General features: G+C 73.5%; 46 protein-coding genes, 1 tRNA gene and 1 pseudogene (1 of these 48 running past the window's edge). 14 read left to right on the top strand and 34 right to left on the bottom strand.

Translation table 11 applies throughout. The annotated features are described in order from the left end of the window. Together ACFVYI_RS34595 and ACFVYI_RS34590 are read left to right on the top strand one after the other, a co-directional pair. Positions 1–689: the 3' portion of a ribonuclease BN gene (locus ACFVYI_RS34595; RefSeq protein WP_387892888.1), read on the top strand. The gene continues 145 nt to the left of window position 1, outside the view; 689 of the gene's 834 nt are visible here — the last part of the coding sequence; the start codon falls outside the window, past its left edge; its stop codon occupies positions 687–689. Between the two features lie 193 nt (positions 690–882). Further along, on the top strand, positions 883–1,314 hold the full coding sequence (locus ACFVYI_RS34590) for a helix-turn-helix domain-containing protein (RefSeq protein ID WP_387892886.1): 432 nt from the start codon (positions 883–885) through the stop codon (positions 1,312–1,314). Between the two features lie 92 nt (positions 1,315–1,406). Here ACFVYI_RS34590 and ACFVYI_RS34585 read toward each other — a convergent pair whose 3' ends face one another. Both ACFVYI_RS34585 and ACFVYI_RS34580 read right to left on the bottom strand, forming a co-directional pair. Further along, entirely contained in the window at positions 1,407–2,009 is a 603-nt protein-coding gene (locus tag ACFVYI_RS34585; RefSeq protein WP_387892884.1) for a ClpP family protease, read from the bottom strand. 1 nt (position 2,010) lies between these two features. Continuing rightward, entirely contained in the window at positions 2,011–2,649 is a 639-nt protein-coding gene (locus ACFVYI_RS34580; RefSeq protein ID WP_387892883.1) for an ATP-dependent Clp protease proteolytic subunit, read from the bottom strand. Positions 2,650–3,592: 943 nt separating this feature from the next. Here ACFVYI_RS34580 and ACFVYI_RS34575 point away from each other — a divergent pair. The 3 genes and pseudogenes from ACFVYI_RS34575 to ACFVYI_RS34565 all read left to right on the top strand — a co-directional run. Continuing rightward, positions 3,593–3,970, top strand: a pseudogene (locus ACFVYI_RS34575) (hypothetical protein); the annotation flags it as partial. A 46-nt stretch (positions 3,971–4,016) separates the two neighbouring features. Next, on the top strand, positions 4,017–4,562 hold the full coding sequence (locus tag ACFVYI_RS34570; RefSeq protein ID WP_387892910.1) for a hypothetical protein: 546 nt from the start codon (positions 4,017–4,019) through the stop codon (positions 4,560–4,562). Then, complete coding sequence (locus tag ACFVYI_RS34565) at positions 4,559–6,172, top strand: peptide chain release factor 3 (RefSeq protein WP_387892881.1); 1,614 nt, start codon at positions 4,559–4,561, stop codon at positions 6,170–6,172. Before ACFVYI_RS34570 ends, ACFVYI_RS34565 begins: the two co-directional genes overlap by 4 nt. A 329-nt stretch (positions 6,173–6,501) precedes the next feature. On the opposite strand, the gene ACFVYI_RS34560 is transcribed toward ACFVYI_RS34565, so the two are convergent. The 9 genes from ACFVYI_RS34560 to ACFVYI_RS34520 form a co-directional block, all read right to left on the bottom strand. After that, positions 6,502–6,891: a hypothetical protein gene (locus tag ACFVYI_RS34560; protein WP_387892880.1), complete on the bottom strand. Its 390-nt coding sequence runs from the start codon at positions 6,889–6,891 to the stop codon at positions 6,502–6,504. A gap of 453 nt (positions 6,892–7,344) precedes the next feature. Beyond that, positions 7,345–8,094 (bottom strand): IS5 family transposase, encoded by a 750-nt coding sequence (locus tag ACFVYI_RS34555; protein ID WP_387892908.1) that lies wholly within the window; start codon positions 8,092–8,094, stop codon positions 7,345–7,347. A 206-nt stretch (positions 8,095–8,300) separates the two neighbouring features. Beyond that, a tRNA-Pro gene (locus ACFVYI_RS34550) sits at positions 8,301–8,374 on the bottom strand. Between the two features lie 137 nt (positions 8,375–8,511). Then, entirely contained in the window at positions 8,512–9,762 is a 1,251-nt protein-coding gene (locus ACFVYI_RS34545) for an MFS transporter (RefSeq protein ID WP_387892906.1), read from the bottom strand. A 306-nt stretch (positions 9,763–10,068) separates the two neighbouring features. Beyond that, entirely contained in the window at positions 10,069–10,860 is a 792-nt protein-coding gene (locus ACFVYI_RS34540) for a DUF1684 domain-containing protein (protein ID WP_387892878.1), read from the bottom strand. Between the two features lie 326 nt (positions 10,861–11,186). Then, the gene (locus ACFVYI_RS34535) at positions 11,187–12,047 is read right to left on the bottom strand and encodes an acyl-CoA thioesterase (protein ID WP_387892876.1); all 861 of its coding nucleotides are present in this window, start codon (positions 12,045–12,047) and stop codon (positions 11,187–11,189) included. 345 nt (positions 12,048–12,392) lie between these two features. After that, positions 12,393–13,001, bottom strand: coding sequence for an alpha-ketoglutarate-dependent dioxygenase AlkB family protein (locus ACFVYI_RS34530; protein ID WP_387892905.1), 609 nt, complete (start codon positions 12,999–13,001; stop codon positions 12,393–12,395). A gap of 209 nt (positions 13,002–13,210) precedes the next feature. Continuing rightward, positions 13,211–13,600 (bottom strand): transglycosylase family protein, encoded by a 390-nt coding sequence (locus tag ACFVYI_RS34525; RefSeq protein WP_387892875.1) that lies wholly within the window; start codon positions 13,598–13,600, stop codon positions 13,211–13,213. Positions 13,601–13,955: 355 nt separating this feature from the next. Beyond that, positions 13,956–14,765 (bottom strand): transglycosylase family protein, encoded by an 810-nt coding sequence (locus ACFVYI_RS34520; RefSeq protein WP_387892873.1) that lies wholly within the window; start codon positions 14,763–14,765, stop codon positions 13,956–13,958. Between the two features lie 677 nt (positions 14,766–15,442). Between ACFVYI_RS34520 and ACFVYI_RS34515 the strand changes: the two genes are divergently transcribed. Then, a complete protein-coding gene (locus tag ACFVYI_RS34515) occupies positions 15,443–16,297 on the top strand; it encodes a hypothetical protein (RefSeq protein ID WP_387892871.1) in 855 nt (284 codons plus the stop codon). 276 nt (positions 16,298–16,573) lie between these two features. Next, positions 16,574–17,317 (top strand): hypothetical protein, encoded by a 744-nt coding sequence (locus tag ACFVYI_RS34510; protein WP_387892869.1) that lies wholly within the window; start codon positions 16,574–16,576, stop codon positions 17,315–17,317. Between the two features lie 142 nt (positions 17,318–17,459). Here ACFVYI_RS34510 and der read toward each other — a convergent pair whose 3' ends face one another. The 3 genes from der to ACFVYI_RS34495 all read right to left on the bottom strand — a co-directional run bounded on the left by der (position 17,460) and on the right by ACFVYI_RS34495 (position 21,255). Next, positions 17,460–18,911, bottom strand: coding sequence for a ribosome biogenesis GTPase Der (gene der, locus ACFVYI_RS34505; RefSeq protein ID WP_387892868.1), 1,452 nt, complete (start codon positions 18,909–18,911; stop codon positions 17,460–17,462). Between the two features lie 235 nt (positions 18,912–19,146). After that, entirely contained in the window at positions 19,147–19,860 is a 714-nt protein-coding gene (cmk, locus tag ACFVYI_RS34500) for a (d)CMP kinase (protein WP_387892867.1), read from the bottom strand. A gap of 309 nt (positions 19,861–20,169) precedes the next feature. Then, positions 20,170–21,255 carry a prephenate dehydrogenase gene (locus tag ACFVYI_RS34495; protein ID WP_387892866.1) on the bottom strand — a complete coding sequence of 362 codons (1,086 nt, stop codon included), beginning with the start codon at positions 21,253–21,255 and terminating at the stop codon, positions 20,170–20,172. 374 nt (positions 21,256–21,629) lie between these two features. On the opposite strand from ACFVYI_RS34495, the gene ACFVYI_RS34490 reads away from it, so the two are divergent. The 3 genes from ACFVYI_RS34490 to ACFVYI_RS34480 all read left to right on the top strand — a co-directional run bounded on the left by ACFVYI_RS34490 (position 21,630) and on the right by ACFVYI_RS34480 (position 25,779). Further along, a complete protein-coding gene (locus ACFVYI_RS34490) occupies positions 21,630–23,762 on the top strand; it encodes a DUF4139 domain-containing protein (RefSeq protein ID WP_387892865.1) in 2,133 nt (710 codons plus the stop codon). A gap of 3 nt (positions 23,763–23,765) precedes the next feature. Then, complete coding sequence (locus ACFVYI_RS34485; RefSeq protein ID WP_387892863.1) at positions 23,766–25,352, top strand: mucoidy inhibitor MuiA family protein; 1,587 nt, start codon at positions 23,766–23,768, stop codon at positions 25,350–25,352. A 64-nt stretch (positions 25,353–25,416) separates the two neighbouring features. Further along, positions 25,417–25,779: a DUF952 domain-containing protein gene (locus tag ACFVYI_RS34480; protein ID WP_387892861.1), complete on the top strand. Its 363-nt coding sequence runs from the start codon at positions 25,417–25,419 to the stop codon at positions 25,777–25,779. 63 nt (positions 25,780–25,842) lie between these two features. On the opposite strand, the gene ACFVYI_RS34475 is transcribed toward ACFVYI_RS34480, so the two are convergent. From ACFVYI_RS34475 to ACFVYI_RS34430, 10 genes are all read right to left on the bottom strand, one after another. Beyond that, positions 25,843–26,826, bottom strand: a complete 984-nt coding sequence (locus ACFVYI_RS34475; RefSeq protein WP_387892859.1) for a helix-turn-helix domain-containing protein — start codon at positions 26,824–26,826, stop codon at positions 25,843–25,845. Between the two features lie 334 nt (positions 26,827–27,160). Beyond that, positions 27,161–28,678, bottom strand: a complete 1,518-nt coding sequence (locus ACFVYI_RS34470) for a pseudouridine synthase (protein WP_387892857.1) — start codon at positions 28,676–28,678, stop codon at positions 27,161–27,163. A 63-nt stretch (positions 28,679–28,741) separates the two neighbouring features. Then, complete coding sequence (locus tag ACFVYI_RS34465) at positions 28,742–29,335, bottom strand: SMC-Scp complex subunit ScpB (protein ID WP_387892903.1); 594 nt, start codon at positions 29,333–29,335, stop codon at positions 28,742–28,744. 416 nt (positions 29,336–29,751) lie between these two features. Continuing rightward, entirely contained in the window at positions 29,752–30,708 is a 957-nt protein-coding gene (locus ACFVYI_RS34460) for a segregation and condensation protein A (protein WP_387892855.1), read from the bottom strand. A gap of 271 nt (positions 30,709–30,979) precedes the next feature. Next, the gene (locus ACFVYI_RS34455) at positions 30,980–31,657 is read right to left on the bottom strand and encodes a hypothetical protein (protein WP_387892854.1); all 678 of its coding nucleotides are present in this window, start codon (positions 31,655–31,657) and stop codon (positions 30,980–30,982) included. After that, a complete protein-coding gene (locus tag ACFVYI_RS34450; RefSeq protein ID WP_380392235.1) occupies positions 31,654–32,721 on the bottom strand; it encodes a ParA family protein in 1,068 nt (355 codons plus the stop codon). Before ACFVYI_RS34450 ends, ACFVYI_RS34455 begins: the two co-directional genes overlap by 4 nt. Before the next feature lie 508 nt (positions 32,722–33,229). Beyond that, entirely contained in the window at positions 33,230–34,345 is a 1,116-nt protein-coding gene (gene ald, locus ACFVYI_RS34445) for an alanine dehydrogenase (RefSeq protein ID WP_360626333.1), read from the bottom strand. 261 nt (positions 34,346–34,606) lie between these two features. After that, a complete protein-coding gene (locus ACFVYI_RS34440; protein ID WP_387892851.1) occupies positions 34,607–37,144 on the bottom strand; it encodes an AAA family ATPase in 2,538 nt (845 codons plus the stop codon). A gap of 167 nt (positions 37,145–37,311) precedes the next feature. Next, entirely contained in the window at positions 37,312–37,950 is a 639-nt protein-coding gene (locus tag ACFVYI_RS34435; protein WP_387892850.1) for an NUDIX domain-containing protein, read from the bottom strand. A 109-nt stretch (positions 37,951–38,059) separates the two neighbouring features. Next, complete coding sequence (locus ACFVYI_RS34430; protein WP_387892848.1) at positions 38,060–39,736, bottom strand: CTP synthase; 1,677 nt, start codon at positions 39,734–39,736, stop codon at positions 38,060–38,062. A 724-nt stretch (positions 39,737–40,460) separates the two neighbouring features. Between ACFVYI_RS34430 and ACFVYI_RS34425 the strand changes: the two genes are divergently transcribed. Next, complete coding sequence (locus ACFVYI_RS34425; protein ID WP_387892846.1) at positions 40,461–42,455, top strand: glycoside hydrolase family 15 protein; 1,995 nt, start codon at positions 40,461–40,463, stop codon at positions 42,453–42,455. 88 nt (positions 42,456–42,543) lie between these two features. Here the strand turns inward: ACFVYI_RS34425 and ACFVYI_RS34420 are convergent, their stop codons facing one another. The 3 genes from ACFVYI_RS34420 to ACFVYI_RS34410 form a co-directional block, all read right to left on the bottom strand. Next, positions 42,544–43,725 carry a glycosyltransferase family 4 protein gene (locus ACFVYI_RS34420; protein WP_387892844.1) on the bottom strand — a complete coding sequence of 394 codons (1,182 nt, stop codon included), beginning with the start codon at positions 43,723–43,725 and terminating at the stop codon, positions 42,544–42,546. Positions 43,726–43,899: 174 nt separating this feature from the next. Next, complete coding sequence (gene recN, locus ACFVYI_RS34415) at positions 43,900–45,633, bottom strand: DNA repair protein RecN (protein ID WP_387892900.1); 1,734 nt, start codon at positions 45,631–45,633, stop codon at positions 43,900–43,902. Between the two features lie 76 nt (positions 45,634–45,709). Continuing rightward, a complete protein-coding gene (locus ACFVYI_RS34410; RefSeq protein ID WP_387892843.1) occupies positions 45,710–46,417 on the bottom strand; it encodes a YitT family protein in 708 nt (235 codons plus the stop codon). Between the two features lie 136 nt (positions 46,418–46,553). On the opposite strand from ACFVYI_RS34410, the gene ACFVYI_RS34405 reads away from it, so the two are divergent. Next, positions 46,554–48,065, top strand: coding sequence for a PLP-dependent aminotransferase family protein (locus ACFVYI_RS34405; RefSeq protein WP_387892842.1), 1,512 nt, complete (start codon positions 46,554–46,556; stop codon positions 48,063–48,065). 33 nt (positions 48,066–48,098) lie between these two features. Here ACFVYI_RS34405 and ACFVYI_RS34400 read toward each other — a convergent pair whose 3' ends face one another. The 4 genes from ACFVYI_RS34400 to ACFVYI_RS34385 form a co-directional block, all read right to left on the bottom strand. Next, positions 48,099–49,001: an NAD kinase gene (locus ACFVYI_RS34400; protein ID WP_387892841.1), complete on the bottom strand. Its 903-nt coding sequence runs from the start codon at positions 48,999–49,001 to the stop codon at positions 48,099–48,101. Positions 49,002–49,243: 242 nt separating this feature from the next. Continuing rightward, complete coding sequence (locus ACFVYI_RS34395) at positions 49,244–50,050, bottom strand: TlyA family RNA methyltransferase (protein WP_387892898.1); 807 nt, start codon at positions 50,048–50,050, stop codon at positions 49,244–49,246. A gap of 20 nt (positions 50,051–50,070) precedes the next feature. Next, positions 50,071–50,370: a hypothetical protein gene (locus ACFVYI_RS34390; RefSeq protein WP_387892839.1), complete on the bottom strand. Its 300-nt coding sequence runs from the start codon at positions 50,368–50,370 to the stop codon at positions 50,071–50,073. Then, complete coding sequence (locus ACFVYI_RS34385) at positions 50,363–51,292, bottom strand: hypothetical protein (RefSeq protein WP_387892837.1); 930 nt, start codon at positions 51,290–51,292, stop codon at positions 50,363–50,365. Before ACFVYI_RS34385 ends, ACFVYI_RS34390 begins: the two co-directional genes overlap by 8 nt. 160 nt (positions 51,293–51,452) lie before the next feature. Here ACFVYI_RS34385 and ACFVYI_RS34380 point away from each other — a divergent pair, with 160 nt between their 5' ends. Further along, entirely contained in the window at positions 51,453–51,800 is a 348-nt protein-coding gene (locus tag ACFVYI_RS34380; RefSeq protein ID WP_387892835.1) for an SCP2 sterol-binding domain-containing protein, read from the top strand. 102 nt (positions 51,801–51,902) lie between these two features. Here the strand turns inward: ACFVYI_RS34380 and ACFVYI_RS34375 are convergent, their stop codons facing one another. Together ACFVYI_RS34375 and ACFVYI_RS34370 are read right to left on the bottom strand one after the other, a co-directional pair. Beyond that, positions 51,903–52,946, bottom strand: a complete 1,044-nt coding sequence (locus ACFVYI_RS34375; protein WP_387892833.1) for an HAD-IIA family hydrolase — start codon at positions 52,944–52,946, stop codon at positions 51,903–51,905. 12 nt (positions 52,947–52,958) lie between these two features. Then, on the bottom strand, positions 52,959–53,675 hold the full coding sequence (locus tag ACFVYI_RS34370; RefSeq protein WP_387892831.1) for a tetratricopeptide repeat protein: 717 nt from the start codon (positions 53,673–53,675) through the stop codon (positions 52,959–52,961). 172 nt (positions 53,676–53,847) lie between these two features. On the opposite strand from ACFVYI_RS34370, the gene ACFVYI_RS34365 reads away from it, so the two are divergent. Beyond that, positions 53,848–55,218 (top strand): DUF1015 family protein, encoded by a 1,371-nt coding sequence (locus tag ACFVYI_RS34365; protein WP_387892829.1) that lies wholly within the window; start codon positions 53,848–53,850, stop codon positions 55,216–55,218. A 91-nt stretch (positions 55,219–55,309) separates the two neighbouring features. On the opposite strand, the gene ACFVYI_RS34360 is transcribed toward ACFVYI_RS34365, so the two are convergent. Beyond that, the gene (locus ACFVYI_RS34360; protein ID WP_387892895.1) at positions 55,310–56,194 is read right to left on the bottom strand and encodes a tetratricopeptide repeat protein; all 885 of its coding nucleotides are present in this window, start codon (positions 56,192–56,194) and stop codon (positions 55,310–55,312) included. Positions 56,195–57,671: the final 1,477 nt, after the last annotated feature.

Here is a 57,671-nt window from a genome sequence, read left to right as displayed (position 1 = left end):
TCGGGTTCCTCACGCTCGTACCGCTGCTGATCGTCATCTCAGCGGCCGACCCGGCGAACGGCCAGGGCTTCGCGCAATGGCTCGGCGAAGGACTCGGCGTCTCGGCGACCTCCAGGAAGAAGGTCGAGCAGCTCATCGCCCTACCCGGCCAAACCCTGCGGACCACCACCGCGTTCAGCCTCGCCGCCCTCGCCGTCTTCGGCCTCTCGTTCGGAGCGACGGTGCAGACCACCTACGAGAAGATCTGGGGCCTACCACCGGCCCGCTGGTGGGCCAGGTGGCGGCACGTCGTGTGGCTCGCCGCCCTCATCGGGCTCCTCCTCCTGTCCGCGACCACCGCCCTGTGGCGGCAAACCCCGGCCGGCGGCCTCGCCGCGGTGCTGAGCGCCGCCCTGTTCACCTGGTGGTCGCAACGCCTCCTGCTCGGCGGGCGCATCCGCTGGAGAGCCCTGCTGCCCGGCGCAGTGGCCACGACAGTCGGGCTGCTCGGACTGAGGGTCTTCTCCCACCTCGTCTTCTCACCACTGATCGCCACCAACACCCTCGCCTACGGAGCGATCGGCACCGTCCTCGTCATCCAGTCCTGGCTCGTCGGCGTCGGCGCCGTCGTGTACGGCGGCGCACTGACCGGCCGACTGCTCCACGAAGAACTCCCCCGTCTGGCAAACGTCCTGAAACAACGACGGTGACGCTCGAACGGGCCTGCCGATCGCTCGGGGGCGACTGCGACTTCCGAGCCATTTGTCACCCAGAGTGCTTCAACTAGCGTCAACACCTCAGAATTACAACCCCCGACCACAATCAACGAGCCCCAACAACGGCTTCACCCAGGGCAGAACGCCGCTCCCTTCCCCCGGCGCCCCGGATCCCTAGGCTGAAGCGGTGAGCACTCATGCGCCGAACGAAGCCCGCGTCATCCCCCTGCGCCCGCAGACCTCGTCGCCCGGTTCCGGTGGGACGAACCGCGCCCCGCAGCGACCGGCGGAAGCCCCACAGACACCCGCGCCGAGGGAACCCCTGTGGCGCGACCTCGTCGGCGATGTGCTGAGGCGCGAGCGGCTCGCCCAGGAGCGCACGCTGAAGGACGTCGCGGAGGCGGCCCGGATCTCGATGCCGTACCTGTCGGAGCTGGAGCGCGGGCGCAAGGAGGCCTCCTCCGAGGTGCTCGCGGCCGCCGCCCGGGCCCTCGGGCTCGGCCTCGCCGACCTACTCTCGCTCGCCCAGGACGAGCTGGCCCGGTACGCCCGGAGCCGGGTGAGCCGGGGCCGCACGTCGCCCACGGCGCAGTACGACGGCCTCTGCCTCGCCGCCTGACCGAACCGACGGCCGGTATGACGGCCGGTACGGCGGGGCCCACCACCGCCGTACCGGTCGGCTCGCTGGCCTTCGGTCACGGCCGCGCGGGGTCAGACGAACGCGAGCCGTCGGCTCAGCACCTCGTCGGCGAGCCCGTAGGCGACGGCCTCCTCGGCGGTGAGCACCTTGTCCCGGTCCATGTCCGCGCGCAGCGTCGCCACGTCGTGATGCGTGTGCCGGGACAGGACCTCCTCCACCTGCGAGCGGATGCGGACCATCTCCTTGGCCGCGAGGCTGAGGTCGGAGACCGTCCCCTGCCGGCCGCCGGTGGCCGGCTGGCCGAGCAGCACGCGCGCGTGCTGGAGCACGAACCGTCGCCCGGGATCTCCGCCGGCCAGCAGCACCGCCGCCGTCGACGCCGCCTGACCGACGCAGAACGTGGAGATCGGCGCCTGCACGAACGTCATCGTGTCGTAGATCGCCATCAGCGAAGTGAACGATCCACCGGGCGAGTTGAGATAGATCGAGATCTCGCGCTCCGGGTTCTCCGACTCCAGATGCAGGAGTTGCGCGATGACCACATTGGCGACCCCGTCGTCGATCTCGGTGCCGAGGAAGATGATCCGCTCGTTCAGCAGCCGGCTGAAGACGTCGTAGGACCGTTCACCCTGCGCGGTCCGCTCGATGACGTAGGGAACCGTGTACGACCCCATGTCACAACCCCATCCGTCGGCGCGACGAGGCCGGGCGGATGTCGGCGAGCGACTCCACCACCCGGTCCACGATCCCGTACTCCCTGGCCTGCTCGGCCGTGAACCAGCGGTCCCGGTCGCCGTCCCGGGCGATCGTCTCCTCACTCTGTCCGGTGTGCTCGGCGGTGATCCGCTCGATGGCCTTCTTGGTGAACTGGAGGTTCTCCGCCTGGATCTCGATGTCCGCGGCGGTGCCACCGATGCCCGCTGAGGGCTGGTGCATCATGATCCGCGCGTTCGGCAGCGCGAACCGCTTGCCGGGCGCCCCCACGGTGAGCAGGAACTGGCCCATGCTGGCGGCGAACCCCATCGCCAGCGTCGAGACGTCGTTCGGGATGAGCCGCATGGTGTCGTAGATGGCGAGGCCCGCGGTGACCGACCCGCCGGGGCTGTTGATGTACAGGCTGATGTCGGTGCGCGGGTCCTCCGCCGACAGCAGCAGCAGCTGCGCGCACACCCGGTTGGCCGACACGTCGTCGACCTGTGTGCCGAGGAGGACGATCCGCTGGGCGAGCAGCTGTGCCGCGAGGTGGTCGTCGAAGCGGCTGGGCGGTGTGTCGCCCTCCTCCGCGCGGGGCGCGAGCGTGGTGAGTGAAGTCATCTGGTCTCCTTGTCGAGGCAGAGATGCCGTCGACTCCACTCTTGACCTCCGGAGACCCCCGGATGCGGTTTCTCTGCCCGCCGCAGATTCGCCACGGGCAGAGATGACGACTCCGCCCTTCCCGCCCCTGCCGGAAGACCGCCCGTGCGGCCTCCACCAGCAGGTCCGGCACCGCCATGGCCGGCCAAGTGCCCGCCCCGCTCGAACTCCGTCCAACGCACGATTCTCGGCCACGGGTGAAAACTGGTCCTGGATCACTTTCCGTGCCAGAGCCACGGAGGGTCACCGGAGCCACGATCATGAACGGTCGTGGCTGACGATCTCCTCCAAGACCTCTGGGTCCACCAGACCGCCGACGTCGCGGTCAACACCCTGACCATCCACGCCGACCGCGTGACCGTCCACGCCGCCACGACCGGCGACCTCATGCCGCAAGGAGGACGCGCTTTCGCAGGAGGTCGAAGCCGGCGCGGCCGAACATCTGGCGCTTGATCATCTTGATCTCGGCAACAAAAAGAGACGGCACCTGGTTTCCCAAGTACCGTCTCTCACAACCGACTTCACAGTCGGGACGACAGGATTTGAACCTGCGACCCCTTGACCCCCAGCGCCCACGAGGCGTGGTCCCAAAATGGTCCCCAAGCTCCGCATCGCCTTCCGTCACCGCCAGCAACCAGAATCTGGCGGTCCCTCAGAAATGGCCGTCGTCGAGGCACGTCATCCCAGCGTACGGTGCCGCATGCCGACCCCGGCTCCTCGCGCAGATCAAGGTCGACTACCCACCGACTACGCCGCGTGATCTTCCAGGCGGCGTGTCGCCTTGCGCGTGTCCTCTCCGACTGGTTCTGACGTGCCTCGCGTCCCTTCCCGCGCGCTCTGCCGACTCACCGGGCCGGACAGCGACCTTGGACTCAAGCTCACCGAGTGCAAGAAGGAGAAGCTCATGGGGCAGCGTGCGCAGCGTGGCCGGGTGTACCGGCGGTGTGGTTGTTCGGACGGTAACCGGAAGCAGCTGGGTCCGTGGTGCCCCCTGCTGGCCGGGGATTTGAGGCACAGGACGTGGACGTATGCGATGGATCTGGAGGAGGAGGAGGAGGAGGAGGAGGGCCGGCGTCGGGTCCGCCGCCGGGTCGGTTTCGCCAGCCATGCGGAGGCGTTGCGGGAGATGCGGGCGGTGTTGGACGGTGAGCTGCGCGGGGTGTACGAGAACCGCCGAACCAAGGTGGCGAGTTACCCGCGCGAGTGGCTGGTCACGAGGCGGGCGCACCTGTCGCCGAGCACCTACGCCGGCTACGTGGCGTGGGTCGAGCGCGACCTGATCCCGGCGTTCGGCCACATCCGGCTGCTCGACCTTCGTCCCCATCACGTTGACGAGTGGATCGCCGCCCAGCTGGAGGCCGGGCGCGGCCGCGTCCACGCTGCGCAACGCGCTGAACGACGCCGTCTCCTCCTGGCGGCTGCGCTACAACCCGGCCAAGCACTCCGTCCCGCCAAAGCCCCGCGCCGCCGTGCGTACCTGCTGGACTCCGGAAGAGGCCGCGAGCTTCCTGCGGCACAACGCCGAGCAGTACGCTGACCAGCTCACCGACCTGTTCGAAGTCATCCTTGGTACTGGCTTGCGCCGCGGCGAGGTCCTCGCCCTGCACTGGTCGGACGTCCACCTCATGGACCGCCAGGTCTTCGTCCGCTGGACGCTCGCCGCCGTCAACAACAACGGCCTGGCCTTCGGCCGGCCCAAGACCGAGGCCAGCCGAGCCTGGATCAGCCTCTCCCCCAGAGAACGGGAATTTCGGGGCCACGCCGCCCGACAGCCTATTATCGCTTCCTGGGCCTGCGGACCTGATCCCCGGCTCACCAGGTACGGAGAGGCGTCACCCGGCCTGCTGCCGATGCGTACCCGAGGAAACACGTGAGCACCGTACAGTCCATCCCCGTCCCGCAGGTCCTTCATGAGGCCGGCCGCCGACGGACCTTCGCTGTGATCAGCCATCCGGACGCGGGCAAGTCCACGCTCACCGAGGCGCTGGCGCTGCACGCGCGGGCGATCACTTCCGCCGGTGCGGTGCACGCCAAGGGTGACCGACGCGGCGTGACCAGCGACTGGATGGAATTGGAACGCGAGCGCGGTATCTCGGTGACCTCGGCCGCATTGCAGTTCGGCTATCGCGGCCACGTGATGAACCTGGTCGACACCCCCGGCCACGCCGACTTCTCCGAGGACACCTACCGGGTGCTGGCCGCCGTCGACTGCGCGATCATGCTGGTCGACGCGGCCAAGGGCCTGGAGGAGCAGACCCGCAAGCTTTTCGCGGTCTGCCGCCATCGCGGCGTCCCCGTGATCACCTTCATCAACAAGTGGGACCGGCGCGGCCAGGATGCACTCACCCTGCTCGAGGACATCGAGACGCACCTCGGGATCACCCCCGTCCCGGTCGTCTGGCCGGTGGGCAGCGCGGGCAACCTGCGCGGCCTGGTCGAAGCGGGGAACACCGAGCAGATGCTGCGCTACACCAAGGTGCCGGCCGGCACGCACGCCGCCCTAGAGGAGCAGCTCACCTCCGAGAAGGCCGCCGAGCAGGAGGGCGAAGCCTGGACGACCGCGCTGGAGGAGCTGGAGCTGGTGCTCTCGTCCGGCCCCGGCTACGACCAGGAGGCCTTCGAGGCCGGCAGGATCAGCCCGGTCTTCTTCGGCGCCGCGCTGACCAACATAGGTGTGAAGCTCCTGCTGGACGCCGTGGTCGACCTCGCTCCGGCTCCCGGGCCCCGCCAGCTGGCCAAGGGCGGCAGCCGCGAGGTCGGCGAGGAGTTCTCCGGCCTGGTGTTCAAGATCCAGGCGAACATGGACCCGGCTCATCGCGACCGGATCGCCTTCGTCCGAGTCTGCTCCGGCGTCTTCGAGCGCGGCATGCACGTCACCCGGGCGGCCAGCGGCCGCTCGTTCGCAACCAAGTACGCGCACACCGTCTTCGGAGCCGAGCGCACCGTGGTCGACACCGCGTACCCCGGCGATGTGGTCGGCCTGATCAACGCGAGCGCGCTGCGGGTCGGCGACACCCTCTTCACCGGCAAGAAGACCGAGTTTCCCCCGCTGCCCGCCTTCGCCCCCGAGTACTTCGCGGTGGCACGGCCCAAGGACATCAGCCGGTCCAAGCAGTTCCGCAAGGGCGTCGCCCAACTCGACGAGGAAGGCGTGATCCAGGTGCTGGTCTCCGACCGGCGTGGCGACCAGGCGCCGGTCATGGCTGCGGTCGGCCCGATGCAGTTCGATGTGATCCTGCACCGGATGGAGCACGAGTTCTCTTCCCCGATCGCCCTCGACCAGCTCTCCTACCGCGTGGCCCGGATCACTGACGCCGACGGCGCCGCTGCCCTGGCCAAAGCCCGCCTGATCAGCGGCGAGGTGCTCACCCGCCGCTCGGATGACGTGCTGCTGGCCTTGTTCGCCGACAAGTGGCAGCTGAACGCCTTCCAGCGCGCCCAACCCGACATCCTGCTCCAGCCGCTGATCGCCACGGCGGACTGATCGCCGACCTCTCGGCCCGGCGGCCACCGTCGACGAGCTGCTGCGCGGCCTGCTCGGGCAGCTGGCCGACTGGCAGCAGTCGCTCGGCGAGCCGGGCCGCGCGCTCACCACGGCAACCGAAGGCCGACCGCTACCCGGCTGAGCCACCGACGCCGGCCGGACCGAGGACGTCGGGTGGCGCCAGGGCCGCCCCGCGTCGCTCGAGGCCGTCGGACGCCACCACCACGCTCACCTGCTCGCCGCCATCGTCGGGCTCGGGGGTGAGCTGGAGCTCCCGGCTACCCGCAACGGGCGCTTCAGGGGCGCCGTCGTCCCGGAGGGCTGCGCGGTCAGCGCCGGCCGCCGCCGATGCGGCGGTCGTCGGCCAGTGCGGTCAGCGGGCCGTACTCGCAGGCAAGCTCGTTCCACGTCAGAACCTCGCCACAGCGGGCCGGGAAATCCTTCGGGTTGAACTCGGGCATGGTCCAGGTGCCGGTGCCCCGGTCCCGCAGCCACAGGTCCCCGTCACCGTCGACCACAGTCGGCGGGACCGGTACGGGCTCGGCCTGATCGGTGGGATCCCAGGTGACCCGGCCCGGGTGGGAAACGCGGCGCAGCTCTGTGGTGGCCAGCCGCGCGGCCAAGTCACGGGTGGACTCCTCGGCGTCCTTGACCGACGCGAGTCGGAATGCGTCGTCGAGTACGGGCAGGGCTGGATTCTTGCTGCGCTTTGAACTCATACGCTGACTTACCTCCGGTGGGGGGCGTCACATCCGTTATGGCACCCCGTAGAGGAACACGGTATCCGAGGCGGGAGCCAGGCCGGCTACGCCCTTTCAAGAGCACCTCTTCCTCCGACCCTCACCGCGACGGTCTTCAGCCAAGGCAGCAGGAGGCGGTTTGGAGCTTCCCTCCGCGGGGGCGACTCCGAGGGGCCAAAACCCTCATCACTGTGCAACATCATCCAGTTGCTACCGGCCTACACCGGCAGACCCTTTCCGTTCAGCCGGGCTGACCACCCCGCCGCGGCTGCTGCCGGTGATCGAGATCTGTCGGACCTTCAGCAAATACCGCCGTGCGATCCCGACAGCCGTTGCGTCGACGGCGCTAGGAGCTGTTCAAGGTTCGGATCTTGTGGTTGAGGTCAGGGATTTCAGCCACATGATCGATCCGCGTAGGTGGAGGCCGGCCGTCTAGCTTTCCGGGCTCTTGTCGTACCGGGTGGCCAGGCCGCGCCAGGCCTTGATCTTCTGGAAGCACCGTTCGACATGGTTGCGCTGCTTGTAGCGATCGGGGTCGAAGGCGACCGGCCGGCCGCCGGCGGAGCCCTTGCGTTTCCGGTTCGCCGCCTGGTCCACCTTCTCCGGGATCACCGCGGTGATCCCGCGTTTGCGCAGGTAGGCGCGGTTGGCCTTCGAGGAATAGGCCTTGTCCGCGGCCACAGCGTCCGGCCGGGTGCGCGGCCGACCGACCGGGCCGCGCACCCGGACCTTCTCCAGCACGGCCTCGAACTGCCGGCAGTCCGCAGCCTGGCCCGGCGTCAGCACGAACGCGAGCGGCAGGCCCGCGGAGTCGACAGCGGCATGAACCTTGCTGCTCAACCCGCCCCGGGACCGGCCGAGTCCGGCTCTCGCGGCCCGGGCCTTGCGCCGACGCCGTGCCTCGGCACGAACCTGGGCGGAGCCGGCCGCATCGTCCGGCCCCGCCTTCGCGTGACCCTCAGCACGGCCCGCTGCCGCGGCAGCGGAATCCCCTTTTCCTCGGTCAGGGCCTGCTCGAGCGCGTCCAGGGTCTCCCCGGCGACCGCCAGTCCGGACGACTCGTGATGGGCCCGGACGATCGTCGAGTCCACGCTGACCAGTTCCAACCCGACCTTGCCGCGCGAGGCTGCCTCCGAGATCAACGCGTCCATCAGGACCTGGAAGAACCCGGAGGCGGCCCAGCCACGGAACCGGGAGTAGACGGTCGTGGGCTTCACCCCGACCCGCAGAGCCTCAAGGCCGGCTCGGACAAGTTGGGTGAGCTCCTCGGTTGAAGATCACCAAGGAGTGTGACGAAATGTGACACGACGTCCGAGAGAAACAGCAGAAGCCCTACCTCACCGAAGTGAAGTAGGGCTTCTGACCTGCGACAATGGAGCGAACTCCAGTCGGGACGACAGGATTTGAACCTGCGACCCCTTGACCCCCAGTCAAGTGCGCTACCAAGCTGCGCCACGTCCCGTGGTCTCGGTGCCTTCGGCGGAGCCTGGGGGGCTCTGCGGTGGGGCTTCTCGACCTTGTCGCCGGTGTGCTGGCGACGTGGAAAACAATACAGCACGTCGGGGGGTGCTCGCTGCCAGGTATCGCGGGGCGGCGGGGTCAGGGGGTGGGGTGGCGGGCGTCGTAGCGGAGGAAGGCGGGGCGGCGGGCGGCGAGGAGGATGATGGCGGCCACGCAGGCGAGGCCGCCGCTGATGACGGAGGTGGCCGGGCTGGTGAGGGAGGCGACGGTGCCGGACTCGAAGTCGCCCAGGCGGGGGCCGCCGGCGACGACCACGATGAAGATGCCCTGGAGGCGGCCGCGCATCTCGTCGGGGGCGGCGACCTGCATCATCGTGTTGCGGAAGATCATGCTGACGGTGTCGGCGCAGCCGGCGACGGCGAGCAGCGCGAGGCCGAGCCAGAGGTTGTGAACCAGGCCGAAGGCGGCGATGGCGAGGCCCCAGGCGGCGACGGAGGCGAGGACGGCCACGCCCTGGCGGTTGACCCGGCTGACCCAGCCGGAGAACAGCGCGCCGGTGAGCGCGCCCACCGCCGGGGCGGCGACCAGCAGGCCGACGGTCCGGGCGTCACCGGCGTAGAAGGTGACCGCGATGGCGGGGAAGAGGGCGCGCGGCATGCCGAAGATCATCGCGGCCAGGTCGGCGAGGAAGCTGGTGCGCAGGTTCGGCTGCTCGCGCAGGAAGCGCAGGCCGTCGAGGACGGAGGCGCGGCCGCGGCGGTCGCCGAGCGGGCGCATGGTGGGCAGGCGCCACATCGCGTACAGGGTGGCGGCGAAGGCGACGGTGTCGACCAGGTAGGCGGCCTGGGTGCCGTAGGCGCCGATGAGGACGCCGCCGAGCATGGGGCCGACGGTGAGGCCGAGGTTCATGCTGACGGTGTTCAGGGCGTTGGCGGCGGGGAGTTGGTGGCTCGGGACGAGGCGCGGGATCATCGCCGACCGGGCGGGCGAGCTGAGCGCGAAGAAGCCGGCCTGGACTGCGACGGCGGCGTAGAGGACGGCGACGAGGCCGAGCCCGGCGAAGGCCTGGGCGGCGAGGACGGCGGAGACGAGGGCGAGGCCGGCCGAACCGATCAGGCCGAGTCGGCGCCGGTCCACGGTGTCGGCGATCGCGCCGCCGTAGAGGCCGAAGGCGATCAGCGGGAAGAGGGAGAAGAGTCCGACCAGGCCGGTGGCGAAGCTGGAGCCGGTCATGTCGTAGACCTGGACGGCGACGGCGACGGCCGTCATCTGCTGGCCGATCGACGAGACCGCCTGACCGAACCAGACCCGCCGGTAGTCGACGTTGTCGCGCAGGGGGCTGAGGTCGGCGAAGGCTCGCCGGTACCAGGGTACGGGGGCGGCGGGCAGCTCGGCGGCCGCGGAGGCGGCGGACGCGGCCCGCGCAGAAACAGCGGAAGCAGCGGAAGCAGCGGAAGCAGCGGGAGTAGCGGAAGGGTCGGATGGCGCGGCGGCAGCGCCGGACGGGGCGGCGCCCGAATTGGCAGGATGATTGGTCGACACAGCCCCCCATATTCGACCTCCGCCCGCGCGCCCCGCCCACCGGGGTGTCGGCCGGGGGGCTGCAGGCCCCTTGGGCTGGGCAGCCTCCACCGGCGACACGGGCGGCCGCGACAGGCGCCCGGTACCCCCGACGAGGGTCAGTGGCGGCCGCGGCTACCGGGTCAGGACCTGCTTCTCGCCCGCCTCGACCGCGAAGTCCAGCCGGTTGCCCGGTGGCGGGAAGGGGCAGATGAAGTGATCGGCGAAGGCGCACGGCGGCAGGTAGGCGCGGTTGAAGTCCAGCACCGTACGGCCGTCCGCGTCGGGTGCGGGGAGGGTGATGAAGCGGAAGCGGTAGGTGTCCGCTCCGCTGGTGGCGTCCGCGATGACGCCGCTGAGCCCGCGGCCGGCGCCGCTGACCGTCAGGGTGCGGTGCTCCCCCGCCACCGTGAAGGTGATCCGGCCGGTGACGGCCAGCGGGCGGTCCTTGCCGTCCGCGTTGGGGACGAGGACGGCCTGGGCGTCGCCGTCCTCGAAGGGGGTGAAGACCGCGGGGACGGCCCACTCCGGCGAGTACGGGTAGGCGGAGATGCCGGCGAAGGACTGCCGGCGGGGCGAGGCCGGGTCGAAGACCCGCAGGGCGAGCTCGCCCTCGCGCTCGATCGGGACGAGCAGCAGCTCCCCGGCGGAGGCGGTGTCGGCGGCCGGGTCGGTGTCCGGGCGGAGCAGCACCTGGCCGTCGACCGGCCCCGGCGTGCCCACGACGGTGATGCCGTCGGCCGCCGTCGCCCGGGCCCGGACACCCTCCGCGTCGGCCCACCAGAGGCCGGGCAGGCCGGGTATCCCGGTTGGCTCGGGCTCCAGCCAGTGCGTACCGGTGAGCGCCAGCTGTCCGTGCTCCGCGCTCACCGCCGCCGCGCGGCCGTCACTCCAGTGCTTCCAATCCTCTGCGGCTGTCGCCGTCATCGGTGTGCCCTCCCGGTTCGTCCTGGCCCGCAGGGCCGTCCGCTGTGCATCGACATCCGCCTTCCGCCGTCCGCCCATGCGTTGTCCGTCATCACCTCAACGCCGATCACCGGGGTGGATCATTCCCGGGTGCTCCGGCCGGCGGAGAGGAGCTCGCCCCGGGAGGCTGCCCGGAAATTCCCTCGGTATGGCCCTGCCGGAGCCCGTACCGAAGCCGAACGGAAGCCGTGCCGAAGCCGAGAGCAGAACCGTTCGAGAGTCCGTCCGGGACGAGGGACCGGTCACGGGACCGCCGGGGCGCCGGGACGCCGGACCGCCGGGGCGCGTCAGTCCTTCAGCGGCCGGAACAGCCCCTCCTGCACCACGGACACCACCAGCTGCCCGTGGCGGTCGAAGATCTGCCCGCGGGCGAGACCGCGGGAGCCGTGGGCTATCGGGGACTCCTGCTGGTAGAGCAGCCAGTCGTCCGTCCGGAACGGCCGGTGGAACCACATCGCGTGGTCGAGCGAGGCCATGTCGAAGTGGCGCGTGCCCCAGAGCGGCTCGACGGGGGCGCGGACGGCGTCGAGCAGCGTCATGTCGCTCGCGTAGGTGAGCGCGCAGACATGGATCAGCGGGTTGTCGGGCAGCGCGCCGTTGGTGCGCAGCCAGACACCGCTGCGGGCCTCGACGCCGGCCAGCTCCTCCTTGGTCCAGCGCAACCGGTCGACGTAGCGGATGTCGAAGGGCTGCCGGCGGCTGATGAAGGGAGGCAGCTCGCCCAGCCGGGAGCCGACCTCCTCCAGCGCGCTCGGCAAGTCCTCGGGGGCGGCGACGGCGGGCATCGGGAACTGGTGCTCGATACCGCCCTCCTCGGGGAGGTGGAAGTCGGCGGTGAGGGCGAATATCGAGCGGCCGCCCTGGATGGCGAGCACCCGGCGGGTGGTGAAGGAGCGGCCGTCCCGGAGCCGGTCCACCTGGTAGACGATCGGCACGCCGGGCACGCCGGGGCGCAGGAAGTAGGCGTGCAACGAGTGGACGGGGCGGTCGCTGTCCACCGTGCGCCCTGCCGCCACCAGCGCCTGGCCCGCGACCTGGCCGCCGAACGTCCGCTGGAGCGCCTCCTCGGGGCTGCGCCCGCGGAAGATGTTCAGTTCGATCTGCTCAAGGTCCAGCAGTTCGACGAGTTCGTCGACAGGGGTACCCATGCGTGCGCTTCCTCTCCGGGCGGCCGGCCCGGACGGAGGTTCCCGTCCGGCTGCCGACGCCCGTTCTATCGAATTCTCCCGCCCAGTCGAATCCTTCAGCGAGCCAGGGCATTCCCCCCGGCCCCGCGCCTCGCCGCCGATTCACTCGAACGAGGACCCACCGTCTCGAACGCAGCCTCGACGCGGTGCTCCGAGGACGTCACGGGGTGTCGGTGGAGCCACCGTCGGGGCACCGGCGGGCGCGCGCCGGCGACACCTCGAAGGCGCCGCGGGCACACCGCGAACAGCGCCGGGAACTTCGGGCACCGCACCGGGAGCTTCGGGCACCGCACCGGGCGCGCCCCGTCAGAGACCCGACCGGCGGACCGTGATGTTGAGCCGACCGGACAGCCCGAGCGCCGGATCCGCCGTGCCGGGCAGCGTGCGCACCACGCCGTGGTACGCGAACCGCGCCGGGCCGCCGAACACCAGCAGGTCGCCGCTGCGCAGTTCCAGGTCGGTCCACGGCCGGGTGCGGGTCTCGGTGTTGCCGAGCCGGAAGAGACAGGTGTCACCGAGGGACAGCGACACGACCGGCGCGTCCGTCCGCTCGTCGCGGTCCTGGTGCAGGCCCATCTTCGCGCCGTGCGGGTAGTGGTTGACGATCGCGATGTCCGGCTCGTACCCGGCGGCTCCCGCGATGTCGCCGGCGGCCTCGCCGTACGCCTCGGCGACCGCGCTGCGGGCGAGCCGGGCGAGCTCCGGCGGGAACGCCTTGACCGGTGCGCCGTCGGCCGCGACGCGGCGATAGCCGTAGGGGTACCAGTCCAGCCCCAGGCCGACCATGCGGACCGACATCATGGCGCCGCTCGGCATCCGGACGGTGTGCATCCCGGCCGGCGGACGGGCCCACTCACGGCAGGCGGCGACCAGGCGGAGCTGGGCGTCGGCATCGAGCCAGCCGGGCACGAGCACCGCGCCGGGCGCCGGCTCGGACCGCCCGCGCGCCGGGGCACCACCGGAGCCACCACCAGAGCCGGATCCGGCATCGGAGCCGGCACCGAACAGTTCGCCCTGAATCACGCCACCATCCTCCCGCACCCGCGCTGCGACCGACGGGGTGGAGGATCCGGGCCGGGCGAACGGCACCGACGACAGAGGCGGGCGGCGGCAGCACAGCCGGCTCAATCGTGGTCGGGGCCTTCGCCGATCATCCCGATCTCCCGGGCGCACGCCGGCCACGCCTCCCAACCCTGCATGCGCAGGATCTCCTCGGCCACGGTGGTCTGCTGGCGCCGGCTCGCATGGTCGGGGCGGTCGGCGAACCGCAGGCCGCCCGCCTCCTCCCAGGTCGGCGGCCAGATCTGCAGACCGCCGAAGTAACCGTTGCCGGTGGCGGCCCGCCAGTCACCGCCGCTCTCGCACTCGGCGAGCTCGTCCCAGATCATGTCCGCGACCGTCGAGGCGGCCCGGGCGCGACCGTCCGGGAGCAGCACGGCGGTCGGCAGGGCCAGGAGTGCGGGAGCGAGAACGAGGGCGAGGAGGCGGGCGGGCGCGGCAACGGCAGCCGCCACCCGTGCCGGGAATCCGGTCGGTACGAAGGATTCACGGCTGATCCTACGAACGCTGGGAAGGCACAGCAGCCGACCCTAGGCGTGCTCCTCCCCCACCCGCGCCGACACGCCGGACACGCCGACGGCCGCTCCCCCGCACAGCGGAGAAGCGGCCGGTCGAACGACACGTCCGGGGTACGGCGGCCGCCCTGGAACAGGCGGCCCGGCCGAACCCGGAAGGCCCGACGGACCCTCAAGGGCCCGGAAGGACCTCGGGGACCCCGGGCACCCCGGGCACCCCGGGCACCCCGGGCACCCCGGGCACCCCGAAGGAACCGAAGATCCGAAGACCCGAAGGATCCGAGGACCCGACGGATCAGACAGTCAGGGTCTGGCCCGGGAAGATCAGGTCGGGGTTGCCACCGATGACCTTGGCGTTGTTGTCGTACAGGGCGTGCCAGTCGACGCCCTGCGCGGCGGCGATGGTGCTGAGGGTGTCGCCGGCCTTCACGGTGTAGGTGCCACCGGTGACCTGCTTGGCGTCGTTCGAGGCCGGGGCCGCGGGCTTGGCGGGCTTCGCGGGCTTGTCGGCCTTCCACGAGGCGGCGGCGTCGGAGGACTTCGGCGCGACGGCGGCCTTGGGGGCCTCGGCGGCCTTCGGCGCGGCGGTCTTCGGGGCCTCGACGGCCTTGGGGGCCTGCGCGGGCTTCGGCGCGGCGGTGGCGGCCGGGGCGGCCGGCTTCGCGGCGGCGGTCGAGCCGGCGGAGGTGTCGACGGCAGCCGGGGCGCCGCCCTTGGTCAGGCCGGCCTTGACGGAGCAGACGGGCCAGGCGCCCGGGCCCTGCGAGGCGAGGACCTTCTCGGCGACGGCGATCTGCTGCGCCTTGGTGGCCAGGTTGGCCTGCGAGGCGTAGGCGGTGCCACCGAAGGCGGCCCAGGTGCTGGAGGTGAACTGCAGACCGCCGTAGAAACCGTTGCCGGTGTTGATGGCCCAGTTGCCGCCGCTCTCGCACTGGGCGACCGCGTCCCAGGTCGAGACGGAGGCGGCGGAGGCCGAGGTGGCCGTGACGAGGCCGGCCACCGGCAGGGCCGCGACAGCGGCGCCCGCCACGACAGCCATCCGAACGCGGTTGCGCTTGGTGACGGTGGAGGTGGTGGCAGCGGCGGTCTCGTTACGGAAGGTCATGAGGTTCCTCTCGACAGCCCCGGGCGGGCATGCGGAACCAGACCCTCGAGAGGGGCCGAATCGCTCGCCGCGTCCGTCGGGCGGCCGGGCACGTGTCGGACGTGCCGCGCCGCCCCGGCCACCCGCCACGCACCGGCGACCTGATCGAGCGGTCGCATCGGCGGGCACTGCCTGCGCCGGGCTGAGCCGGCGGGCTGTGCGTCGGGGGTGAACCCGGGTGGTGCTCGTTGCACCGCCAATGAAGCTACGAGTCGGCCGCCGGGGAACCAAACAGCCGGCGGTCCGCCCAGCTCAGCAAGGCGTTACCGGCGGTAATGACCATGCAAGCATGTCCAATTTGTCCGATATAGCCGTCATTTCCTAGATCAAACATCGGCCGGCCGTGACTCACCTCACGGTTTCATTCCGGCAGTCCCGCCATCGACATCGACAGATTGTGACCACCCGACTGCGTCGCGCGGTCGGATCAGGGGCAATTCCCGTCAGCCTCGACGCCCACCCGTGACCCCTGACACAGGGGTCCGTTGGTAAAGGCGGCCGGAAACGCCCCTCTGCCCCACCATCCGGTTCCACCACTCGACCCGACCGCACCACCCCCACCGCTCAGCCCGACCGCCACGCTCCCCGCCCGCGTCAAGCCCTGACAACCGGCGGACCCGACAACCCGAGGAGTACCAGTGCCGCGCATGCTCGCCGTCAGCGACGAGGTCCGATCCGAGATCGGCGACGACGAGGCCGACCGCCTGCTCGGCGGCGCCCACGCACCCGACAGCTACGAGTGCACCTCCTGCCGCACCCCCGGAGACTCGCTCCAGGAGCCCACCAGCACGGTGCTGTTCGTCGGCGAGGAGACAGCGGTCCTCGCCTTCGCCCATGCCCGCTGCATCCCCTCCCAGGTGGTTCCGGTCTCCGAGGAGCAGCTGGTGGGCGCGGTGCGCAGCATCAGCCAGGCACAGGTCGACGCGCCCGCGCCGGCCGTGTCGGTGCCCGCGGGCGCCGTCCCGGGCCCCGCTGTCCCGAGCCCCGCGCCGTCCACCGCCGCGCAGCCCACCGCACCCGGCCAGGCCGCCATCCTCGGCATCACCTGCGGTCTGGTCCTGCACGGCGGCACCGGCCACGCCTCGGTCGTCGTCGAGCCCACCGGTCCGGTCGGCCGCCCGGGCAACACCTCCGGCACGGACGAGTTCCTGGACCTTCTCCAGGACGCCGGGTTCCAGCCCGTCACCGACCTCGACAAGACGCCGGACCAGCTGCCCGGCTGGTCCGTCCTGGTGGCGATGGGCAAGCTGCACGCGATCCTGCAGCCCGCGGCGACCGGGGGCAGCACCGGCTGGTGGCAGGCGCACCAGCCGCTCCAGGTCACCGATGCCTGGCGGTTCGCCGCCAACCAGCTCACCGAGGTGACCATGTACGCGGTCCCAGCCGGCATGGTCGGCCGGCAGCCGCGCGAGGACCTGCTCCGCCAGGCGCTGGAGCGCGCCGTCGCCCTGGGCCAGGTGGTCGGCGCCTCCCTCCCGCTCGCGGGTACCTGAGCCCCGCCGGCAGGCCCGTCGGCAGCCCCACCGACAGTCCCGTCGGCAGCTCCGCCGGCAGGCCCGGAAGCAGCCGCGGAAGCAGGCCCGGATGCGGCTCCGGCCGACCCGGGGCCCGCCGGGCCCCGCGCCGCCGCCCCCGCCGCCCCTGCCCCCGCCGCGCCCGGCCGGAAGGCCGGCCACCGATCGATCGGCTCCCCCGATCGGCATAGGCCAACCTTCCGACCGGGCGGACGCACCCCGCATCCCCCGGCGGATTCGCTCGTTGGCCCCTATGTGTACAGCTACGACGTCTCCGCAGCCCACCGCCGGTCCACCGCCGCCCCCCGCGTGATCCCGGGCATGCGCCCGTCGTACGACGCTGAGCACCCGCACTCGGCCACGCCGATCTACGACGAGCTGTACTCCGAGTACCGGCGACTGTTCCGCGCGCTGCCCGGTGACCGCTCGGGCGAGGAGAACCTGAAGTTCGCCGGCTTCGCCGTCCGGGACGGCTACCCGGTGCTCGCCGAGCCGCGCCCGTACCCGCCGCAGCACCAGGCGTTCCAGACGTACGCGGGCCAGGCCGTCGGCATCCCCCAGTTCATGCCGAGCCAGCAGGGCGGTGCGGGGCACACCGGTGCGGGGCATGCCGGTGCGGGGCACACCGGTCATCACACCGCTCACGCCGGCCACCCCACGGGCACGCATCCCACGGGCGCGCATCAGACCGGAACGCACTCCGCGAGCACGCACTCCACCGGCACGCACGGCACCCACCACGGGCCCGCCGACCCCACCAGCGACGGCCTCGGCCACGCCGGTCCGGCCGCCCAACCCGCCCAGCCCGCAGCCCAGTTCACCAACGGTCAGGGCTGGGTCGCGGCCGGCTACCTGGGCCCCGTCCCGCACCCGATGCCCGCTCCGGCACCGGCTCCGGTGATGGGCTCCGGTGCCGGTTCCACCGCCGGCCCGGCCACCGGCGGGCGCCACCGCAACCTGCTCTCGCTCCCCCCGGGCCGCAGCAGCGACCAGCGCTGACCGCACCCGCACACCGCACCCGCACACCGCCCACGCTCCGCTCCGCTCCCGCACCGCGCACGCAGGAGGGCCCCGCCACCGAAGTGGCGGGGCCCTCCCGTCGAACCGGCTGCGGCCGGACGCGGCCGACCGCTGCGGCGCCCTACTTGCGCTTGCGCTTCTCCCGCACGCGCACCGAGATCGAGATCGGCGTGCCGACGAAGCCGAACTCCTCGCGCAGCCGGCGCTCGACGAACCGGCGGTACCCGGCCTCCAGGAAGCCCGAGGCGAACAGCACGAAGCGCGGCGGGCGGATGCCCGCCTGGGTGCCGAACAGGATGCGCGGCTGCTTGCCACCGCGGATCGGGTGCGGGTGCGCCGCGACCAGCTCACCGAGGAAGGCGTTCAGACGCGCGGTCGGGATGCGGGTCTCCCACCCCTCCAGAGCGGTCTCGATCGCCGGGACGAGCCGCTCCATGTGCCGGCCGGTCTTCGCCGAGACGTTGACCCGGGGCGCCCACTGCACCTGGACGAGATCGCGCTCGATCTCGCGCTCCAGGTAGTAGCGGCGCTCCTCGTCCAGCTGGTCCCACTTGTTGTAGGCGACGACGACGGCGCGCCCGGCCTCGACGGCCATCGAGATGATCCGGGTGTCCTGCTCGGTCAGCGTCTCGCTGGCATCGATCAGAACGACCGCGACCTCGGCCTTCTCCAGCGCGGCGGAGGTGCGCAGCGAGGCGTAGAAGTCCGCGCCGGCGGTCAGGTGGACGCGGCGGCGGATACCGGCGGTGTCGACGAACTTCCAGGTCTTGCCGCCGAGTTCGATCATCTCGTCGACCGGGTCGCGGGTGGTGCCGGCCAGCTCGTTGACGACCACCCGCTCCTCGCCGGCGACCTTGTTGAGCAGGCTGGACTTGCCGACGTTGGGCCGGCCGATCAGCGCGACGCGGCGCGGGCCGCCGGTGGCGACGCCGAAGGTCTGCGGCGGGGCCTCGGGCAGGGCGTCCATGACGGCGTCGAGCAGGTCACCGGAGCCGCGGCCGTGCAGCGCGGAGACGGGGAAGGGCTCGCCGAGGCCGAGCGACCACAGGTAAGCGGCCTCCGCCTCGGTGGACTGGCCGTCGACCTTGTTCGCGCAGAGCACGGTCGGCTTGCCGGCCCGACGGATGAGCTTGATCAGGGCCTCGTCCGTGTCGGTGGCACCGACGGTGGCGTCGACCACGAACAGGACCGCGTCGGCGGTCTCGATGCCCAGCTCGGCCTGCGCCGCCACCATGGCGTCGATGCCGAGGACGTCGATCTCCCAGCCGCCGGTGTCGACGACCTTGAAGCGGCGGCCGTTCCAGCTGGCCTCGTAGCTGACCCGGTCGCGGGTGACGCCCGGCTTGTCCTCGACGACGGCCTCACGGCGGCCGATGATGCGGTTCACCAGGGTCGACTTGCCGACGTTCGGGCGGCCGACGACGGCCAGCACGGGCAGCGGCACGTGGTCGGCGCCCCCGAGCCCGTCGACGTCCTCGGGGTCGAACCCCTCCTCGGCGGCGAGCGCCATGAACTCGGCGTACTCGGCGGCGTCCAGCTCACCGTGGCCGGTGGTGGAGTGCTCTGCGGTCATGTTCGTGTTTTCCGTTTCCCGGCGCGGCCCTTCCCAGGGGCGTGCCGTGCGTACCTGCCCCGGTCGGGGCAGCGCGAGTACTACAGGGAGACGCCCCGCGGGCGCTCCCGAACAGCAAGCCGCGACCGGTGAAGGTCACGGAGGTCGAACCCCGGGCGGTGAGCCCGGAACGACGAGCCCCGGACGGCGGGCCGACCGGCCCCGGGGCTTCGGACCCCGGACGCCGCGCGGCGGCTCAGACCGCCGACAGCCCGGCCCGCTCCTCCACCAGCGCGGTGATCGTGCCGATCACCTGCTCCAGTGTGAGCTCGCTGGTGTCCACCAGGACGGCGTCGGCGGCCTGGGTCAGCGGAGCGGTCTCGCGCGAGGAGTCGGCCTTGTCCCGGCGAGCCAGGTCGGCGGCCATCTCGGCGATGGTGGCCTCGTCGACGCCCTTGGCGCGCAGCTCGGCCGCGCGCCGCTCGGCCCGGGCCGTCTCCGAGGCGGTCAGGAAGATCTTGACGGTGGCGTCCGGGAACACCACGCTGCCCATGTCCCGACCCTCGGCGACGATGCCGCGCTCGGCGACCTCGGCGCAGCCGCGCTGCAGCTCCACCAGGCGCGTCCGTACGGCCGGCACCGCGGCGACGGCGCTGACCTGCGCGGTCACCTCGGGACCCCGGATCGGACCGGACACGTCCTGCCCGTCCACCGTGATGGTCGGACCGGCCGCGTCGGTGCCGGAGAGGATCACCGGCTTGCCGCAGGCAACGGTCACGGCCTCCGGGTCGTCGACGTCCACGTCGTTGGCCAGCATCCACCAGGTCAGCGCCCGGTACATCGCGCCGGTGTCCAGGAAGCTCAGCCCCAGCCGGGTGGCGACCGCCCGGGAGACGGTCGACTTGCCGGAGCCGGAGGGTCCGTCGATGGCGACGACGACCGGGGCGTGCGCTCGGTCGGCAGTGTCCACGGGGCGAACCTCTCTCTGGGCCTGAAACCCGAAACCTGAATCCTGAACGGCGTGAGCCGTTCGGCGTGAAACCGGGGGATGTCTCCCTCAAGGTTAATGGACCGGCGCCAGAGCCCGGTCCGCGCGCCGGTTGGGCCGCCCCTCGACCGGGCCGCGCGCCGGTAGGGCCGCCCCGCCGCCCCCTCGGCGGGCGAGCCCCGGCAGGCCCGCCCCTCAGCCGCCCCGGACCGGCGCCCCCGAAGCACCCTCCGGATCGCCCTCCCCGGATCAGCGCCCGGGCCGAACCCCGACCCCGACCCGGCCCGGCGCTCAGTCCCGGACGCTCCACCCACTCGCCCGCAACGCCACCGTGAGCGGCATCACCGCCGCCGGCGCGACCGACAGCTGGACGAAACCCACCTGCTGCCCGGTCGAGTGCTCGATGTCGACGTCCTCGATGTTGACCCCGGCGGCGCCGACCTCGCCGAAGAGCCGGCCCAGCTCGCCGGGCTGGTCGCCGAGGACGACCGCCACCGTCTCGTACCGGGTGGGCGGCGCGCCGTGCTTGCCGGGGATCCGCGACTGGCCGGCGTTGCCCCGGCGCATCACGGTCTCGATCCCGGCCGCCCCCGCGCGGCGCTCACCCTCCTCGGTGGCCTGCAGCGCGCGCAGGGCGGTGACGGTCTCGCCGAGGTCGACGGCGACCTCCTCCAGGATGTCGGCGACCGCACCGGCGTTGGCGGAGAGGATGTCCACCCACATCCCCGGATTGGAGGCGGCGATCCTGGTGACGTCCCGGACGCCCTGGCCGGAGAGCCTTATCGCCGTCTCGTCGGCCTTCTCCAGCCGGGCCGCGACCAGCGAGGAGACCAGCTGCGGGGCGTGCGAGACCAGGGCCACGGCGCGGTCGTGCGCGGCGGCGTCCATCACGATCGGCATCGCGCCGCAGAGGGCGACCAGCTCCAGGACGGCGTTGAGCGTCTCGGTGTCGGTGTCGGCGGTGGGGGTGAGCACCCAGGGCCGGCCCTCGAACAGGTCGGCGCGCGCGGCCAGCGGGCCCGAGCGCTCGCGGCCGGCCATCGGGTGGCTGCCGATGTAGTGGACGGTGTCGCAGCCCAACGCCGCCACCTCGGCACGCGGCCCGTCCTTCACGCTGGCCACGTCCGTGTACCAGCGCGCCAGGCCGCGCCGCTGACAGTCGGCGAGCACCTTGCCGACCAGGGCGGGCGGCACCGCGATGATCGCCAGGTCCACCGGACCGTCGGCGGGCTCGATCGTGCCGGCACCGAGCGACGCGGCCGTGCGGGCCGCGTCCGGGTCGGCGTCCTCCAGATGAACGGTCAGCCCGCGTCCGGTCAGGGCGAGGGCGGCGGAGGTGCCGATGAGTCCGGTACCGACGACGGCGGCAGTGCGCATGGCGGGGTGGCTCTCCTCACGGGGCAGACCAGGACGTGCCCGCCCATCCTCTCGCATCCCCACCACCCCCGCGGCCACCGTCCACCCGCCGGCCGCAACCGCCCGGCCGCCGGTTCCGTCCCGTCTCACGCGAGACCGCGCACGCACGCACCGCACGCACGCACCTAGACACGCAGACACGCAACCGACGCACACGCACGCCGCTGCACGCCGCGCGCAGGGGCGAAATCCGAGGACGTCCGCTCCGATGCGAGGCAGACTGGCCGCCCAGGGGGCGGCAGCGCGCGACCTGCGCGAGCGGCGCGAACGAAGGGGTAGGCCGGGTGGACGATCAGCACAGGGCAGACAGCGGTAAGCAATCCGACGGAACGGCGGTGCCGGCCCACCCGTCGGTGCTCGACTCGGTCGTGGTCCACGCCGCCGGCGCGGTCTGCCGCCGCCGGGCCCGGGTGGCCCTGCCGCCCGGCGGACGGCTTCGGCTGACCGGGCTGCCGCAGGTCCTCGACGGGCGGTCGCTGCGGGCCCGGGTGCTCTCCGGCCCACCCGGCACCGCCGTCACCGAGGCCCGCCTGGAACCCGTCGCGGAGCTCCGGGCCCCCGACGAACTCCCCGAGCTCCTGGGCCGGTTGAAGGATGCCCGGGAACACGAGTCCGCCCTCCGCGAGCGGCAGCACCTGGCCTTCGACGCCATCGCCGCGACGTCCGCGCTGCGTGCCGTTCCGCCGGCGCGCCGCAAGGACGAACCGCTCCGCCGCACGCCCGCCGACGCCTGGCTGGAGCTGGCCGAGTTCGTCGACGAACGGCTCGCTCGGCTCCACCTCCGCGTCGAGGAGCTGGCCGAGGAGATCGAACGGGCCGAGCACACGACCGCGACTCTGACCGACCAGGTGGAGCGCTCGTCCACCGCCGGACCGACCCGGCCGGTGGAGACCTCCGCGACCGTCCTGCTCACCCTCACCGCCCCCGGTCCCGACACCCACACCCCCGAAACCGGCACCGGCACCGGCACCGGCACCGAGGTCGACATCGAGGTCGAGTACGGCGTCCCGGCCGCCCGCTGGGTGCCCGCCTACCGGCTCTCCTACCAGCAGGGCTCGGACACCGGCCGACTCGTCCTGCGCGCCTCCGTCGCCCAGCGGACCGGCGAGGACTGGACCGGCGTCCGACTCGCGCTCTCCACCGCCGACCTGGACCGGCGCACCGACCTGCCCAAGCTGCGCTCGCTGCGGATCGGCCGCAGCCAGCCCGCCCCGCCGCCCTCCGGCTGGCGCGAGCCCCCCGCCGGTCTGGGCGACCTCTTCACCGGCTACGACGCGGTGGGCCCCCGCCCCGAGCCCCGGCGGGGCGGCCCGGTCCCCGTCGCGGCCGCCGTTCGCCCTCGCCCCGCCCCACCCGGCGCCCCCGTCGCCCCCGCCCCACCCGGCGCGCCGGGCGCGCCCCGGCCGAGCGGCGGCCGCCGCGGTGGCACCCAGTCCGCCGACGAGCCCCTCGGCTTCGCCGGCTACGGCGGGCCGCCCCCGCAGCCCGGTGGCCCGCTGCCCCCGCCGGCCGCGGTTACGGCCCCGGCCCCGGCCGCGGCTCCGGCGCCGCTCGCCCGCCGGGCCCGCGCCGCACGCGGCGGCGTCGAGTCGTCCCAGGTCGCGTTCGCCGACGAGTACGGGGGCGCCGCTGCCCCGCCCGCTCCCCCGGCTCCCCCCACCCCGGGCGCCACGCTCCTCGACTACCCCTCGCTCGTGCTCGCCGGGCCCGACGAGCCCGCCGCACGTCGGGGCACCCTGCACCCGCCGGCCCCGACCCAGCCGGCAGCGGCCGGCGCCACCCTGAGCGGCCTCCCGCTCCCCCGCCACGCCGTGCCACCGCGCGCCTCGGCCGGCTCCTTCGACCACCGCTTCGACGCGGCCGCCCCCGCCGACATCCCGTCCGACGGCACCTGGCACACCGTCACGATCGGCGAGATCCCGGTCACCGTCCACCCCGAGTACGTCACCGTCCCCTCCGTCGAGGAGAAGGTGTACGGCACCCTGGTAGTGGCCAATCGGACGGCCCAGGCGGTGCTGGCCGGCCCGGTCGAGGTCACGGTCGACGACGAGTTCCTGCTCACCGCCGCCCTGCCCACCCTCGCCCCGGGCGGTACGCGCCGGCTCGGCATCGGCGTCACCGAGAGCGTCGAGGTCGCGCGCCGCACCGAGCTGCACGAGTCCACCACGGGCATGCTGAACACCAGCACCGTGCTCGACCACCGGGTGCACGTGGAGCTGGCGAACCGGCTCGGGCACGCCGTCACCGTGGAGGTCCGCGAGCGCGTGCCGGTCAGCCCGGACACGGAGATCCGGATCGAGGAGCGGGCCGACTGGCACGCGCCCGCCGTCCCCTCCCCGGAGTGCCCGCCGAGCAGTCGGCTCTGGCGGGTCGAACTTCCGCCGGGCGGGCGGGCCGAGCTCGACGGCGGGTACCAGATCAAGATCCCGGCCGGAAAGGCCATCGTCGGCGGAAACCGGAGGAACTGAACGATGAGCAGCGACACCATCCCCCTCCCGGTCACCGCCGTCACCTGCCTGGAGGACCGCAGCCAGGTCGAGCGCACCCTCACCGTCGAGCTCGCCGGCGGCGTCCAGCGGCTGCGGCTCGGCCCGATCACCGCGCTCGCCGTCGACCGGACCCTGCGCGCCGAAGCGACCGCCCTCGCCGGGGCGACCACGACCCCCGAATCGACCGCATCCGTCGGGGTCCGCGTCCTGGACGCCCGCATCGTGCGCGCCTGGACCCCGCGTGCCCCGCTGGCGCCCGGTCCGGACGACTCCGCGCTGCGCCACCGCGTCCACGAGCTCGACGTTCGGGCCCGCCGCGAGGAGCAGCTGCGCCACCGTCTGGAGGCCCGGCTGGCGCTGCTCGCCCAGCTCTCCGCCGACCTGCTCCGCGAGGTCGGCGAGGGCGCCGGTGTCGGCGAGGTCGAACGGGCCCGCTGGGCGCGCGAGCTGGACCGGGTGGACGCCGAACGCGAGCGGTACGGCGAGGAACTGCGGGCCACCCACTCCCGGCTGCGCGAGCTGGAGGTCGAGCGCTCGCAGGCCCGGACCGCGCTCGACCAGGCCGAGGAGGAGCCGGCCGAACTGGTCGCCCACCTCGACCTCACCGTCGAGGCGGCCACCGCCGGCCCCGCCCGGCTGACCATCAGCCATCTGGTGCCGTGCGCCGTCTGGCGACCGTCCTACCGGGCCACCCTCGCCGACGGGACGCTGCGCCTGGAGTCCGAGGCGGTGGTCTGGCAGCGCACCGGCGAGGACTGGACGGGGGCCCGGCTCACCCTCTCGACCGCCCGCTCCGCGCTGGCCACCGCTCCGCCCGCGCTCGGCGAGGACGTGCTGGCGCTGCGCGAACGCAGCGCCGAGGAGCGGCGCACCGTCGAGGTGGAGCTGCGCGAGGAGGCGATCAGCACGCTCGGCCCGTCCGAGGCGGTGCCGGGCGTGGACGACGGCGGCGAGGTCCGGGTGCTGCGGGCCCCCGCCCCGGCCACCGTGCCTTCGGACGGTCGGGCGCACCGGGTGCCGCTGGGCTCGTTCACCGCACCCGCCACCGGCGAGTACGCGTGCGCCCCGGAACTCTCACCGCTGGTGACCCAGGTGGTCCGGTTCCGCAACGCGGCCGGGCACGCACTGCTCGCCGGCCCGGTGGAACTGATCCGGGGCAGCGGCTTCACCGGCCGGGGCGAGCTGCCCTTCACCGCGGCGGGCGCCGAGGCCGAGCTGGCGTTCGGCAGCTCGGACGGCTACCGGGTGGTCCGTGAGACCGAGGAGCGGCAGGGCAGCGCCGGACTCACCCAGCGCTCGGTGACCACCCGGACGGTTCGGCTGCACATCTCCCGCTTCTCGGGACCGGAGGAGCGGGACGAACAACTGGTCACCGTGCGCGAGCGGGTGCCGGTCTCCGAGGTGTCGGCGGTGGAGGTGCGGCTGCGCAAGGAGGAGTGTTCCCCGGCGCCGGACGCCTTCGACACCGAGGGCATCGTCCGCTGGGACCTGGCGCTCGGCCCGGGCGCGCGCCGGACGGTGACGCTGGTGTACGAGATCTCGGCCTCCGCGAAGGTGGCGGGCCTGTGACACCAGGGCCCGCGCCCGGTCGGCCGGACCCTCGCCGTGACGACCGTTCAGGTACAACAGGAACATGATCCTGCACCTCGCCCCCCTGGACGACTGGCTGGCCGACCCCGGCCGGCCGTACGCCACCGCCTCGCTGCTCACCGACGGGTTCATCCACTGCTCGGCGGACGAGCAGACGGCGCTCGCGGTGGCCAACGCCTTCTTCGCCGACACCCCCGGTCCGCTGATGGTGCTGCTGGTCGAGGAGTCGTTGGTGGAACCGATGGTGAAGTGGGAGGCCCCGCACGGCGCACCGCCGCCCGGGGCCACCCCCGGTGTGCTGTTCCCGCACATCTACGGGCGGTTGAACCGGTCCGCCGTGGTCGGTCTGGAGAAGGTCGAGCGCGGCCCGGACGGCCGCTGGGCGAGCCTCATCCCCTGGAGCTGAGCCGGTCCGGCCGTTGCCGCGGCCACCCGCACCACCGCGGCCGCCGGGCCGCAACCGCCCCCGCTACAGCCAGCCCCGCTCCCGGGCCGCCATGCCGGCCTGGAAGCGGGTGGTGGCGCCCAGCTCCCGCATCAGGCTCTGCAGTCGGCGCTGGGTGGTCCGCGCGCTCCAGCCGAGCGAGCGGGCGATCGACTCGTCGGTGAGACCGGCCGCCAGCAGGCCGAGCAGCTTGCGGTGGTCGGCCTCCGGCTCCAGCGCGCCCTCGGCGGCGCCGATCGCGGACTGGAGCTGGACCGCCCGCTCCCACTCCGCCTCGAACAACGTGTCCAGGGCCTGGAGCAGCGCCGACGGGTGGATCACATAGGCCGCGTCGAGGACGCTGTCGCCCACGCTGATCGGGATGATCGCCATCCGGTCGTCCGACATGATCATCTTCATCGGCAGCACCGGCCGGACCCTCGCCTCCTCGCCGTCCGCGACACCGGCCAGAATGTTCTTCTCCAGCCGACCCGGCCAGGCGACCGCCTCCCGGTCGTAGATGGTCCGGAACCGCAGCCCCTCCCGCATCCGCTGCCGCTGCAACGGGATGTTGGCCACCGGGTCCTGGATGTACGGGGGGCAGTCGAAGCCGCGGACCTGGTACTGGCTGGTCTCGGTGATGTGCTCCAGCCGCTGGGCGATCGCCTCGCCGCCGGTCAGCACCTCGACCGAGTGGGCCGGGTCGGTATAGCGCGAGGCCTCCCGGAAGGCGTCCATCAGACGGTGCATCTCGGCCCTGGCGTGCCGCAGCTCGGACTCGCGATGGCCGATCAGCGTGCCTATCGCGACATCGGGAGCGACCGGAAGGAAGCGGTGCCGGTCCACCGGCGCCCGGGTCGCCATGCCCTGCTGCGCCAACCGGTCCAGTGCGCGGACGCTCTGCTGGAGCGTCAGACCGCAGCAGACCGCGAGGTCCTCCGCCGTGGACTGCGGGTTGGCCACCAGCGCCGCATAGACCTGCCCGTCCGGCGCGGCCAGTCCCAGTGTGCTGAGTGGTGCATCGGACACGACGCCGCTCCCCGTCTCGACTCCCGCCCGCGCCCCGGGTGGCGCAGTCCCGCCACTCGGCAGGTCGTGGTCAGGTGGCAATCTTCGGCCACGGATCATGACGCTGACAAGGCGATGACCAGGCGATGGGTCCCGGCTCACAGCAGGACCCGCCGAACGGCAGGAGGGCCTCCCCGCCAGTTGGCGGGGAGGCCCTCCTGAACACTCGAATATGCAGACCGGTCTACAGACAGACCCGGAGCCCGCACAGATTATGCAGACCGGTCTATAGAAACCAGCCGGAATATGTCGACCGGTCTACAGAGCGTTTCTCTACCGACCGGTCCACAGATTCCTACAGGCCGACCTCATGCATCAGCTGACCGACCTCGGGGTTGGTCAGGCGGCGCAGCCAGCCGGACTTCTGGTCACCCAGCGCGATCGGACCGAAGTGCGTGCGGACCAGCTTCTCGACCGGGAAGCCGGCCTCGGACAGCATCCGGCGGACGATGTGCTTGCGACCCTCGTGCAGGGTCACCTCGACCATGTAGTTCTTGCCGACGTTGGAGATCACCTTGAAGCTGTCGGCCCGGGCGAAGCCGTCCTCCAGCTCGATGCCCTTGGCCAGCTGCTTGCCCAGGTCCCGCGGGATCGGGCCCTGGATCGCGGCCAGGTAGGTCTTGGTCACGCCGTACCGGGGGTGGGTGAGGCGGTGGGCCAGCTCGCCGTGGTTGGTGAGCAGGATGATGCCCTCGGTCTCGGTGTCCAGGCGACCGACGTGGAAGAGCCTGGTCTCCCGGTTGGTCACGTAGTCGCCGAGGCACTGGCGGCCGTCCGGGTCCTCCATCGTGGAGACCACGCCGGCCGGCTTGTTCAGCGCGAAGAACAGGTAGGACTGGGTGGCGACGGTCAGGCCGTCCACCTTGATCTCGTCCTTCTCCGGGTCGACCCGCTTGCCCTGCTCGGTCACGCGCTTGCCGTTGACCTCGACCCGGCCCTGCTCGATCAGCTCCTCGCAGGCCCGACGGCTGCCGATGCCGGCCCGGGCCAGCACCTTCTGCAGGCGCTCGCCCTCCTCGCTGCCGGTCTTCGGCAGCTTCACGGCCGGCTTGTCGTGCCGGGCGAGAACGGCGTCCTCGATCTTGGCCTGCAGCTCGCGCGAGCGCTGCGGCTGGCGCCGCGGGTCGCCCGGGGCGCCCTGGCCCTCACGGCGCGGCCGCGGGGCCGGGCCGGGACGGCGCCCGGTGAAGCCACCGCGCGCGGGAGTGGCGTTGGGGCCGCCGCCGAACTCGGGGCGGTCGTAACGCCGCTCCTCGGGCCGCAGCGGGCGGTCGGGGAACCGGCGGTCGTCGCGCCGGTCATCGCGCCGGTCGTCCCGGCGGTCATCCCGCCCGTACGAGCCGGAGCCGCCCCGCGAAGCACCGGAGCCGCCGCCGTACGAACCGCCCCGCGAAGCACCGGAGCCGCCACCGTACGAGCCACCGCCCGACGAACCCCCGCGCGAGCCGGAGCCGTACGAGCCGGACCCACCACGCGAAGAACCCGAACCGCCACCGTACGAGCCGCCGCCCGACGAACCCCCGCGCGAGCCGGAGCCGTACGAGCCGGACCCACCACGCGAAGAACCCGAACCGCCACCGTACGAGCCACCGCCCGACGAACCCCCGCGCGAGCCGGAGCCGTAGGAACCGGACCCGCCCCGCGAAGCACCGGAGCCGCCACCGTACGAACCGCCGCCCGACGAACCCCCGCGCGAAGCGCCCGAGCCGCCCGACCCGCCCCCGTAGGAGCCGCCGCCGCCCCGGCCCCCGCCCTGTCCGCCGCGACCGCTGCCGCCGCCGCTGCTGTTCCTGTCGTTGCCACTGCTACGCATCAAAGTGTCCGTACGTCGTTCCGTCTGGGATGTGCGGTCGTTTCGGCCGACCTCACCGCCCCCCTACCGATCGAGCGAAGCCCGATCGGCCTCGCCACTGCCGTTCGCAGCCTGCGCGGCAGCGGCGGCGACCGCCTCCGCGATCATCGTGCCCTCCAGGGACTCCGCTTCCACGTCGTCGACCTCGGGCAGGAAGGGAGCAAGCTCCGGCAGCTCGTCCAGGCCGCGGAGCCCCATCCGTTCCAGGAAGTAGCTCGTCGTCCGATACAGGATCGCACCTGTTTCGGGCTCGGATCCGGCCTCTTCCACCAGTCCTCGCTGTACCAGGGTACGCATCACGCCGTCACAGTTCACACCACGGACGGCCGAGACCCGTGATCTGGACACCGGCTGCCGGTAGGCGACGACCGCCAGAGTCTCCAGCGCGGCCTGGGTCAGCCGGGCCTGCTGGCCGTCCAGGACGAAGCGGTCGACGGCCGGCGCGCACTCGGCCCGGCTGTAGAACCGCCACCCTCCGGCCACCAGTCGCAGGTCGAAACCCCGCCCCTGGGCGGTGTACTCGGCGGACAGCTCACGCAGCGCCGACGCCACCTCCTCCCGCGGTCGCTCCAGGACGGACGCCAGGTGGGCCTCGCGGGCGGGCTCGTCGACGACCATCAGGATCGCCTCCAGCTCGGCCTTCAGCCCTGGCCCGCCGGCGGCCGGCCCGACCACCACCGGCTCGGTTTCTCCCGCACCGAAAGTCGACGGAGCCGACTTCTGGTGCACGACCAGCACCTCGGACGCCCCGGGAGCGGACTCGGCAGCCACCACCTCACCGGTCGAAGCCACCTCAGCGGCCACGCCGAGAACCGCCGCCTCACGGGTCTCGGCCTCCCCGGCCGCCACGTCGAAGACCGCTGTATCGAAAGCCGCCTCCTCAGCGGCGGGGACCGCAACCGCGACCGCGTCGAGCACCGCCGGCTCCGCCGCCACCACCCCCGGTGCCGGCTCCAGCCACTCCTCCGCCCTCGGCTGCCCCGGCACGCCGAGAGGACGCCGCACCGGCCGCTCTCCGGCATTCGCCCCAGAGGTCATCGCTCCTCCTTCTGCTCACCGGCCTTCTGCTCACCGGCCGGCTCCTGCTCACCCGCCGGCCGGTCGAACTCGTCCGTCACCTCGACCGTGCCGCGGTCCTCCTCGGCCACCCAGCGCACCAGCAGCTCGCCCAGCGCCTCGGGCTGCTCGAAGGCGAGCACCCGCTCCCGGTACAGCTCCAGCAGGGCCAGGAAGCGGGCGACCACGACCAAGGTGTCCGGGGCGTCGGCGACCAGCCGCTGGAAGGACGCCTCACCCAGCTCGGTGAGCAGCCCGACCACCAGCCCGGCCTGTTCCCGCACGCTGACCGGCGGGGTGTGGATGTGGTCGACGTAGACGACTGGTTCGGGCCTGGGCGTCATCGCCTTCGCCGCCAGCTGCGCGAACCGCTCCGTGCCGATGCTGATCACGACCTCGGGGAGCAGCTGCGCGTGCCGCGGCTCCAGGCCGACCGTCCGGGGGCGCCGGAGCAGCTCGGCGGCCCAGCGGTCGCCGAACAGGGCCGCCGCCCGTTTGTAGGCCCGGTACTGCAACAGCCGGGCGAAGAGCAGGTCGCGCGCCTCCAGCAGGGCGAGGTCCTCCTCGTCCTCCACCTCGGCGGTCGGCAGCAGCCGGGCGGCCTTGAGATCGAGGAGCGTCGCGGCGACCACCAGGAACTCGGTCGCGGCATCCAGGTCCCAGTTCGGGCCCATGGACCGGATGTGCGCCATGAAGTCGTCGGTGACCGTGGCCAGCGCCACCTCGGTGACGTCCAGCTTGTGCTTGGCGATCAGGCTCAGCAGCAGGTCGAAGGGGCCTTCGAAATTCTCCAGCCGTACCCGGAAGCCGCCACGCGACTGATCGGCGGCCTCGACCGGCTCAGCAGCCCCACCAGCCACGGCGGTCCCTGTGGTCCTGGCGGTCTCAGGGGCCTCGACGGTCTCGGCGGCGGGCGATTGGGAGGTGCTCGGCATGACGGTCCATCTTCACCCGGCGCCGCCGCCCTCCCCCCTCCGGGGCCGCCGACACGCCGCACACACCGCCCCGGACCGACACTGCCACCCACTGGCGCCGGCACCCGCACCCGGATCGCCATCCACCGGCCGGGACACCACCCGGGCTCAGCCACTCCGGCGCCCACCGAACGGCAGACCCCACCGAACAGCCGACCCCACCGGACAACAGACCCCACGGGACGGGCCCCCACCGGACAGCCGGCGCCCGAGCGCCGGCCGACCACCGGCCTCAGCGCCCGCGCAGCCGCCGCACCAGGATGCTCGCCTCGCCGCGCTGCTCCAGATCGGCCAGCACCACCGCGATGGCCTCCCGGACGATCCGGCCGCGGTCCACCGCCAGACCGTGCTCGCCGCGGAGCACCAGTCGGGTGTGTTCGAGGTCCATCAGCTCTTCGGCGGACACGTACACGGTGATCTTCTCGTCGTGCCGCTCCCGCCCGGTGGGGCGGCGCGGGGCCCGGCCGCGCGGCCTGGGGCGCCCTGTGGCGCCCGCCTGCTCCTCGGCGGCACCCGCGTGCTGGCGCGGCGCCGGCGCGACGCTCCGACCGCCCTGCACGGCCTTCCCGGCCTGTGCGGCACCAGCCGCACCACCGGCCGTACTGCCCGCCGCACCGGTCTGCCCGATGCCCTGGGCCCCACCCGGCTGTGCCGGGGCGGGCACCGAGCCGGACGCCGGCTGGTGCTCGCGCGGCCGACCGGCCTCGCCGGCGGTCCCGGCGCCCCCGGTCGCTGGGCCCCCGGAGCCGTCGTCGACGCCCTCGGCGCCGTCCGCTCCGGGGCCGGCGCCGTTGACGGTCCGTGCGGTCTCCGGTCTGGGCGCCTCGGCGGCCGGACGCGGCGCGAGGGACGGCGACAGCGCCATCCCGCCGGTGGTCCGGAACAGCTCGTCGGCACCCGGGAGACTCACTCGGCGGGGCGGCACCGGTCGAGCACCTCCCTGGCGAGCTGACGGTAGGCGGCGGCACCGACCGAGTTGGTGGCGTACGTCGTGATCGGCTCGCCGGCGACGGTGGTCTCCGGGAACCGCACGGTCCGCCCGATGACGGTGTGGAAGACGTGCTCGCCGAACGCCTCGACGACCCGGGCCAGCACCTCGCGGCTGTGCACGGTGCGCGAGTCGTACATGGTGGCCAGGATGCCGTCCAGGCGCAGCTCGGGGTTGAGCCGCTCGCAGACCTTCTCGATCGTCTCGGTGAGCAGCGCGACGCCGCGCAGTGCGAAGAACTCGCACTCCAGCGGAACGATGACGCTGTGAGCCGCCGTCAGGGCATTGACCGTCAGCAGGCCCAGCGAGGGCTGGCAGTCGATGATGACGAAGTCGTAGTCGGGCAGCAGCGGCTTCAGGGCGCGCGCCAGCGCGGACTCCCGGGCCACCTCGCTGACCAGCTGCACCTCGGCGGCGGAGAGGTCGATGTTGGAGGGCAGCAGGTCCATGCCCGGCACCGCGGTCTTCAGCAGCACCTCATCGGCCGTCAGGCCCCGCTCCATGAGCAGGTTGTAGACGGTGACGTCGAGCTCCATCGGGTTGACCCCGAGGCCCACCGAGAGCGCGCCCTGCGGGTCGAAGTCCACGAGCAGCACTCGGCGGCCGTACTCGGCCAGGGCCGCGCCCAGGTTGATGGTCGACGTGGTCTTGCCGACGCCGCCCTTCTGGTTGCACATCGCGATGATCTGCGCGGGGCCGTGCTCGGCCACCGGCGCGGGGATCGGGAAGTACGGCAGCGGACGGCCGGTCGGGCCGACCCGCTCGCGGCGCTGGCGCGCGGCGTCGGGGGCCAGCGTGGCGGCGTACTCCGGGTCCGGCTCGTACTCGGCGTCCGGGTCGTCGTAGGCGCCGTAGGCGAACTCGCCGTAAGCCAGGCCATGGGCCGGCAGGTCGACGTCGTAGTCGGTCACCGTGGTCACCTGTGCTGTGTTCTGGCGTGCTTCGAAAGTGCGGAGTGCGACCGAGCCGACCTCGGCCGAGCCCACGGTGGCCTGCCGGGCCCCGGACTCCTCACTCGGCTGGACGGCGGTGTGCTCCGCCAGTCCTGGCTGACCACCCCCGGGAGCAAATGTCGACTCATTCACAAGTCGTCTTACCTCCTTGGGCATCCAGGACTCTATGTCGATTCGTCAGCGTGGCAGCATGCCGACGGTTTGCGACTCTAGGCCGTTCAAGGCGTTCGCAGCAACACAATCCACGGTAGTGGGCAGGATGTGTCGACTATCGGGCAACCCTCTGTCAAGGGATGCGCGGGCCCTTGACCCTAACGTTTCTGCGGTCGGGTGACGCGACCCACAGAAATTGACGACAGAGCGACCTGCCCATGTCACCGCCCGTTCACGGGCACGGCGAAGCCCCCGACCGTCCTTCCCCGCCCGTCGACGGGCGGGGAAAAGAGTCGGGGGCCTACGGGCCGTCCCGCCGGGGGCAGCCCGAGGTCCGGGAGGCCCGCGCCGGCCTGGCGCGGACCGTCCCGGACCGGAAAGTGCGAGGTCAGGCGAGCACGCTCTCCAGGGAGACGGACTCCAGGCCGAAGGCCTCGGCGACGGCGCCGAAGGTGATCTGGCCCTCGTGCACGTTCAGGCCCTTGGCCAGCGCCGGGTCGCGACGCAGCGCGTCCTTCCAGCCACGGTTGGCCAGCTCCACGATGTAGGGCAGCGTGGCGTTGGTCAGCGCGTAGGTGGAGGTGTTCGGGACGGCGCCCGGCATGTTGGCCACGCAGTAGAAGACCGAGTTGTGGACCTGGAAGGTCGGCTCGGCGTGCGTGGTCGCGTGCGAGTCCTCGAAGCAGCCGCCCTGGTCGATGGCGATGTCGACGAGCACGGAGCCCGGCTTCATGCGGGAGACCAGCTCGTTGGTGACGAGCTTCGGGGCCTTGGCGCCCGGGATCAGCACGGCGCCGATCACCAGGTCGGCCTCCAGGACGGCCTTCTCCAGCTCGAAGGCGTTGGAGGCGATGGCCTTGATCTTGGTGCCGAAGACCTTGTCGGCCTCGCGCAGCTTGTTGATGTCGCGGTCGAGCAGGGTCACCTCGTAGCCCATGCCGATGGCGATGGTGGCCGCGTGCCAGCCGGAGACGCCACCGCCGATGACGACGGCCTTGGCCGGGTGGGTGCCGGGCACGCCACCGGGCAGCACGCCGCGGCCGCCGGCCGGGCGCATCAGGTGGTACGAGCCGACCTGCGGGGCCAGCCGGCCCGCGACCTCGGACATCGGCGCGAGCAGCGGCAGGGCGCCGTTGGCGAGCTGCACGGTCTCGTACGCGATCGCGGTGGTGCCGGACGCGACCAGCGCGTCGGTGCCGGCGCGGTCGGCCGCCAGGTGCAGGTACGTGAAGAGGGTCTGGCCCTTGCGCAGACGGTGGTACTCCTGGGCGATGGGCTCCTTGACCTTCAGCAGCAGGTCGGCGGTGGCCCACACCTCGTCGGCGGTGGGGAGGATGGTGGCGCCGGCGGCCACGTACTCCTCGTTGGGGATCGAGGAGCCGACACCGGCGTTGTCCTCGATGTAGACCTCGTGTCCGTTGCGGACCAGCTCATGCACGCCGGCGGGCGTGATGGCCACGCGGTACTCGTGGTTCTTGACCTCGCGGGGGATGCCGACCTTCACGGCTAAACACGTCCTCTTGCCATGGGGGTCCCTACCGGAGAAGACCGGCGGGCGACGCGCACGTGGGGAAGCCTCCGGAAGACACCGGGGCATGGATCGCTGCGCGACTGAGTTCGAGTGTAATGAAGCCCAGGCGGCGTGTCAGCCTTCCAAAGTGAATAAATCTGCCGGACACATTGGCAGGTTCGTAGGCTTCCCCAGCGATCTTCCCGCCAAAGCAATGCCAACCAGGCATCTTCGACAATACTCCGGAACCCGCCCCTACCACCCGCCGTCGAGGCGTTCCCGCAGCTCCGCGAGGGCGGCGCCGACCACCTGCAGCCCGCGTTCGTCGCCCAGCCTGCGCAGCACCGACAGGGACGCCCGGTACTCCCGCTCGGCCTCCTCGAACCGGCGCTGCGCGGTGTGCGCCTCGGCCACCCGGGCGAGCAGCCGGGCCTCGGCGGCGTGATCGCCCATCGACTGCCGCAGGGCGAGCGCCCGCCCGTACCCGTCGGCGGCGCGGACCGCCTCGCCGAGCGCCCGGTAGCAGCCGGCCGCGCCCTCCAGGGCGCGGGCGCAGAGCGCCTCGTCGTCGGCGGACCGGGCATGCTCCAGGGCCGCCCGGTAGTGCCCGGTGGCCTGCTCCCAGCGGCCGGCCGCGGCCTGGAGATCACCCAGATTGAGCAGCGCGGCGGCGGCCCGGCGGGGCTTGCCGTGCCGCTCGGCCACGGTCAGCACCTGCTCGTGCAGCTGGTAGAGGTCGGCGGGGGCGGCGGCCCCCGTCAGCGGCAGCGCCCGGAGCAGGGCGGTGACCAGCCGGCCGGCCGAGCCGTCCAGATCGCCCTGGCCGATCGCGTCGGCGACCGCGCCGAGCAGGACGTCGCGCTCGCCGAGCAGCCACTGCCGGGCCTCGGCGGCGGAGCGCAGCCGTAGCGGACCCGGCAGCGGGTCCGGGCCCGGGCCGGCCGCCGGGTCGAGCAGTGCGCGGGCGGATTCGGTGAGCCGGACCAGCCGCTCCAGCAGCCGGGCCCGGGCCAGTTCGAGCTCGGCGGGCCGGTCCTCGCGCTCGCGCAGCCGGACCAGCCGGGGGTAGAGCCGGCCGGGCACCCGGTAGCGGGGGGTGCCGTCGGCGGCGGGCGGTTCCTCGCCCAGCAGCTCTCGCTCGGCGAGCGCGGCCAGCGTGGTGGCGGCCTCCGGTGCCGGGCAGCCGACCAGCGCCGAGGCGGTCCGCGGGTCGGCCGTCTGGCCCGGGGCGAGGGTGAGCGCCCGCAGCATCCGCGCCTGGGCGGCCGGCAGCGTGTCGTACAGCAGGGTGAACGCGCCGATCAGCGGATCGTTGTCGGGCACCGGAACGGGCTCGGCGGGCTCGGGCGCCGGCTTCACCCAGGCGGCGGGATCGGTCACCGGCACGGCGGCCGACGACAGGGCCGCCGCCGAGCCGGCGGAGCCCGGCGACGCCGACCCGCCCGCCGGACCGCCCGCCGGTCCGGCAGGTGCGCCCGGAGCCGCCCCGGCAGCAGCGGCAGCGCCCGCAGGAGCGGCCGGAGCGGCGAACGGCGGCGCAACCGACCGCAGCGCCGGCCCGGTCGCCCCGGCGGCAGCGCCCGGCTTCCCTCCCCCGGTCCCGCCCTGCCTGCCCCCCGGCCCCAGAACCTGCCCCAGCACCCGCTCCGGTGCCTGCCCCGAACCCTGCTCCTCGACCCGGTTCCCGCCGCGCCGCTCACCCCTCTTCGGGCCCCGGGCGGCGCCCGCCGGCCGCTTCCCGCCCTTCCCGGCCCCCGGAACGTCCGCGGCCCCGCCCGGGGCCCGCCCGTCCTCCCCGCGCGCCCCGGCGGCCACGGGCCCCCCGTTCAGCGCGTCCTTCACCCCGGGCGCGTCCCCCGCCCCCGTCGGCTTCCCCCCACTCGCCTCCGCCGACTTCGCACCGCCCCCGGGCTTAGCCCCGCCCGCAGCCTTCACGCCGTTCCCGGGCTTCGCACCGACCCCGGGCTTCGCGCCGCTCCCGGGCTTCCCACCACCCGTCGGCTGCGCGTCGGCCTCCCGCACCGCCCGCGCCAGCTCCTTCGCGGCATCGGTGACGGCCAGCTCCGGGTTGCCGCGCAGCCACCCGGCCATCAACCGCAGCGCGGCCGGCCGGGAGGCGCAGGCCTCCGCGAGATCGGCCCCGCCGACCGGGTCGCAGCTGATCCTGGTCCCGCCGACCAGGTCCCCGAGCAGCTCGCCCGAGGCCTGCCGGTCGAGTCCGCCGAGGATGACCGGGTCGATGTCCTCGATGCCGGTGAGCGGCCCGGCGGTGGTGGCGAGGACGAGGCAGCCCGGCTCGTCCGCGAGCAGGGGCCAGAGCTGTCCGGCGTCCCGGACGTCGTCCAGTACCAGCAGGACCTTCCGTCCGGCCAGTGCCTCCCGCAGTGCGACGCAGGCCGGTTCGTCCCGGCCGTCCTCGACGGCGCCGGGCAGCGGGACGCCCGCGGTGTCCGCGCCGAGCTGCTCCAGCAGCCGGCGGGCGGCCCGGGCGGGGGGCACCCGGCCGCCGTCGGGGGCGGAGAGCCGGGCGAACAGCACGCCGTCGGGGTAGTCGGCGGCGGCGGTGAGGGCGAACCGGACGGCCAGCGTGGTCCGCCCGGAGCCCGGCCGGCCGGCCAGCACCAGGACGCGGCTGCGGCCCTCGGCCGGGCGGGCGGCGGCCGCCCGCAGGGCGGCGAGCTCGGCGCGCCGGCCGACGAGCAGCGTGGGACCGGCGGGCAGCCGGTCCAGCCCGGGAACGCCCTCGACGGATACGCCGGGCCCCGCGTCCATCGTCGCCGTCTTCCTCGCCACCCGTGCCACTCCCGACGTCACCCAGTGCTCAGCGGAGGAGGCCCGGGGACGGGCGCCCTGTCTGCGAAGCGTAGTTCGACCGTCCGGCTCCGCCGAGGTGACATCCGGTCGTACGAACCGGTAAGTCACCCCTGCGGATCAATGGCGGGGTGGCGATCCGCCCGGTGTCACGCCGAGAAGGGCCGGGCCGGCCAGGGCGAGTCGGCGGGGCGCAGCGCGTCCAGGCCGCCGGGGCCGGTGAGGGCCGCGTGCAGGGCCAGGGTGCCGGTGATCAGGGTGGGGTTGTGCAGCTCGCCCGCGTGGATCAGCCGGACCAGCTCGGGGACGGGCACCCGGGCGGTCTCGATCTCCAGTTCCTCGCCGTGCGCCTCGTAGCGCTCGCCGTCGGCCTCGGTGAGGTCGGTGGCGAGGAAGAGGCGCAGCGCCTCGTCGGTGCCGCCGGGCGAGGTGTAGAAGTCGACCAGCACCCGCCAGGTGTCGGCCTTGCAGTGCGCCTCCTCGTACAGCTCGCGCTGGGCGGCGTGCAGAGGGTTCTCGCCGGGGACGTCGAGCAGACCGGCCGGCAGCTCCCAGAGCCGCTGGCGGACGGGGTGGCGGTACTGGCGCAGGACGAGCACCCGCTGCCGGTCGTCCAGCGCCAGGACGGCGACCGAGCCGGGGTGGGTCTGGTAGTCGCGGCGGGCCCAGCTGCCGTCGGGCATCCGGACCTCCTCGGAGCGCACCCCGGTGACCTTGCCCTGGAACGGCGTCCCGGTCCCCCGGACCTCCCACTCCTCGGCGATGTCGAAGATGCTCTGGTCGTCCATCGATCTCCCCTTTTCGTCAGTACGACACAATCTAACGCCGGACGGCGGCCCCGCGGGAATCGCGGGGCCGCCGTCCGGTGACATGTCGACGACGGGTCGTCGGTCCTGACTACTGACCGGCCGTCTTGATCTCGATGGCCGCCTTGACGAGGCCCGCGAACAGCGGGTGCGGGCGGGTCGGGCGGGACTTCAGCTCCGGGTGGGCCTGGGTGGCCACCAGGTAGGGGTGCACCTCGCGCGGGTACTCGACGTACTCGACGAGGTCGCCCTTCGGGGAGAGGCCGGAGAACTGCAGGCCGGTCTTCTCCAGGTCGGCGCGGTACGCGTTGTTGACCTCGTAGCGGTGGCGGTGGCGCTCCTCGACGTACTGCTCGCCGCCGTAGACCTCACGGACGATGGAGCCCTCGGCGAGCTTGGCCGGGTAGAGGCCCAGGCGCATGGTGCCACCCAGGTCGCCCTTGCCGTCGACGATGGCCAGCTGCTCGGCCATCGTGGAGATGACCGGGTACTTGGCGGCCGCGTCGAACTCGGTGGAGTTGGCCTCGGGCAGGCCGGCCAGGTTGCGGGCGGCCTCGATGACCACGCACTGCAGGCCCAGGCACAGGCCCAGCAGCGGGATCCGGTTCTCGCGGGCGTAGGTGATCGCGGCGACCTTGCCGTCCACGCCGCGGTCGCCGAAGCCACCGGGGATGCAGATGGCGTCCACGTCGCCGAGGTGCTCCTGGGCTCCCTCGGGCGTGGTGCAGTCGTCCGAGGTGACCCACTTGATCTCGACCCGGGCGTTGTTGGCGAAGCCGCCGGCGCGCAGCGCCTCGGTCACCGACAGGTAGGCGTCCGGCAGGTCGATGTACTTGCCGACCAGCGCGACCTTGACGATGTGCTGCGGCTCGTGGACGCGGCGCAGCAGGTCGTCCCAGGTGGTCCAGTCCACGTCACGGAACGGGAGGTCCAGGCGGCGCACGACGTACGCGTCCAGGCCCTCGCCGTGCAGGACCTTGGGGATGTCGTAGATCGACTTGGCGTCGATGGCCGCGACCACGGCCTCCTCGTCCACGTCGCACATCAGCGAGATCTTGCGCTTGATGGCCTGCGGGACCTCGCGGTCGGCGCGCAGCACGATGGCGTCCGGCTGGATGCCGATGTTGCGCAGCGCGGCCACCGAGTGCTGGGTGGGCTTGGTCTTCAGCTCGCCCGAGGGGCCGATGTACGGCAGCAGGGAGACGTGCACGAAGAACACGTTGTCCCGGCCGACCTCGTGGCGGACCTGGCGGACGGCCTCCAGGAAGGGCAGCGACTCGATGTCGCCGACGGTGCCGCCGACCTCGGTGATCACCACGTCGACGTCCTCGGTCGCCATCCGGCGGATCCGGGCCTTGATCTCGTTGGTGATGTGCGGGATGACCTGGACGGTGTCGCCCAGGTACTCGCCGCGGCGCTCCTTGGCGATGACGGTCGAGTACACCTGGCCGGTGGTGACGTTCGCCGAGCCGTGCAGGTTGGTGTCGAGGAACCGCTCGTAGTGGCCGACGTCGAGGTCGGTCTCGGCACCGTCGTCGGTGACGAAGACCTCGCCGTGCTGGAACGGGTTCATGGTGCCCGGGTCCACGTTGAGGTACGGGTCGAGCTTCTGCATCGTCACGCGCAGTCCGCGGGCCTTGAGCAGGGCGCCCAGGCTGGAGGCGGTGAGGCCCTTGCCGAGAGAAGAGGCGACACCCCCGGTGACGAAGAGGTGCTTGGTCGTCACGGCGCGGCCGTTCGATGCCTTGCCGGAATGGGGCTGTGCCAAGAGGGGGCTCCCGTGGGTCGCGTGTCGAAGGTGACGTGGGCGGGAAGCTCTCGGCTCGCCTTGCGCGACGGGAGTGCGATGCGGTGCACGGCACTCGAAGGGTCGTCGGTTCGGCTGGTCCGGGGCGTTTGATCCCACCGGTCCACGGGATACCAGGGTATCAGTGACCCGGCCGGGACGCGTTCCGGCCCGCTCGTGGTGCCCCGGAAGCACGCTCCCGGCGCACCACCGGCGCACCACCCGGCGCACGAGTCACACCGGTCGCACCACCGGCCCGAGCGGGCCACTCGGCGGCGCTCGGGCGGGTCATGAGGGCCCCTCCCGACGGACCATCCGGAGGTGATCCTTCCGAGCCATCCTGCACGGCTCCCCCACGATGCACGGCATTTCCGCCGAATTGTGGCGCCACGCAGGGCTGCGTCCGCGTGCTTCGCCCCTTTCGTCCGTCGTAAGCTGCACGGACGCATCGCCGACAGCACGAGCACGCGGAGGGCGTGGGAGGGTCAGGACACCTCTCGGTCCCCGATGCGCGACCGGACCTCCCCGTCATCAAGCTCCTCCCCACCCACCCTGGGGCTCGACCGAGCCTCGTGCGGACACTCCAGCAAGGCCTGCCACCACCCCCGGCAGGCCGGACGTCCCGGGGTGGCCCCGGCCCCGCAGACCCGCTGGCTCTCCCCGGATCGCCGATGCGTCGTGACCACATTGCGAACTGGAGATCCACGTGGCCGGCCGTATCGAGGACTACGCACTCATCGGGGACATGCAGACCGCTGCCCTGGTCAGCAGGGACGGGGCGGTCGACTGGCTGTGCCTGCCCCGCTTCGACTCGCCGGCCGTGTTCGCCGGCCTGCTCGGCACCGATGAACACGGCTTCTGGCGGATCGGCCCGGCCGAGGTGATGGCCGCCGAGCCGCCGGCCACCCCGGCCCCCGCCCCGGACACCCCGCGCGTCCGCTTCACCGACACCGGCGACCTCCGGGTCCCCCCGCCCACCGCCGCCGCGCCGGCCGTCCCCGCCGACCGCCGCCGCTACCGGGGCGACTCGCTGATCCTGGAGCAGGAGTGGGACTGCCAGGGCGGCACCGTCCGGGTGATCGACTTCATGCCCCCGCGCCCGCTGGCCGGGCGGGACTCCGTCCCCCAGATGATCCGGATCGTCGAGGGCCTGTCCGGCACCGTCCGGATGCGCTCGGCGGTGCGGATGCGGTTCAGCTACGGGCGGGTCGTGCCCTGGGTGCACCGGGTCGAGCAGGCCGACGGCGGCCACCGGACGGTGGCCGTGGCCGGCCCCGACTCGGTCTGGCTGGACGGCGAGGCGGACACCTACGGGCGCAACCTCACCACCTACGCGGACTTCACCGTCGCGGCCGGCGAGCGGATCGCCTTCGCACTCACCTGGCAGGCCTCCCACCTGGAGGCGCCCAAGGCCCCGGACGCCGAGGAGATGCTCGACGCCACCGCGGACTTCTGGCACGACTGGGCCGGCCAGTGCACCTACCAGGGCCCCTACCGGGAGGCCGTGATCCGCTCGCTGATCACCCTCAAGGGCCTCACCTACGCCCCCACCGGCGGCATCGTCGCGGCCCCCACCACCTCCCTGCCCGAGGACATCGGCGGCGAGCGGAACTGGGACTACCGCTACACGTGGCTGCGCGACGCCGCCATCACGCTCTCCTCGCTGCTGCGCACCGGCTACCGCGACGAGGCCCGCGCCTGGCGCGAGTGGCTGCTGCGCGCCGTCGCCGGGGACCCGGAGAACCTGCAGATCATGTACGGCATCGCCGGCGAGCGCGAGCTCACCGAGTCCTCGCTGGACTGGCTGCCCGGCTACGAGGGCTCGCAGCCGGTGCGGGTCGGCAACGGCGCGGCCGGCCAGCTGCAGCTGGACGTCTACGGCGAGGTCGTCGAGGCCCTGCACCTGGCCCACATGACCGGCCTGGTCCGCAACGACCACGCCCACCACCTCCAGCTGCGGCTCATCGAGTACCTGGAGGAGCACTGGCAGGAGCCGGACGAGGGCATCTGGGAGGTCCGCGGCCCGCGCCGGCACTTCGTCCACTCCAAGGTGATGGCCTGGGTGGCGGTCGACCGCACGATCAAGCTGCTGGAGCAGAACCCCGAGGACGCGCCCTCCGACGGCCACCTGGAGCGCTGGCGCAAGCTGCGGGCGACCATCCACCGCGACGTCTGCGAGAAGGGCTACGACCAGGAGCGCAACACCTTCACCCAGTACTACGGCGGCAAGGAGCTGGACGCCTCGCTGCTGCTGATCCCGCAGGTCGGCTTCCTCCCGCCGGACGACAAGCGGGTGATCGGCACCATCGAGGCGATCCAGCGCGAGCTCTCCACCGAGGACGGCTTCGTGCTGCGCTACCCCACGCACGACGAGAGCGGCAACAACGTGGACGGCCTCTCCGGCCACGAGGGCGCCTTCCTGGCCTGCTCGTTCTGGCTGGCCGACGACCTCGCCATGATCGGCCGGGTGCAGGAGGCCCGCGAGCTGTTCGACAAGCTGCTGTCGCTGCGCAACGACGTCGGCCTGCTCGCCGAGGAGTGGGACCCGCGGGAGAAGCGCCAGGTCGGCAACTTCCCGCAGGCCTTCAGCCACGTCCCGCTGATCGACACCGCGCTGCGGCTGACCGCCTGCGGCGGCGCCTACCTCTCCGCCCAGCCGGACGGCCTGGCCGCCGACCGGGCCGAGCAGGCCACCGTCTGAGCGGCTCCTGCCCGGGCGGCCCACGGCCCGGGCAGGTCCGGTCGGCGGCCGGGACGTCCGGACCGACCCGCCGACACCGCCCGAGCGGCTACGGGGTGCGCTGCACCAGCTCGTCGTAGGTGCTGAGCACCTGCGCCACGGTGGCGGCCTCGTCCGGCCAGGTCTCGGCCTGCTGCCGGCCCGCGGCCACCAGCCGCCGACGCCGGTCCGGGTCGCCCAGCACCTCGCGCACCGCCCGGCCGAGCGCGGCCGCGTCACCGGGCGGGACAAGCACGGCGGCGTCACCGACCAGCTCGGGGATGCCGCCGACGGCCGTGGCCACCACCGGCACGCCGGCCCGCATCGCCTCCTGGACCACCAGCGAACGGGCCTCCCAGCGGCTGGAGACCACCAGCACGTCGGCGGCGGCCAGCAGGTCCGGCACATCGGTGCGGTAGCCGAGCAACCGCACCGCCGCCTTCTCGGCGGCCACCCGCTCACGCAGCCCGGCCGCCTCGGGGCCGTCGCCGGCGATCAGCAGCAGCGGTTCCGGATCCAGCGCGGCCAGCTCGCGGGCGGCGTCCAGCAGCAGTCCGAAGGCCTTCTGCGGCACGAGCCGGCCGACCGCCAGCACCAGCGGGCGGTCCGGGCCGTCGCCGAGCAACGCCGCCCGGGCCTCGGCCCGTTCCAGTCGGCCCTCGGGCATCGGCGGGGCCGCGACCGGGCCGAGCCGGGCGTCGGTGGCACCCAGCTCGCGGGCCCGGGCCACCAGGTCGGAGGAGGCGCCGAGCACCAGGTCGGCGGCGCGCGCCACCCGGCGCTCCATCAGCCGCTGGAGCCGCCGCTCCATGCCGGTGGCCAGCAGCGCGTGGTGCGCGGTGACCACCAGCGGGGTCTCCGGGCGCAGACCCGGGAAGCGGCCGGCGGTGCGCAGCGCAAGGTCCGAGAGGAGCCCGGCGCGCAGACCGTGGGCGTGCACCACGTCGGCGCCGGTGAAGGCGCGGCGCAGCTCGCCGATCGCGGTGGCGTCGCTGCGGGCACCCGCCGTGGGGGTGATGTCGACCAGGTGGAACCTGGCGCCGGTGCGGGAGAAGCCGAACAACGCGTCCGTACCGGCGGGCGCGCAGACCGTGACGGTCACTCCGTGCGCGACCAGGCCCTGTGCCAGTGAGCGCACGTGCGCACCGATGCCGCCGGTGCTGGCGGCCAGGACGAGCACCACGTGCAGCTGACCCGGTTCAGGGGCGGCCGCGGTGGCCCGGGCGGCGGAATGGTCCACGTCGTCTCGCATCCGACTCGATCAGGTTCGCGCGCCGCGTCGCGAGGATTGCCCGCCGACGGCGCTCGGGACTGGAAAGCCAGTGTCCAGCCGCCACCATGCCAGGTCGGCGGCCCTCTTGGACAGTCGGCGCCACGGGGGGCGCGTCGTGGTCCGCCGGAGGGCCGCCGGGCGGGCGGACGGCGGCTACCGGTGGCGTGGCGCCCGGGCGGCGGCCAGCAGTTCCTCGGCGTGGGCGCGGCCCAACTCCGAGTCCTCCAGACCGGCCAGCATCCGGGAGAGTTCGCGCACCCGCTCCTCGTCGTTCAGCACCTTGACGCCGCTGCGGGTCACGGTGCCGTCGTTGGTCTTCACCACCACCAGGTGGCGGTCGGCGAAGGCGGCGACCTGGGGCAGGTGGGTGACCACCACGACCTGGGCAGACTCGGCCAACTTGGCCAGCCGGCGGCCGATCTCGACCGCGGCCTTGCCGCCGACGCCCGCGTCCACCTCGTCGAACAGGTAGGTGGGGACGGGGTCGGCGCCGGCGAAGACCACCTCGACGGCGAGCATCACCCGGGAGAGCTCGCCGCCGGAGGCGCCCTTGGCGATCGGACGGGGCTGGGCCCCGGGGTGCGGGGCGAGCAGCACCTCGACCTCGTCCACGCCGTGCGGACCGTAGGCGACGGTGCGGCCGTCGACCTCGATGCCGGCGAGGTCGTCGACCTGGCCGATCGCGAAGGTCACCCGGGCGTGCGGCATCGCGAGTTCGGCCAGCTCGGCGGAGACGGCCTCGGCGAAATGACCGGCGGCGGCCTGCCGGGCGGTCGAGACCTCGGCCGCGAGCTCGGCCAACTCGGCGCGCAGCGCGGTCTCCTGGGCACCGAGCTCGTCGATCCGCTCGTCGTCGCCGTCGAGCTCGGCGAGCCGGGCGGAGCCGGTGTCGGCCCAGGCCAGCACCTCGGCGAGGGAGTTCTCCGGGCCGCCGTACTTGCGCAACAGCTGGGCCAGGACGGCCCGGCGGTCCTCGACGGCGGCCAGCCGGACCGGGTCGGCGTCCAGGTCGTCGGCGTAGCCGGCCAGGTCGCCGGCGACGTCGGCCAGCAGGTAGCCGACCTCGTTCAGCCGGTCGGCGAGGGCGGCGAGGCGCTCGTCGTGGTGACGGACGGCGTCCAGGGCGCGACGGGACTGGGCCAGCAGGGTGCCGGCGTCCAGCGCCTCCGGGTCGGCCGGGTCGCCGGCCAGGGCGGCGTGGGCCAGGGTGGCGGCGGAGGAGAGCGCGTCGGCGTGGCCGAGCCGCTCGGCCTCGGCGCCCAGCTCGACGTCCTCGTCGGCGACGGGCTCGGCGGCGGCCACCTCGTCCAGGCCGAAGCGGAGCAGGTCGGCCTCCTGGGCGCGCTCGCGGGCCCGGGTGGTCAGCTCCTCCAGGGTCGCCGAGACCTCCCGCAGCCGGCGGTAGACCTCGCGGTAGCGGGCCAGCGGCTCGGCCACCGCCTCGCCGGCGTACCGGTCCAGGGCGCCGCGCTGGCGGGCCGGGCGCAGCAGCCGCTGCTGGTCGGTCTGGCCGTGCACGGCGATCAGGTCCTCGCCGAGCTCGGCGAGCAGCCCGACCGGGACGGCCCGGCCGCCGACGTACGCCCGGGAGCGGCCCTCGGCGGAGACGGTCCGGCTGATCAGCAGCGCGCCGTCGTCGAGTTCCGCGCCGGCCTCGACGGCGCGGGCGGCCGCCGGGGAGCCCGCGGGCAGTTCGAGCCGGCCCTCGACGACCGCGCGTCCGGCGCCGTTGCGCACCAGGCCCGGGTCGGCGCGGCCGCCCAGCAACAGGCCGAGGCTGGTCACCACCATGGTCTTTCCGGCGCCGGTCTCACCGGTCACGGCGGTGAAGCCGGGGGCCAGTTCGACCACCGCGTCGTCAATGACCCCAAGATCCCGTATCCGCATCTCGTCCAACACGGTGACGACCTTACGAGGTTCCGGCCCCGGCGCGCGACGAGCGGCAACTCCACGACTCGTAAGTTCATCCCTTCCGGGCCGTTTGAGCTGCGGTGGGAACCGTGCACCAGGGCAGGAAGATCTGCGCGAGCGGGCCGATGGCCAGCGCGTACGCCACGGTTCCGACGCCCGCGGTGCCGCCGAGCAGGACCCCGGCGGCCAGCACGGTGAGTTCGATTCCGGTCCGGATCAGCCGCAGCGACCGGCCGGTGCGCCGGTGCAGGCCGGTCATCAGGCCGTCCCGCGGGCCCGGCCCGAAGCGGGCGCCGATGTAGAGGCCGGTGGCCAGGCCGTTGAGCACGATCGCTCCCACCATGAGCGCGATCCGGGCCGGCAGCGGTCCGGGCGTGCCGACCACCCTCAGGGTGAGGTCCATCGCCGCGCCGATCATCAGCACGTTGGCGACGGTGCCCAGGCCGGGCCGCTGGCGCAGCGGGATCCAGAGCAGCAGCACGAGGGCGCCGCAGATGGTCACCCAGGCGCCCACCGAGAGGCCGGCGGTGCGTTGCAGGCCCTGGTGGAAGACGTCCCACGGGTCGAGGCCGAGCCCGGAGCGCAGCATCAGCCCCATGCTCGCGCCGTAGAGGGTGAGCCCGACCAGGAGCTGCGGGAGCCGACGGCCCAGGGCGTGGGTGTCGCCGAGCAGCCGGACGGCGCGCGAGGGGCGCTGCGCGCCGGGGGCGGGCTCGGCGGTGGGCGCAGTGGTGGTCGGATGCGTGGTCGTGGTGGCCATCGGGTTCTCCCGCAGGTGGTGCTGCACCGTGCGGGCCGGGCCGCGACGGTGGCGGACTCGATGGCCGCCCTGCCATGATGGACAGGCCAAAGCGACCCCATCCAGGGCCAATTCCGAGCAAGTGGACTGATCAGCCATGGCCGACTGGCACACCACCGTCACCGCCGCCGCACTCGCCCGACTGCTCGACGCCGCCCGACTGCCCGAGCCGGCCACCACCCGCCGCCCCGCCTACCGGACGCTGGCCGGGCAGGTCCGACTGCTGGTCTCCGAGGGCCGGCTGCCGGTCGGCGCCCGGCTCCCCGCCGAACGCGAACTGGCCCTGGCCCTGCGACTCAGCCGCACCACCGTGGCCACCGCGTACGAGGCCCTGCGCGCCGAGGGCTACCTGCACAGCCGGCGCGGCTCCGGCAGCTGGACCGCCCTCCCCGAGGGCGCCCCGCCGCCCAGCGACGCGCTGCACCCGGTGCCGCCGGACGAGCAGGGCCGCACGCTGGACCTCGGGGTCGCCGCGCTGCCCGCCCCGCAGCCCTTCCTCGGCGCGGCGGCCGCCCGGGCCGTCGAGCAGCTGCCCGCGTACGCCGCCGGGCACGGCAACTACCCCACCGGCGTCCCGGTCCTGCGCGAGGCGGTGGCCCGGCGCTACAGCGAGCGCGGCCTGCCGACCACCCCCGACCAGATCCTGATCACGATCGGCGCGATGGGCGGCCTGCACCTGGTGCAGCAGGCCCTGATCGGCCGCGGCGACCGGGTCGCCGTCGAGGCGCCCAGCTACGCCCACACCCTGCAGGCGCTGCGCCTGGGCGACGCCCGCCTGGTACCCGTCCCGTACAGCTGGCCCGGCGGGCCGTCCCGGCAGCCCACCTGGGACCTCGCCGAGTGGCGCCGGGTGCTGCGCGGCGCCGCGCCCAAGGCCGCCTACGTGATCCCCGACTTCCACAACCCGACCGGCGCCCTCGTCCCCGAGGAGCAGCGCCGGGAGCTACTGGCCGCCGCCCGGGCCGCCGGCACGATCGTGCTGGCCGACGAGACCACCGCCGAACTCGGCTGGGGCCTTCCGCCGGACGCCGCCCTCCCCCGCCCGATGGCCGCGCTGGACCGGTCCGCCCAGGTGGTCACCGTCGGCTCGGCGGGCAAGCTGCTCTGGGGCGGCCTGCGGATCGGCTGGGTCCGGGCGGCCCCCGCGCTGGTGCGCCGGCTGGCCACCGCCCGGGTCTACAGCGACGTCGGCGCCCCGGTGCTGGACCAACTGATCGCCGCCGAGCTGCTGGGCGAGCCGCTGGCGGCCGTCCGCGCCCACCAGCTGGACCGGCTGCGGGCCACCGCGGAGGCCTTCGCCGGCGCGCTGCGCGAGCACCTGCCCGCATGGCGCTACGCCGCCCCGCCCGGCGGGCTCTCGCTCTGGGTCTCCACCGGGGGCCTGTCCGGCGCGGCGCTGGCCCTGGCCGGCGAGCACGGCGGCGTACGGATCGCGGCGGGCAACCGCTTCGGCTCGGACGGCGCCTTCGAGCACCACATCCGGATCCCGCTCACCGTGCCCGCCGCAGCGGTGCCCGCCGCCGTCGAACGCCTCGTGGACGTCGCCGCCAGGGCGGCCGTCGGCGGCCGCTGGAGCGCCGCCGACGACAGCCAGCCCCTGGCGGTCTGACGGTCCGTCAGTACAGGTGGCCGGGGCGGCCGGTCAGAGCGTCTCCGCCCGGCCGCGCCAACCCGTCACCGGCAGCGCGAACTTGGCCACCAGCCGGTCGGTGAACGGCGCCCGGTGCAGACGGGCGAGCCGTACCGGCGTCTGCCCCCGGCGGACCTCAACCCGGGCCCCGGCCGGCAGCTCCACCGAGCGCCGGCCGTCGCACCAGAGCACGCCGTGCGGGGTCTTCGGCTGCACCTCGACCGCCAGCACCGAGTCCGGCGAGGTCACCAGCGGCCGGGCGAACAGCGCGTGCGCGCTGATCGGCACCATCAGCAGCGCCTCCACCTCGGGCCAGACCACCGGGCCGCCGCCGGAGAACGCGTACGCCGTCGAACCGGTCGGCGTCGCACAGACCACCCCGTCGCACCCGAAGTTGGAGACCGGACGGCCGTCCACCTCGGTCACCACCTCCAGCATCCGCTCCCGGGCCGCCTTCTCGATCGAGGCCTCGTTCAACGCCCAGTCCTGGTGCACCACATCGCCGTTGGTCCGGACGATCACATCGAGCGTCATCCGTTCCTCGACCTCGTAGTCGGCGTCGACGACGCGCTCGACCACCACCGCGAGATCGTCCCGCTCGGCCTCCGCGAGGAAGCCCACCCGGCCCAGGTTGATGCCGAGCATCGGCAGCCCGTGCTCACGCGCCAGCTCCGCCCCGCGCAGCAGCGTGCCGTCCCCGCCCGCGACCAGGATCAGCTCGCAGCCGTCCGCCGCGCCCGGTCCCCCGGCCACCCGCTCGACCCCGTCGGGCAGGTCCAGGTCCACCGCCTCGGCCGCGAGCAGTCTGATCCGGATGCCCGCCTTCAGCAGGCCGTGCACCAGGCCCTCGACGCTGCGCAGCGCGGCCTCCCGGCCGGTGTGCGCGATCAGGAAGACCGTCCGTCCCTCGCTCATGCGCGCCCCTCTCCGCCAGTCCCGACAGCCCCGAGGTGTCCCCGTCGCCCCGCCGTCGCCGCAGGCGACGCGCACCCCTCGACAGCTCTCCGCCGGACTTCGGCCGGGGATACCCCCGCGGTTCGCTCGCTCATGCCCGCTGCCCTCTCCCTACGTCGGCCGGGCCCTACGTCGGCCGGGTCGCCCTCGGCCCGGTGCGGCCGCGTCACTCAGCATGACGGACCGGACGTCCGCAGAGCACCCTATCGGGGGCCTTCGGCGACAGCCCGGTCCGCCTCCGCCGGGTCCAACTGCGGGGCGTCCCGGCGCAGCCAGAGAAAGTACTCGACGTTGCCCGACGGCCCCGGCAGGGGGCTCGCGGTGACCGCCCGCACGCCCAGCCCCTGCTCCCATGCCTTCCCGGCCACCTGCCGGATCATCTCGGCGCGCAGCTGCGGGCTGCGCACCACGCCGCCGCTACCGAGGCGCTCCTTGCCGATCTCGAACTGCGGCTTGACCATCAGCACCAGGTCCGCGTCCTCGGCCGCGCAGCCGGCCAGCGCGGGCAGCACCAGGCCCAGCGAGATGAACGAGAGGTCGCCGACGACCAGGTCGACCGGCGAGCCGCCGATCAGCTCCACGGTCAGCTCGCGCACATTGGTGCGGTCCATCACCGTCACCCGGTCGTCGCTCTGCAGCGACCACGCGAGCTGCCCGTAGCCGACGTCCACCGCCAACACACCGGCCGCGCCGGCGCGCAGCAGCACATCGGTGAAGCCGCCGGTGGACGCGCCGGCGTCCAGCGCGCGGCGGCCCTCGACCACCAGGCCCTGCGGTACGAACGCCTCGAACGCCCCGGCGAGCTTGTGCCCGCCGCGCGAGACGTAGTCGGGGTCGTTCGCGTCCTCGGCCACCACGACCGCCGCCGCGGTCTCCACCTGGGTGGCCGGCTTGGTCGCGGTGGTGCCGCCGACGGTCACCCGGCCGGCCGCGATCAGCTCGGACGCGTGCTCGCGCGACCGGGCCAGCTTGCGGCGGACCAGCTCCGCGTCGAGACGGCGTCGTGCCACTGCCACTGGTGTTTCAGCTCCTACGGGTCGTTCCGGGCGGTCGATCCGAGCGGGTCGTCCCGGTCGAGCGCGGCCAACGTGTCGGTCAGCCGCTGGTGAACATCTTCGTACACCGCGACGTGTGCCTCGGTCGGCACCCCGTCCAGGGCCTCCAGCCGGGCCAGCGCGGCGTCGACGGCCGGGTGGCCGGTGCGGGTCGGCTCGACACCCAGCGGGAGCGGCTCGCCGGTGATCGGGGCCGCTTCGGGGGCGAGGTCCCGGGCCGCGTCCAGGGCCGCGTCCGTAGGGAGGGGGGCGGGGCCCGGGTCGGGGTCAGGCATCGGGCTTCTTCGTGCTGCTGCTCTTGCGCACGGTGGTCTTCCTGGTCGCGGTCCGCTTGGCGGGCGGCTCCTGGCCGGCGGCCTGCGCCGCCTTCTTCGCCGCGGTCCGCTTCGTGGTCGCTGCCGCGGTCTTCTTGACGGCGGTCTTCTTCGCGGCCGTCTTCCTGGCGGCCGTCTTCCCGGCCGTCGCGGGCTTCGCGGTCGCCGGCTTCGCGTCCGGCGTCCCGGTGGCGGCCCGGTCGGGCGCGGCCTTCTTCGCCGCCGCCTCCTTCGGCGCCGGCTTCTTCGCGGCCGGCTTGTCCCCGGCGGCCTTCGGGGCGGCCGCCCGCTTCGTCGGCGCCGCCTCGGTGGTACCCCGGTCGGCCGGCTCCGCCGACCGCGACGCCGACGGCACCGGCGGATCGATCTCCACCGGCTCGTCGACCTCGACCCGCTCGGCCACTATCGGCTCGCCGCCCGCCCGCGCCGCAGGTGCCGCCGGCTCGTCGTCCAGCTCCCAGCCGCGCCCGAACAGGCCGTCGGCCCGCGGCGCCGGTGCCGCCGTCTCGGGCCCGGCCTGCGGCGACGCGGCCGGCACGCCCTCCTCCTCGACCTCGCGCAGCTTGCTCTCCAGGTAGGCGAGCACCACGCCGACCTTGGTCACCTGGTCACCGACCTTCTCGAAGGCCTTCTCCACCTCGCCGCGCGCGACGCCGACCGCCAGGTCCACCCCGGCCCGGCCGGCGGTGACCGCCTCCTCCGCCAGGGTCTGCAGCGACTTCGCGGACGGCGGGAACGACTCGCCCAGCCGCCGCTCCACCTCGGCGACGTCGACCCCGCTCTTCTCCAGCAGCCCGGCCGCCGTCCCGACGACCAGCTTGCCGACCTCCTCCACCAGCCCGGCGGCGACCTCCACCGCTCCCCGCACCGTCTTCGGCAGCATCCGGGTGCCTCCTTAGCGCCTGCGCGCATCGCTCCGTCGCCGTCGGCACCCGGACCGGTTCCGGGCACCCCACAGACGACGCTACCGCCAAAACCCGCCTGCGGTACCGTGGCCCCGCAGTGACCACCGCCGCCGTCGCACAGGGAGTGGACCAGCCGCCATGGCCAACGCCGAGGAGTGCCGTACGGCACTGGAGCAGCTCAGCCGGAACCTGGCGAAGTCCACCGGCGACGTCCACAAGGCAGCCGCCCTCGACCGCTCCCTCACCTGCCGGATCACCGATCTCGACCTGACCTTCTCCGGACGGCTGCGGGACGGCCGGATCGAGGACGTCGTCGAGGCACCCGGTCCGCCCGCCGAGAAGGCCGAGATCCGGCTCACCATGAGCAGCGACGACCTGGTCGCCCTGGTCGGCGGCAAGCTCAACTTCGCCGCCGCCTGGGCCGGCGGCCGGGTCCGGCTGGAGGCGGGCTTCCGCGACCTGCTCCGGCTGCGCACCCTGCTCTGACCGGGCCGGCCAGGCGAGTCGCGCGCAGCCGGCCCACGGCCTCGCAATCCCGGCCCGGCCCCCGGGATCCCGACCTCGGAACCCCGGCCTCGGAACCCGGCCTCAGAATCCCAGCTCGGCCAGCGCCTTGCGGCCGTCCGCCGGAGCACCGTCCGCGTCCAGCGCCGTCCAGGCCGCCGCGCAGAGCGCCCGCAGGCCGTCCCAGCGGTCCGCCCCGACACCGTCCAGTCGCAGCAGCCCGTCCTGCGCCACCACGACCCAGCCGCCGCAGCCGAAGCCGCCACCCGGCTGCTCCGTGACCGCGGAGTGCGCCACCAGCAGGCCCCGCAGGTCCTGCGCCAGGTACGTCGGCCGGTGCTCCACCCGCGCCGTGAGCAGCTGCGCCGCGGTGGTGACCCCGGTGAACACCAGCAGGCTGTCGACACCGCCGTTGAACGCGCCCTCGATGTCGGTGTCCAGCCGGTCGCCGACCACCAGCGGCCGCTGCGCCCCGGTCCGCAGCACCGTCTCCCGGTGCATCGGCGGAAGCGGCTTGCCCGCCACCTCGGGCTCCACGCCCGTCGCCGCGCGCACGGCGGCGACCAGCGTGCCGTTGCCGGGCGCGATCCCACCCGCGGTCGGCACCGTCAGGTCGGTGTTCGAGGCCACCCACGGCAGCCCGCTCTGCACCGCGTAGGAGGCCTCCGCCAGGTGCGCCCAGCCCACCGAGGGGTCGAAGCCCTGCACCACCGCGAGCGGCTCCTCGGCCAGCGTGCGGACGGCCACCAGGCCGCGTTCGGCCAGCGCCTCCTCCAGGCCCAGGCCGCCCACGACCAGCACCTTCGACCCGGCCGGCACCTTCTCGGCGACGACCCGGGCGGCCGCCTGCGCCGAGTTGATCACGTCGGCCGGCTCGGCCGGCACACCCAGTTCGGTCAGATGGGCGGCCACCACCCGGGGCGGGCGGGAGGCGTTGTTGGTCACGTACGCCAACCGCATCCCGGCCGTCCTCGCCGCCGCCAGCGAGTCCGCCGCGTGGTCGATCGCGTTCGGCCCGGCGTAGACCACGCCGTCGAGATCCAGCAGCGCCGTGTCGTACGCCTCGGTCAGCGGGAGCTCACTGCCGCCGGGGGCGGTCCGTCGCTCGGTGGTGGCCGTCTCGGTCATGCCTTCGCTACCTCATTCACTGCGTCGATCCCCGTCATCCGTCTCGTCCCGCTCCGTGCCGTCACGCACCGAGCCGTCACGCTCCGTGCCGTGCTGCGCCGTACCGTCCCCGTCGCCCCGGTCGGCGGCCGCCGGCAACCCACCGGCAGCCCGCCCGGGCTCCGCGTACCCCGGTGCCCCCGGCACCAACGGGCCGAACGCCCCGGCGCGGGCCGCCAGGGTCGCCCGGGTCTGCCGCAGCGCGGCCCGGTAGTAGTCGGTGTCCGGCCGCATCGCGACGGCCAGGGCCAGGTGCTCGGCGGAGGTCTCGAAGTCGCCCAACCGGGCCGCCGAGACACCCCACCCGAACTGAGCGTAGTCGTCGGACGGATCGGCCAGGGCCACCGCCCGGAAGTTCTCCAGCGCCGCCGCGTACGAGCCGGCGTCGAACTGGGCCCGGGCCAGCGTCTCCCGGATGCTGCGCGAGTGCGGCTCCGCCGCGGCCGCCCGCGCCAGCAACTGCTCGGCGGCCGCCGGGTGCCCCTGGGCCAGCAGCTTCCCGCCCCGGCGGAACCACTCGTAGACGTCCCCCGCCGGCTCGCCGGACCGGCCCTGCTCCGGCACGCCACCGCCGGGGCCCTCGCCGGAGCCCTCGCCCGAACTCCCCGCGCCGGCCAACCCGTTCGCACGATCATCCGCGAAGCCCTCCGCGCCGCCGCTGCCGTCCACCCGCTCCTGCCCACCGCTCATGCGCCCACCTCGCTGCCCTCGCCGACCGCCTCACGGGACGCGCACCACTGCGTCGCCCGCTCACCGCGCTCTCTCACGCCGTCCCTCGCCCTCGGTCACGACACCCGCCGGCTCCGGACCAGCACGGGTGTTCCGATCTCTGAACAACGCGTACCCGATTACGATGCCCAGAATGAGCACACCCAGTGCAGAAAGCGGAGCGGAGTCTCCGCAGGGCGGCCCCGGCAATCCCGGTCATGTCGCCACCGCAGGTCTGTCCCTGTCCCCCTTCCGCGGCCTCCGCTACGTCCCCGACCGGGTCGGCGCACTGGCCGCGGTCACCTCACCGCCGTACGACGTCGTCGACCCCGGCCGCAGGCTCGACCTGGAGACCGCCGACCCGCACAACGTGGTCCGGCTGATCCTGCCGCGCCCCGAGCCCGAGGACGCCGGCGACCGCCCCGACCGCGACACCCGCTACCGGCACGCCGCCCGGCTGCTGCGCGACTGGCTGAACGAGGGCGTCCTGGCCGCCGACCCCGAGCCCGCCCTGTACGTCTACGAGCAGCGCGTGCCCGCCACCGGCGACTCCCCGGAGCTCCTCCAACGCGGCCTGATCGGCGCCCTGGCCGTCAGCGGCAGCGAGGCCGGCGTCGTCCTCCCCCACGAGGACGTGATGCCCAGGCCGGTCGCGGACCGGGTCGGCCTGATGCGCACCACCCGCGCCAACCTCGAACCGCTGCTGCTCACCTACCGGGGCAACGGTGGCGCGGCCGGCGTGGTCGAACGCGCCGTCGCGGACGAGCCGCTGCTCACCACGACCACCACCGACGGCACCCACCACCGGCTGTGGGCCGTGACCGACCCCGCCGAGATCGCCGAGATCAGCCGCGACCTGGCCACCTGCCGGGCGCTGATCGCCGACGGCCACCACCGCTGGGAGATGTACCTGCGCCTCCAGCGCGAGCACCGCCACCTGCCGCGCAGCCCCTGGGACCGGGGCCTGGTGCTGCTGGTCGACACCGCCCGCTACCCGCTGCGGGTCCGGGCGATCCACCGGGTGCTGTACCGGCTGCCGATCGCCGAGGCGCTGGAGAAGCTGGGCGACCGCTGGCGGGTCAAGGAGGTGCCCGGCCCCCTGTCCGGCGCCCTGCAGGCGCTCGCCGAACAGAAGCGGCACGGCGGCAACGGCTTCGTGCTCACCGGCGGCGACGGCGTCTACTGGCTGATCGGCGAACCCGACGAGGCGCTGCTCGACGCGAGCGTGCCGCGCGACCGGCCGCAGGAGTGGCGCCACCTGGACGCCACCGTGCTGCACGCGGCCCTGCTGGACCACACCTGGCACGTCCCCGACGGCCCCGACGACATCGGCTACCTGCACACCGCCGTGTCCGCCGAACGCGAGGCCGCCCGGACCGGTGGCACGGCGGTGCTGCTCCATCCGGTACGCGAGAGCGTGGTCCGCCGGCTCGCCGAACAGGGCGTCACCATGCCCCGCAAGTCCACGTCATTCGGCCCCAAGCCGGCCACCGGGCTGGTCCTGCGCAGCCTCGAACTGGGCTGAGCGACGAAGCCCGGACAGCAGTGAGGCCCTGCCGCACCCCGGAGAATCCCGGGGTGCGGCAGGGCCTCACTCAGCTACGCGACGCGCGGCATCAGGCCTTGGCGTCCTTGGACCGCTCCGGCACGACGCCGTCGAAGTCCTCGTCGATCTCCAGGTCGTCCTCGTCGTAGAACTCCTCGACGTCTTCCTCGTCCTCGAAGATCTCCCGCTCGTCCGGCACGCCACCGCGCGACTTCGCCGGCGCCGGGGCCGGGGCCTCGTCCTCGGCGGCCTCGGCGGCCTCGTCCTCGACCTCCGGGTCGAGCGCGTCGACGAACTCCAGCCCGTCGATCTCGGCCAGCCGCTCCGACGCGTTGGTGGCACCGTCGGTGTCGGCCTCGGCGGCCTTCGCGAACCAGTCACGGGCCTCGTCGCCCCGGCCGGCCGCGATCAGCGCCTCGGCGTAGGCGTACCGCAGTCGCGCGGTCCACGGGTGCACGGCGCTGGAGGCCAGCTCCGGGCTCTGCAGGGTGACCACGGCCGCCTCGAACTGCTCCATGTCGCTGCGGGCACCCGCCGCGACCAGGCGCATCTCGACCTGACCGGACTTGTCCAGCTGCTTCACCTCGGGCTCGCCGGCCATCGCCAGCGCCCGCTCCGGACGGCCCAGACCGCGCTCGCAGTCCGCCATCACCGGCCACAGGTCCACCCGGCCGGTCATCCGACGGGCCGCGCGGAACTCGGTCAGCGCCTCGGAGTAGCGCTGCGTCATGTACGAGGCGAAGCCGGCCGCCTCGCGGACGGCAGCGACGCGGGACGCCAGTCGCAGCGCGACGCGCGAGTACTGGTAGGCCTCCTCCGGCTCGCTGTCGAGCAGGCGGGCGACCATCACCAGGTTGCGGGCGACATCGTCGGCGAGCGTCTTGGGCAGGCTCTTGAGCTCCTGGCGGACGTCCGCGTCCAGCTCGAAGCCGGTGACGTCCTCCGGGATCGGCAGCCGCTTGACGGGCTCGAAGTTGCCCCGACGGTCGTCGTAGTCCCGGCTGCCGCGGTCGTCGCGGTCGCGGTTGTAGCCGCCACCGGACGGGCGGTCGTCACGACGCGGGCGGTCGTCGCGGCGGAACCCGCCGCGGTCGTCGCGGTCGCGGTTGTAGCCGCCACCGGAGGGGCGGTCGTCACGACGCGGACGGTCGTCACGGTCGCGGTTGAACCCACCCGGACGGTCATCACGGCGGAACCCGCCGCCACCGGACGGACGGTCGTCACGACGCGGACGGTCGTCGCGGTTGAAGCCGCCACCCGAGGGACGCTCGTCACGACGGAAACCACCGCCACCGCCCGAGGGGCGGTCGTCGCGACGGAAGCCGCCGCGGTCGTCACGGTCGCGGTTGAAGCCGCCACCGGACGGACGGTCATCACGACGCGGACGGTCGTCACGGTCGCGGTTGAACCCACCCGGACGGTCATCACGGCGGAACCCGCCGCCACCGGACGGACGCTCGTCACGACGGAAACCACCGCGGTCGTCGCGGTCGCGGTTGTAGCCACCACCGGACGGACGGTCGTCACGACGCGGACGGTCGTCGCGGTTGAAGCCGCCACCCGAGGGGCGGTCGTCACGACGCGGACGGTCGTCGCGGTTGAAGCCGCCACCCGAGGGACGCTCGTCACGACGGAAACCACCGCCACCGCCCGAGGGGCGGTCGTCACGACGGAAGCCGCCGCGGTCGTCACGGTCGCGGTTGAAGCCGCCACCGGACGGACGGTCATCACGACGCGGACGGTCGTCACGGTCGCGGTTGAACCCACCCGGACGGTCATCACGGCGGAACCCGCCGCCACCGGACGGACGCTCGTCACGACGGAAACCACCGCCACCGCCCGAGGGGCGGTCGTCACGACGGAAACCGCCGCGGTCGTCACGGTCACGGTTGAAGCCACCACCGGACGGACGGTCGTCACGACGGAAGCTACCGCCGCCACCGGACGGACGGTCGTCGCGGCGGAAACCGCCGCGGTCGTCACGGTCGCGGTTGTAACCACCACCGGACGGACGGTCGTCACGGCGCGGACGGTCGTCACGGTCGTCACGACGCGGACCGCGGTCGTTGGACCAGCCCCCACGAGACCGGGGCTCGGAGCCGCGGCCGTCGTCCGATCGACGCTCGGGACGGTCCTGGGGCTGGTTCGACATTGTGGTGACTCCTCTGTTGCTTCAGCTCTACCGCGGATGGGGGCGACACCACTGCCCTCGCGCGGTTCGATGCCGGCCTCCTGGCCGAGCACCATCTCCATTGTCCGGCATCGGGGGACACCACGCGCCTGGGCGGAAGTCCCTAGTCGTGCCGACGGTGCAAAAACGTTCGTAAAAACAAAAAGGCCGCGGCCCCAGCGAATCGCTGGGGCCGCGGCCTTGAATAATTGTTCGGCGGCGTCCTACTCTCCCACAGGGTCCCCCCTGCAGTACCATCGGC

The organism is Kitasatospora sp. NPDC058218 (assembly GCF_042882445.1).
Lineage (GTDB): Bacteria > Actinomycetota > Actinomycetes > Streptomycetales > Streptomycetaceae > Kitasatospora.
Note: the sequence above shows the minus strand (reverse complement) of the source record. Positions and strands in the feature narration are given on the sequence as shown.

What these genes read in the sequence shown, in the direction of transcription:
- ACFVYI_RS34480 (WP_387892861.1), top strand. Translation starts at nt 25,417, where the DNA reads ATGATCCTGCACCTCGCCCCCCTGGACGACTGGCTGGCCGACCCCGGC.
- ACFVYI_RS34585 (WP_387892884.1), bottom strand. Translation starts at nt 2,009, where the DNA reads ATGGGGTCGTACACGGTTCCCTACGTCATCGAGCGGACCGCGCAGGGT.
- ACFVYI_RS34390 (WP_387892839.1), bottom strand. Translation starts at nt 50,370, where the DNA reads ATGCCTGACCCCGACCCGGGCCCCGCCCCCCTCCCTACGGACGCGGCC.
- ACFVYI_RS34375 (WP_387892833.1), bottom strand. Translation starts at nt 52,946, where the DNA reads ATGACCGAGACGGCCACCACCGAGCGACGGACCGCCCCCGGCGGCAGT.
- ACFVYI_RS34495 (WP_387892866.1), bottom strand. Translation starts at nt 21,255, where the DNA reads ATGCGCACTGCCGCCGTCGTCGGTACCGGACTCATCGGCACCTCCGCC.
- ACFVYI_RS34365 (WP_387892829.1), top strand. Translation starts at nt 53,848, where the DNA reads ATGAGCACACCCAGTGCAGAAAGCGGAGCGGAGTCTCCGCAGGGCGGC.
- ACFVYI_RS34400 (WP_387892841.1), bottom strand. Translation starts at nt 49,001, where the DNA reads ATGAGCGAGGGACGGACGGTCTTCCTGATCGCGCACACCGGCCGGGAG.
- ACFVYI_RS34385 (WP_387892837.1), bottom strand. Translation starts at nt 51,292, where the DNA reads ATGCTGCCGAAGACGGTGCGGGGAGCGGTGGAGGTCGCCGCCGGGCTG.
- ACFVYI_RS34470 (WP_387892857.1), bottom strand. Translation starts at nt 28,678, where the DNA reads ATGCGTAGCAGTGGCAACGACAGGAACAGCAGCGGCGGCGGCAGCGGT.
- ACFVYI_RS34520 (WP_387892873.1), bottom strand. Translation starts at nt 14,765, where the DNA reads ATGACCTTCCGTAACGAGACCGCCGCTGCCACCACCTCCACCGTCACC.
- ACFVYI_RS34410 (WP_387892843.1), bottom strand. Translation starts at nt 46,417, where the DNA reads ATGGCCACCACGACCACGCATCCGACCACCACTGCGCCCACCGCCGAG.
- ACFVYI_RS34370 (WP_387892831.1), bottom strand. Translation starts at nt 53,675, where the DNA reads ATGAGCGGTGGGCAGGAGCGGGTGGACGGCAGCGGCGGCGCGGAGGGC.
- ACFVYI_RS34405 (WP_387892842.1), top strand. Translation starts at nt 46,554, where the DNA reads ATGGCCGACTGGCACACCACCGTCACCGCCGCCGCACTCGCCCGACTG.
- der (WP_387892868.1), bottom strand. Translation starts at nt 18,911, where the DNA reads ATGACCGCAGAGCACTCCACCACCGGCCACGGTGAGCTGGACGCCGCC.
- ACFVYI_RS34560 (WP_387892880.1), bottom strand. Translation starts at nt 6,891, where the DNA reads ATGAGTTCAAAGCGCAGCAAGAATCCAGCCCTGCCCGTACTCGACGAC.
- ACFVYI_RS34465 (WP_387892903.1), bottom strand. Translation starts at nt 29,335, where the DNA reads ATGGTCGTCGACGAGCCCGCCCGCGAGGCCCACCTGGCGTCCGTCCTG.
- ACFVYI_RS34420 (WP_387892844.1), bottom strand. Translation starts at nt 43,725, where the DNA reads ATGCGAGACGACGTGGACCATTCCGCCGCCCGGGCCACCGCGGCCGCC.
- ACFVYI_RS34580 (WP_387892883.1), bottom strand. Translation starts at nt 2,649, where the DNA reads ATGACTTCACTCACCACGCTCGCGCCCCGCGCGGAGGAGGGCGACACA.
- ACFVYI_RS34535 (WP_387892876.1), bottom strand. Translation starts at nt 12,047, where the DNA reads ATGGGTACCCCTGTCGACGAACTCGTCGAACTGCTGGACCTTGAGCAG.
- ACFVYI_RS34435 (WP_387892850.1), bottom strand. Translation starts at nt 37,950, where the DNA reads ATGGACGACCAGAGCATCTTCGACATCGCCGAGGAGTGGGAGGTCCGG.
- recN (WP_387892900.1), bottom strand. Translation starts at nt 45,633, where the DNA reads ATGCGGATACGGGATCTTGGGGTCATTGACGACGCGGTGGTCGAACTG.
- ACFVYI_RS34380 (WP_387892835.1), top strand. Translation starts at nt 51,453, where the DNA reads ATGGCCAACGCCGAGGAGTGCCGTACGGCACTGGAGCAGCTCAGCCGG.
- ACFVYI_RS34460 (WP_387892855.1), bottom strand. Translation starts at nt 30,708, where the DNA reads ATGCCGAGCACCTCCCAATCGCCCGCCGCCGAGACCGTCGAGGCCCCT.
- ACFVYI_RS34540 (WP_387892878.1), bottom strand. Translation starts at nt 10,860, where the DNA reads ATGACGGCGACAGCCGCAGAGGATTGGAAGCACTGGAGTGACGGCCGC.
- ACFVYI_RS34485 (WP_387892863.1), top strand. Translation starts at nt 23,766, where the DNA reads ATGAGCAGCGACACCATCCCCCTCCCGGTCACCGCCGTCACCTGCCTG.